Source organism: Clostridium yunnanense (genome assembly GCF_016595795.1).
GTDB classification, from domain to species: domain Bacteria; phylum Bacillota; class Clostridia; order Clostridiales; family Clostridiaceae; genus Clostridium_AR; species Clostridium_AR yunnanense.
Genome location: NZ_JAENHN010000048.1, coordinates 57,672 through 115,342 on the forward strand (window position 1 = coordinate 57,672; position 57,671 = coordinate 115,342).

Below are 57,671 nucleotides of genomic sequence, written 5' to 3' on the forward strand. Positions count from 1 at the left end.
AAAAGGTCATATCCATTATATTTTGATTTCCCTGTAGCTTTAAGAAGGTTTTTAGAGGGATAATTATTGAAGTGCCATTAAACGGTAGTTCATTTATTCCAACAACTCTAAACTCAGTACTGTCTAAAGATATATACTCATTTCCATCTCTTTTATATATATAATTTTTTAGTTTCATCCCAACTATTGCAACTTGATCAGTAGAATCAGCTTGTGCAGAACTAAACTTTTTATTACCAAGTACATTTTTATCAGTGTAATCTTTCGTATAATAAATGCCTTTTAAGCTATACTCTCTATCTTTAATTGACTTCCTTAAGCTAACTTCAGTATATGATTTATCTTTAATATCTAACAGATAATCACTTAATAAACTTAACTCACTTGAACTAGGTATAATGATTTTCGATATCTTTTCTGAATCAACATTCTGAATAGAATTCTGATTCTTTAGGGCTTGTATATAACTTATATTAAAAGATAAAACGGTTATACCTATAAAAATGCCGAATATCAGAAATGCAGTTGCTAATTTTTTTCTCTTAAATGTTTTAAATATACTATGCACTTATTTACCTCCAGTATGATATGGTAAATAAAACGTTACTATAAATTTTAACCTAAGTCAATTTATGTATAATTATAAATATTTTTCTAATACGTCACTACATATGTATAACTTAAACTTTAGTAATAGAATGTCTATATCAACAAGGATGCCAGAAGGGCAGCTATCAACTAGCTGCCCTTTTGAATCAAATATATCCTTTATAATTATCATCATCATTAAGTGTATTTAAAAGATGCTTAATCTCCTGGTCCTTATCTTTATCCATGACCAAGATAACATCACCTGCGTCTACTATGACTAAGTCTTTTATTCCAAAGCCTATTATTAGATTTTTGTTACCGAATATAGAACAATTTTCGCATTCTTCTAAGAATACATTCTTTGAAATACTATTGTTCCTATGGGTACTTAAAAATCTACTTAATGCACTAAAACTCCCTATATCATCCCATAAAAAGTCACTCTTCAAAACATAGGCCTTTCTTGTTTTTTGCATTACTCCAAAATCTATGGAGATACCATCTATCAAGCAATATTGTTCTGTTATTGTACTTTCTTCACTTTCTGTTCCAAGACTTTTATATATCTCCATCAAACTTTTATACATCTTAGGAAGATATTTTTCTATTTCTCTCAAAATTACGTCTGCTCTAAAAACAAACATACCACTGTTCCAAAGATAGGTGCCCTTTAGCAAGAAGTCTTTTGCTACCTCTACATTAGGTTTCTCAGTAAATCTGGCAACCTTAAAAGTAGCTATATTTCCGCCAACTCTTTCGCCCATTTCAATATAACCATATCCAGTTTCCGGCCTAGTTGGCTCAATCCCTAAAGTTACTATACCCCTTCTTCTATCCGCTATTTCCACAGCCTGTTCTAAAGTGTCTAAGAAGTTTTTTTCACCTTCAATATGATGATCTGAAGGTAATACCATCATCACAGCATCCTTATCATCTTTAAGAAGTTTTGCAGCTGCAAGACCTATACAGGTAGCAGTCTCCTTATTACTAGGTTCTGTGAATATATTGTCAGCACAAATGTCTGATAGCTCTTCTTTTATTTGATCTTCATAATCTTTATTGGTAATAACATAGATATTGTCGGTCGGTACCAATGGGCGAACTCTGTCAACAGTATTAACTAAAAAGCTTTTGTTATTTACCACCTTCAAAAACTGTTTAGGTCTGTCTGATCTAGATAGTGGATAAAGTCTTGTTCCCTTGCCTCCTGCTAAAATCAGTGCGTAAAGCATTTAGCCTTCAACTCCAAGTATTGTTATACACTATACTATGTTTATGCCTAAAGTAGTGTGAAATATCTTTTCAAATTAATGGAAATATGTATTATAGTTAATGCTTTATGCCTGGACAAAATAGAGTCACTTATACTAGCAATGCAATAGTGCAATAAATTTATAAAATTTTCTCTACATAAACATTTATAAATATAACTTTTAAAATTTATAACTTTTTAAAAAGTTATGCCCAAAATGCGGGTTTACAGTTATTTACGTATTTCAAAATGAGCATGCTATTCCATTTTTATATATAATAATAAAAATGGCTCCCGTTGGATACAGGAACCACTTTTATTAAACTTTTCATTATCTCCAAATCACATTTTTCTTTGTCATTTCAATAACTAATATATGAGACTTTTCTGTTGCCTTTATCTTTACATCTTCTTCAACAATCTCAGCTGCATCTCTTTGATTAAGTTCTGTATCATTCACTGTACTTGCGCCCTCTATCTGTACCATATAGGCCTGCCTTCTATTGCCTACAGCAAAATCTATTTCGTTGCCTTCTTCTAGCTCAAGTGCATAGAAGTTTATGTCTTGATTAACCTTTATAGGTGCATCTCCTTCTTTCGATGAAACAAAATGAAACCATTTATTTTTTCTTTCGTCCCAATCAAACTTAAAATCTCCATATTGAGGAGTATGATTCTTCTTATCAGGTAGAACCCATATTTGAAGGAATCTTGCAGTTACGTCACCTCTATTGTGCTCACTATGATAAACTCCAGTACCAGCACTCATATATTGAACCTGACCTCTACCTATAACACCTTTACTACCCATTGAGTCTTCGTGAGTAAGCTCACCCTCTATTCCATAGGATATAATCTCCATATCCTTATGTGGGTGCATATCAAAGCCTGTATGAGGCTGAATCAAATCATCATTTATTACTCTTAAATCTCCAAAACTAATGTTTTCTACATTAAAATAATCTGCAAAGGAAAAGTGAAATAAACTTTCAAGCCACCCGTTCTTACTCTGTCCCATATCGCTACTTTTTATTTTTCTTATCATAATTTTCACCTCTATATAAAATATACTTAATTACTTTTAATAACTTTGTTACTTACATCATACATTATCATTTTATCATTGTCAATAATAATTCTCATTGAATATTGGTTACTATAAATATCACATTTCACGACCTCATTAAAACATTTACTATAGATAAACTAGTTCCAAATAGAATCTATCTTTTATAAACCTATTACCATTAATAGTTAACATAAGTATCACTTAGTTTTATTAAATGGAACCACACACACTCTACTTATTTATCCATCTTTAGCTTAACCACTAATAAAAATTAAATTATAAATTATTTTATAAGTACTATAAAACATATTATAAGGTAACCAATTTGGTTACAAACTTTTTCTTTTAAAAATGCTACTTAAATAGTATAATTATTACGAATATCAAAGGTCCGTTTTTAGGAGGAGTTTATGGATAAACTAATGGAGTTAGTACAAAAAGCTAAAGAAACTCATTGTCTTACAAAGGATGAGTTAGTTGAACTTTTAAAAAATGACGAAATAAATGACGCAATATATAAAGCAGCTGATGAAGTTCGAGAAGAATATCGTGGAAATGAAGTTCTTTTAAGAGGACTTATAGAATTCACAAACATATGCAAGAGAAACTGTATGTATTGTGGACTTAGACGAGATAATAAAAACATTGAAAGATATAGATTATCTGAAGAAGAAATCTTAGATTTTGCTACTAAAGCAGTAGGTTATGGTTATAAGAACTTAGTTCTTCAAGGTGGAGAAGATGACTACTTTACTATAGATAGAATGTCTAGCATAATCAGAAAGATAAAAGCACTAGGTGTTACTCTTACTATAAGCATAGGTGAAAAAACTTATGAAGAGTATAAAGCACTTAGAGAAGCTGGTGCTGATAGATATCTACTTAGAATAGAAACTACTGATGAGGATCTATATCATGAACTTGATCCTGGTATGAGTCATGCTGAAAGAAAGAGATGTCTTAAAGATTTAAAGAGTTTAGGATATGAGGTTGGATGTGGTTCATTAGTTGGACTTCCTAACCAAACAATTGAATCTATAGCAGATGATCTTCTATTCTTTAAAGAGATAGATGCTAATATGATCGGTATCGGTCCGTTTATACCTAATGGAGATACTCCACTAGCAGATTGTTCTGGCGGTGACTTCCACATGTCTATTAAGGTTATGGCATTAACCAGACTTCTTATGCCAGGAATAAGAATTACTGCAACTACTGCTATGGAAACTCTCAATAAAAATGGTAGAGTTATAGCACTTGAAAGTGGCGCAAATGTTGTAATGCCTAATGTTACTGAAGGCGACTATAGAAGGCTTTATGCTTTATATCCAGGAAAGATATGTATAAATGATACCCCTGCTCATTGTAGAAGTTGTATTTCTGGAAAGATCAAATCTCTTGGTAGAACAGTATCTGATATATCAAATGATGGATCAATTCTCACTATCGAAAAAAACTAACATGAGTTCTTAATTTAGAACACAAAGTTTGTATATAACTTACAAAAACCAGCTTGAAATTAGATCAAGCTGGTTTCTTATTTAGGACTATATTTAGCAATATTATTGAAATTAAGTGGTTATGCAGGAGATGCTATATGAGCAAGCTATTAGAATTAAATGATTTATAATTTAAACTTCTCTATTACTTCTCTTAAGCTTTCAGCTTGTCCATTTAAATCTAGAGCCAATTCATTAATTTTCTTGTTATCCAAAGCTTCATCTTCTATTACAGCAGTTACTTCTTCTGTAGCTGCTGTATTCTGCTGTGAAATAGCCGCAATATTTCCTATAGCTATATTCAAACTATTTTTGCCTTCATCAATATTCTTAATAGATGACATTGATTGTTCTATTGCAGCTGATACTTCTCCAAAAGTTCTTTCCAAGTTACTAAAGGATTCAATAGTAGATTTAACCTGTGCTTGCTCTTTTACAAAGGCTTCTTTAGCACTATCAGCTATTATCATAGAATTATTAATAGCTGAATTTACATCTCCAATTATATCCTTTATCTCTAGAGAGGCCTTTTGGGATTGTTCTGCTAATTTTCTTATCTCATTTGCTACAACTGAAAATCCTTTTCCAGCTTCTCCTGCTCTAGCTGCTTCAATAGATGCATTTAATGATAATAGATTTGTTTGATTAGTTATGCTATTTATTTCATTCAGTATCTTTAAGATTAACTGAGTGCTGTTTGTTAGCTTATTTATTGTACTAGCAACTTCAGTCATAGCATGAGAATTTTCTTTTGAAGTCTCATGTAGCTCATTTATATCTCTGGTATTATTTTTTATAGCACTTATTGCATTTTCTTTCGCATCATTTAAGGTTACTAATACTTCAGTTGTATACTTAAGCTGATCATCTAAGTCAGTATTTATAGATGCACAATTCATAGTATCCTCTGCCTGCTTAGAAGAACCTACTGATATCTCTTGTATATTTCTAACAACATCCTCTGACTTTTCATTTATACTATTAGATACCTCTAAAAGGTTAGCTGAAATAGATGCTGTTTCATCTGCCAATATTGCAGTATTGGTTAATGCACCCTTTAGCCTTGCAACCATATTATTAAAGTTAATGGATAACTCATTTAATTCTTTTATCTTGTACTTCTTATCAGATATAACTGTAAAATCACAATTAGAAACCTTGGTAACTAAAGCTATAAAATTCTTTATTGGTACAGTAATTTGCATCGATATTGGAATAGATGCTAATGCAGCTAAGAACAAACATATTACTAGAATTATTAATGAATATTTACCTACATGTAGTGCAGTATTGTATAACTCACTTGTAGGTATCAAAGCTATGTATTTCCATCCAGTTTCTGATAATGTAGAATATGCTATGTAATAAGATTGTCCATCAATTTTTTCCGTAAGTTCCCCTTCTTGCTTGTCCTTTATAGAAGAATAAAAAGCTTCTTTATATTTATCTCCCAGGCTTACTTGAGTATTTCCTCCAATTAATTCTCCTTTTTCATCTACTATTATTACCTTACCATTGTCCCCTATATTAATATCTTCCATGGCTTTTTTAAATATAGTATCTGGTACATTTATTTGAAGCACCCCAAGCTGTTTGCTTGAAACACTATTATTTATTGACTTAATATAGCTTAGCTTCTTTTCTCCATCTTGATCAGTAACTGCCCAGAAGCCTTTGCCAGGTTCATCTATAGCTTTTTTATACCATTCTGTTTTCTTCGCTTCTTCTCCTACTTTTTGTGAAGAAGCTTCAAACACCTCATTTTTAGTATTAATTGACAATCCGTCATTATCTTTATATAAATATATACTATCTAACACTCCACTATTATTAAGACCTATAATTTTTTGAAGATTCTGCTTAGCATCCGATGCTTTACTCAGAACCTGATCCCTTTCACTACTTGAGAAACTCATGGCATCAGTAATATTAGCATTGGATAATATCTGAAAGGATATTTGATCTGAAAAATCACTTATAATTCTTACATAATGTTTGTTTTGATTTAGAATATGTTCTGTAGATGCCTTAAACTCTTTAGTCATACTACTTGACATAACTACAAAATTGAACGAAGTCGTAATTATCATAACAACTAATACTAGAGTTACAAAGGCGATAACTAATCTTCCAAGTAAGCTTTTTATGCTAAAGATATCCTTAATAAAAACGTTATCATTCTGCTTATTGCTAAGTCTAGTTGAAAGTGAGCCGATTAAACTTTTAGATTTAGTTGATGATTCTAAACCCTTCTTTTTTTCCTTATTCTTAAGCCTCTTTTTAACCATATATTCTCCTCCTCTTTATTAGGGCAATCGTTTGCACAACTGCATGCAATTAAGACATCTATATTTATATCTAATCACTTATTGACAAAAAAGTCAACTTACATCCATTAGTAAGCCGACCTTTTTCCTAAATATTTTTAAATAGGTTAATATTCTCACTATATACTTTAATACTTTCCTTTATAGTAAAACTTATCTTATCCAAGTGAGTTCATTGCTTTTTGACTATTTTTCATTCTATATGCAGCTATAAGCAAGAAAGTCACTGAGAATAACATAAGAACTGCAAAGTTTATTCTTATATCACTTAGACTATTGCCATTTTGAAGTTTTTGTATACCGTCAATGACCCATCTTTGAGGAGTAAAAAATGATACTTTCTGAACTGTATCAGGCAGTAGTTTTGCTGGGACAAAGCATCCAGAAAACATTGCAGTAGCCGTTACTATCAAACTTGTAAAGGTATTAAAACTCTGTGATTCATTAAACAATGCTATACATAACATACCAAAAGCAACAGTTACGATTGATATCATAATTAAGAGTAAGAACATTGGTGCTATATCAATACCAGTTTCTATATTAAATACATATTTTAGTGAAACTAATATAATTACTACTTGAAGTGCTAAGAAGATTACATTAGACAATATATTTGCAAAAGTATATTTTATAGAGGATACTGGAGCTACAAATATTCTTGAATAAGTATTCTCCTTTTTCTCCTTTATTGTTAGTCCTGATATCATTATAGATCTTAACATCATATAATATATCATAAACCCAATACTTGCCTCTGTTACAGCCAATCCATCACCCTTGTCCTTAAGAGGAGTCTTTTCAATCTTAACTGATCCATTTTTGTACTCTTCTAACATCTTATAGAATCTATCCTTATCTCCAGAAGAGGCTTTTCCTAAATCAGAAATATTTTTAGTCTGAAAATCTAATACTCCTTTTAAGCTATCAGTAAAGCTATTTACCTTGGATGAATAAATTTCTGCTCCAGTAGTATTTCCGGACATAATATCATTTTCAAACCCCTTAGGTACTGATATAGCTAAAATTATGTCATTCTGAGTTAGTTTTTCTTTTATATCTTTCTCATCCTTTATTGTTACTATATCCACCTGTGTCATATTTTTCACATTCTCTATTACTTGACTTGATACTTTGGAATTATCGTTATCAATGATACCTACTCTTAATACACCTTGAGATACAGTATATAACTTCATAAATACCAATATTACAAGCACTGGCACTAAAAGCTGCATCAAGGCTTTTGGAGAATCGAAAATTAATTTTAAGTTTTTCTTTACTAACACTAAAATTTCATTCATTTTAAGCTTCCTCTCTTCTCATAATAAATGGTAGTGCCATAAACAGGGCTGATAATCCTACGCATATTAATAATGTAGTATTAAACTTAGAAAAATCATTATTAAACGCTATATTAATAATAGTTCTATTTACCCATCTAACTGGTGACAACTTTGTTGCTATAGCTAAAGCACCGGTAACATTTTCACTTATATAAACATATCCTCCACCAAGAAATGTTAAAGCCGGAATTATAACTACGTTTAAAAGCATCTGACCAGTCTTTTCGTCTTTAACTATAAATCCAAGACATACACCTAAGGATGATGAAAATAAATTCAAAGCTAGCATTATTACCAGGATACTTAAAAGATGATTTCCCCAGTAAACTTTCAGAACGAAGGTAGCAAATAGAAATGCAGGTATAAGTGTTACAATGGTTATAATAAAGGTTGCTATCATCTTAGTAAATACATATTCCCCCCTAGAAACACCAGATACAATAGTCCTTCCCTCTATCTTCATATTTCTTCCCTCAACTACCATGAAGTATCCAAACATTCCACCATATAATATCATCATTGTTATTTCAACTACTCCATAGTAATCAAATGATCCAGTTTGTCTACCTATTGATACAGTATTCACTTTTGTATATCCCTTGGAAAAATCATCATCTACTAATTTTATATTTTGTGGAGCAAGTTTAACTATAGCTCCATATACGCCGTATCTTTCCACTATGCCTTGCAAACCACCCATAACAATATTTACTGATATATTATCTTTTTCATTTTTATAAACTTGTATTTTATCACTTTGAAGTTCTACTAATATATTATCAGCGTTCTTCCTTACTATATCCTTAGCTTCATCTATATTACTAATTTCTTTAAAGGTTACTTTATCGTTTTTTTGTTCTTCTTTAAATCTATTAAATATATCTTTAGTATCTTTCGAACTATTATCTACGTAAACTATATTAATTTTATTTAAATCAACTGTGCTTTCAAAAGCATTGGCTAATGCACTTCCAAGTATCACCATAAAAACTATCGGAAATACTAACATTGACACTATACCAGTTCTTTCTTTGATTGAATACAATATAGAATACCCTACATGCTTTAAAATCCTCATGATGCTTCCCCCTAATCCCTAAGCTTTCTACCTGTAAGACTTAAAAATACAGTTTCTAAATTTATCTTTTTATACTCTATATTTCTTATTTGCATATCTTTGCTGCTAAAATAACCAATTATCTTATCTAAATTATTTATTTCTCTTACTGAACTTATAGTTATCTTTTCATCATTTATCTCAAAGCCTTTGACTCCTGGTATCTCTTTTAATTCTTTTTCAACTAATTTTTCTATACCTTCAACTTGAATTTCAAGACTCTGAGTATCCGATACTATAGATATTAGTGCTTCCTTAGTTCCTTCTGCAATTACCTTACCATGGTCTATAATAACTATTCTAGAGCACAATTCTTCAACCTCTTCCATGTAGTGTGAGGTATATATAACAGTACATCCTTGTCTATTTAGCTCTTTAACAGACCTTAGTATATGGTTTCTTGACTGAGGATCTATCCCTACTGTAGGTTCATCCATTATTATAAGCTTTGGCTTATGAGCTATTGCACAAGCTATATTAAGTCTCCTTGCCATTCCCCCCGAAAACTTCTTTGCTTGAGTCTTTCTATGTTCTAAGAGCCCTGTAAATTCTAGCGCCTCTTCTACTGCAGCCTTTAGTTCTTTTCCTTTTAATCCATACAGTCCTGCAAAAAATCTTACATTTTCCTCTGCACTTAATGAGCTGTAAATAGCAAGACTTTGAGGCACCAGCCCTATTTGACTTTTTATTAGTCTTTCATTGGCTTTAAAGTCTTTTCCAAACAAGAATATTTCACCTCTAGTTGGTTTGAGAAGTCCTGTAATTATATTAATCGTTGTACTTTTTCCTGCTCCATTTGGTCCGAGTAACCCAAATATCTCCCCTTCTTTAACCTCAAATGAAAGGTTATCCACTGCTACATAATCACCAAATCTTTTAGTTAGGTTTTTAATACTTAATAAATTCATTATAAATTCTCCTCTCAACATAACATTTTATTTAAGATCGCTTCACGATTTATTTACTAGCTTCTATACTTATATTATAGAAAAACCTTCTCTACTTCATCAGTAGAGAAGGTCATATCTTCACATGACTTTCGTCATATATATTATCTTTATCTCACATTACTTACATCATAAATAGCTTTTTTGGTTATACCTAAAATCAAAGCATTGGATGTAGTGACATCTTTATCTAAAACCGTTTCTTTCGTATAATCTACGTTATGTTTAAAAATATTATTAAAATTAAGTGGTTATGCAGGAGATGCTCTATGAGCGAGCTATTAGAATTAAATGATTTTTTCAGATGGAATGGCGTTAATAAACTGTACTGTTCGAACGTAGTGAGTTTACAGTTTTAGCCATGAAATATGAGAAAATCATATTAATTCTTTGCGTAAGCTCATTAAAGCATTGGATGCATAACCACTTAATTTCATTATAGTTCTTTAAAATTAAACCCTACCTTTTATATAATATATAGCGATTTGAGTTCTATGATTTAAGCCTGTCTTATTTAAAATGTTAGTTATATAATTCTTCACTGTTCCCTCAGATATAAATAGCTTGGCTGATATTTCTTTATTAGACATACCTTCTGATATAGCCCTTATTATCTCAAGCTCCCTTTCAGTAAATAGAGACGTATCTATTTTCTCTTCATCATAGGACATATTTTCTTTAAATTTATTAAATACACTTTCCTCCATTACGCTATTTCCGCTTGCAACTAGTTTTATTGTATTTATAATCTTATCCGGAGGATTATTTTTCAATATATATCCACTAGCACCATTACTTAAAGCCTCTTTTATATATTCATCTTCATCAAAAGTAGTAAGTATAATAACCTTTGACTTAGTTTTTCTTATTATCTCCCTGGTAGCATCTACACCGTTCATTAAAGGCATTCTTATATCAAGTAAAACTATATCTATTATGTTCTTTATACAACTGTCTAAAGCTTTTAGCCCATTTTCTGCTACATCTATAACATCTATCTCTTCATCCATCGACAAGATTATCCTTAGACTTTCCCTAATTAATGCATCATCATCACATATCAGCAGTCTTATACTCATTCTCTCTCTCCTTTAATATCGGTAATAATAAAGTTACCGCAAACCCGTCACTTCCATCAAATAGTGCATTACCACCAGCATCTATACATCTTTGCTCAATTCCTGAAAGTCCTAGTCCTTTTTTTACATTAAATATTCCAAGCCCATTATCCTTAACAAAAACTCTTATAACTTTATTAAATACATCTATAGATATTTCAACATTACTCGCATTTGAATACTTCATAGTATTAGTCAAGCTTTCTTTAATACTCTCTATAATTAGACTCCAGTGACTATACTTAATCTTATTAAGATCTCCTGTGTATATCAAACTATATTTTAATTCTGTTCCTTTTGTGCATTCTTCTAGCACCATCTTTACTCTATTTATTCCTAGCTGCTCCGTTGGAGGTTTTATCTTTCTTAAGGTAATCCTTATATCATCCATTCCATTTCTTAGAACTCTAATAGAATTGTCAATCATTGATTCAGCCTTATCTTTATCACTTTTCATTATAAATTTAGCTGCCTCGAGCTGCATTAGACTTGCTGCAATTGTATGTCCTATCTTATCATGCATCTTTTGAGATAATGAATTGCGTTCTTCTAACTGAGCTGTATATAAAACCTGTTTCTCATAACTTTTTAAATCCTCTATCTCTTTAGTGTAAGTGTTATTCTTTTGTCTAAGAATATCATTTTCTTCTAGTAAATTATCAATCCTTGCAAAATGTTTTGTAAAAATTGAATCTAACATTATAAGTAGAAAAATTATAAATATATACATGGGTTGAACATTTATACCCATAATAATAAGCATTACTAAAGACGCCACTAAAAATATTATTTCACTTTGATTAATTGACTTTATAATATCATATATTGAACACGGCAATAAAACTATAAATAAGTTATCTACATATATACTTGAATATGCTATTACTATAATAGATACCACGGACATAATTATACTATTCTTATGTTTTATAAAAACGAAATATAATACGCTAGTTATAATATAAATTAATAATAATATGACTATATTTGCAAAGAATACCTTCTCTTCAATATAATCATATATACAATATATAATTATTAACCCCCTAATTAATAATAAATAATCACTTCTATTTTTCAAAATATTCTTCTCCTTAAAAATAGGATTAATTTATCTAATAAGCTTGTCCAGTTGTTAAACTATTTATTATAGTAATCATAAAAAGTTATGATTACTATAAATATAATCCAATCTCTTACACTATAAATATTTATAGGGATCCGATTTCTATCATTAAACTGTACATGCTATCTTTTTTAGACTTCCGATATGTACATCTTAAATTTCTGTAATGGATCCCTATATATGAGATTTCCTTTGTAAAAGTCAGAGTGTTTATCTTATTTTTCAATAAGACAATTGTATTAGCATACACAATTTTCCTTAATACCTATTATATGATTTATATATATTAGCTTCAATAATTATTTAAACTTATAGATCAATCCATCTTGAACTGATGAAAATGGAATATGGAATTCCTTAATTCCTGAAACATATGGCGCTATGTCGTATAGTTGAAATACTATAACTATTCCATCATTATCAATATAGAAATCTTGTTTGTTCTTAATTCCTTTAAATCCATTTTCATCCTGAAAATACTCACTTGGATTTTTGGCAATTTGTTGCCTAATAATATCATTTATTTTAGTTTGGTAATCATATCCTTCCTTAAACAATTCAAATAAGCTTAATCTTTTTCCTTTATTAAAATCATAATTATATGTATTTCTTGTAGTTAAACCATGAGCCCCTCCGGTGTATTGATAATAGTCAACTACTAAACTCACAAAGTTTTTAGTGTTATACGGTATTTTGTATACTGTATCTAATGAATAAGGCCTAAAATCTATACCTTTACTTTTTGATTCAGCTTCATCTTGCTTAGCTAGTTCAATTAAGTCTTTTTGCCAATCAGCTATATCTCCCTCAACTATACCATTAAACTCTTTCACGTTATTATTGCTTTCAGCAATAATTGGTATCTTTATATCTATAGTTCCATATGACTTAGTTTCGTTTATTTTCTTTTCAGTAAACTTATACCCTTCATCTACTAAAGTCATTCCACACATAATAAAACTTAAAAAAATAACTCCAATTAATTTAGATATTTTTCTTATGTTTATCATACTCTTATCCCTCCTTATACTTTTAATAATATTTTATCCACAACTTCAATAACTATAAGCAGTTATAAACATAAAACTCACAAAACTTTAACAACTTATCCACATGTAAATGTGGATAATGTGAATAATTTTCCATTATATGTAATATACATTCTGAATAATTTTATTCCCATTAAATATAATAACTAATGATGGTTTTAATTGGACTAAAAGTAAAAAAAGCCTACATAGACTTAAACTTACTATATAAAACTTCATGATAAAGGAGAGTTTTTATGAATAAAAAAGATTCACTACTATCCATAGTATGTATAATTATTACGGCATTGATTATCTTAGTTGTACTAATTGGGCAGTCATTAAGAATTGAAAGTAGATTAGTTACTCTACCACAATTAAAAATTATTGAAGCAAATAAAAATAGTCCCATAAAATCTGTGATATCTAATGATATCTATTCAATAGAAAAATGTACTTTCAATACTGAAACTACTCTCATTAAACTTAATAATTCTACCCTTACAACTGCTGACATTGGTATACCTATTTTATGCTATCATGATGTGAATCCCACTAAAGGGAATGATCTTTTGCTTAATCCTGATAAATTTAGACAACAGATGAAATACTTAAAAGACAATGATTATTCTACACTTACATTAGATGAACTTCACGGGTACTTAAGAGAAAACATACCTATACCATCAAAATCAATAGTATTAACCTTTGATGACGGCTATATAGGTAACTATACTTATGCATTTCCTATACTCAAAGAATTTGGATTTACTGCAACTATCTTTATGATAAGTGAGTGTGTAGATAAAGATTCATACTTAACTTCTAATCAAGTTAAAGAGCTTTCAGAATATGGTATTGATATAGAAAGTCATACTACAGATCATTCTGATCTTACTAAGCTTAGTTTATCAGAACAAATAGATATACTTGAAAAATCTAAACATTCACTTGAGAACCGCTTAAACAAACCAGTTGACTATATAGCTTACCCATATGGTAAACTAAATAATAATTCAAAAAAAGCTGCAGCTGCTGCTGGATATAAGATGGCCTTCAATCTCGAAGGAGACTATACTGATAAGAAGGATAACTTATATAACCTCGATAGATTTTACATAGGTAATAGTTTATCTATGAGTAATTTTATAAAAATAGTTACCTTGAAACGAAATTAAGTGGTTATGTATCTCTACCATAACCACTTAATTTCAACAATATTCTTAAAAACAACCTAAAATTTATATTTTAAGATTTAAATATATTGATTGTATATTTCTCATTTGTAGAAATGATGCTTATCATGTTATAATATGGGTGTTAAATGATTATTAAATATTACACGTAAAAAGGATGGATTATATGAAGAAGAAAGATACCTTTTTATCTATTTTATGCATACTTCTTGCCATAGCTATTGTTTTTGTTATATTTGTAGGTCAGTCAGCAAGGAAAAATAATAGTTCGGCCACTTTAGAGACAAAAGTTACTACCAAGGAAATTACTGAAGTACCAGCAACTGCAGATAAGGTTGTTGACAATACTAAGTCCACTTCAACAGATGTTCCTAATAAAGATAGATTTTCAGGATTGAAGCTTACAAATGATGACAATGGGCTACCTATATTGTGCTATCATGATGTAAGTTCAACTAAAGGATCAGATCTAGTTTTAGATCCTGATAAATTCAAAGAACAAATGAAATACCTAAAGGATAACGGCTATTTTCCAATAACTATGGACGAGCTTTATGGCTACATTAGAGAAAATAGGGGTATCCCCGAGAAATCAATAGTTATTACCTTCGATGATGGTTATTTAGGTACATATACGTATGCTTTCCCTATACTAAAAGAACTTGGTTTTAAGGCTACTATATTTATGATAAGTGATTCCGTAAATAATCCATCCTATTTAAATGTTGAACAACTTAAAGAGCTTTCAAACTATGGTATAGATATAGAAAGCCATTTTGGCGAGATTTCTAATATATCCAAGCTAAATTTAAATAAACAAATTGATATATTAAAGAATTCCAAACAAACTCTAGAAGGATTGTTAAGCAAAACTATAAGTTATGTAGCTTTCCCATCTTCTAACTTAAGTGAAGATTCTAAAAAGGCGGCTGAACAAGCTGGATATAAAATGTCTTTTAATATTCAAAGTGCTACATTAGCTTTAGCAGATAAAAAAGATAACATATATAATTTAGATAGGTTATACATAGGAAATAAACATTCACTAAATGATTTTATTAAAATATTAAATACTAAGAAAAAATAACTAAAAGTAAATGGACATTTAAACTATTAACATACGCGAGTAGTTTAAATGTCCACTTTTTATCCTTTAGGAAGTCATTAAAGTGTAGACGCTTCCTCAGTTTTTACTGAATCAGAAATCAACTTATTTATGCCGTCCATCTCTTTACGACTTAATTCTCTCCATTGTCCAATCTTCAAGCCTCCAAGATTAATATTCATTATTCTTATTCTTTCTAACTTTACAACCTTATAACCAAAATACTCACACATTCTTCTGATTTGCCTATTTAAGCCTTGAGTAAGAACTATTCTAAATACACTTTTTCCTTCTCTTTTTACAACGCACTTCTTTGTTATGACTCCTAAAATCGGAACTCCTTTTGCCATATTACTTATAAATTCATCTGTAATAGGTTTGTTTACAGTTACAATATACTCTTTTTCATGATTATTACCAGCTCTTAAAATCTTATTGACTATATCCCCATCATTAGTTAGTAAAATGAGTCCTTGTGAATCCTTATCTAATCTTCCAATAGGAAATATCCTCTTTTTATGATTCACAAAATCCACTATATTTCCTTTAATCTTCTTTTCAGTAGTACAGGTTATACCCACAGGCTTATTTAAGACTATATAAACAGCTTCATTTTGTTTTGAGATTGGTTTTCCATCTATTAGAACTTTCTGATTTAAACCTACTTTAGTACCTGTAGTAGCCACTTTGCCATCTATACTTACTCTTCCTTGTTCTATCAACTTATCTGCTTCTCTTCTAGAACATATACCTGTCTCACTTATGTATTTATTTATCCTTAATTCTTCTTTCTTATCATTATGGATAACTACACTTTTCTTCTTGATGTTGCTCTTCATCTATGAAATTCCTTTCAGTAATATTATTCATGCCACCGCTCTAGCAGTTAGTAATCTATCTTTTTCTCATTTCCCATATTATTTATGGTTATTTTAATTTTTTTATTATCTTTTTGTTCATTATTATCTCGTATATATTGCTCTAACTTTTGTAAATCATCATCATCTAATTTATGTCCAGAAACAACTAGTAATATGTCTTTATCTGATAACTTTTTCTGCTCATTAAGGTATTTAAAAAGCTTTGTAACTCCATCATCAACATTATCATGCTGCACCTTTAAGTTATCAAGCATGTTTTGATTATTGGCATTTTGAGAATAGGCTTCATTTATCCTATTAAATCTATTCATTTCAAATACAACCTTAGCATTTAAATTTACAACCAAAGTTGTATAATTTTGATTATACATATAAATAGCTACTGAACTTGCAATAATAATAACACTAGCCAAACAAGCCACTATTTTACTATAATGTTTAAAAGTCTTTTTTTCTTTACCACGCAATTCTTGTCCTATTTTTTTGTTTAAATCACTGTTCTTTATCCTAATAAATTCTCCCATACTAGTTAGGATATCTGAATACTTCTTTTCATTTTTTATAGAAATCCCTGCGTACTCTATATCATTCTGATTTAGTTTTACATCAGTTGACATACCAGATTCATCAACAGTTCTTTCTTGGATATTAATATATTCTCTAATCTTGATATAGTTTGGGTTAGAAAATAATACTATATATGAAATCAAGTAGTCTCTCCAATTTTCAATAATGCTCCTAGAAGCACCTGTGACTCTGGAAAGCTTTGAAATCTGTATGTCTCTTTTAGAAACAATATCTTCAAAAACCGCCTTATTCTCAACTACAAATAAAGCTATATTTAGCAAGTAATTTCTAGTTTCATACTTAGGCGCTCTACTTATAAGACTTTTATTTGTAACACCATATAATCTTAACTCTTTAACAAATAATGAAATTTGTTTACCATAATAAAAATCAATATCCTTGACTACCTTTATCTTCGGTCTTGATGAAAATATATACTTATCTTTACTAAATACATCCATTTTTAATACTTCCTATAAACTTAAAGTAGCACTTATTTCTTTAAGCTTCCTTTCACAATAAGTCTTTGCTTAGCTCCAATAGTGCAGGTAACCAATGTTATTGTCTCATCCTTTGTGGGGCTTAGCACATCTACCTCATCTGGGTTTACAATGAAACTTGTTGTAACTAAGTAGGTAAATTCTTTATCCTTGGTTTTTACTATTATCTCATCATTCTTTTCAAGTTTATTTAAGTCTTTGAAATATTCTGCATAGGTAAAGTTTCTGTGACCAGCTAGACACAAATTCCCTTTTTCTCCTGGTAGCGCAGTGTTTTTAAAATGACCAACTGCATATCTAAGCAAATCATCGTCTGTCCCTTCTCCAACTACAACATTTATATCTATTTTAGGTATTATAAGCAACGCTATTGGTTTAACATTAGATTGTTCATTCTTATTATCACTATTAGAATCTTTCACCGTAGATTTACTCGCATCTACTCCAGGATTAACTTTACCAGCATCATCCATCTTTTCAAAAGAAGCCCTAAGTTCAGCTTGTTTTTTATGGGCAGTATATTTCATAAAAATAGTTGCACCTATCATTGTTATTCCTGATACTATGAGTATAACTGCTACTATATTAATAATTTTCTTTTTCATACACTTCCCCCTACTCATTTTTAAAAATTAATCATATACTATATTATAACATAGACTTGTTCTTAATTTTAATCCTATAAAAAGTCTATGAAATAAAATGACTTTGTTATTAACAGATTTTTTCTTAATATTCATACAATTTTATGTTATAATAATATTATAAAATATGTAGTGAGGTGATACCATGAAAAATAATGTAGTATATGTTGATTTTGCCCAAAAAAAGAAAGTAATTACCTCAGAAGAGTGCAAAACATCATTCTTTAGAAAATTAATCGTAAGATTTAAGAGGATTTTTTCTGGTAAGTCAAACTCAAGAAAATATCTAGATACTGTATATAAAGCTAATACTATTTTATAACGAACCTTCTGTAAACGTTTATAAGGCACTTGTTTATAATATAATTGTTTTTACGGCTTCACATGCTATATAACTTAATATATTTTTATACTTTTCACTATAAACCTAGCTAAAAAATTAAATTTCTGATTAATATTCCTCAAGTGTTACTTATAAAAGTCTGAAAGCTTTATATTACCTTAAGAATATTTTTATGGTAGAATACTACTTAAATATAACTTTGAGGTGATAAACATGAGAATAGGCATGGGATACGATGTTCATAAGCTTGTAGAAGGAAGAGACCTTATAATGGGAGGAGTAAACATTCCATTTCATCTTGGTCTATTAGGCCACTCAGACGCTGATGTACTGCTTCATGCTATTATGGATGCATTACTAGGAGCTGCTTCATTAGGCGATATCGGAACACATTTTCCTGATACTGACGACAAATTTAAAGGAGCGTCTAGTATAAAGTTACTTTCGGAAGTAAACAAATTACTATTAGACCATAAATATAAGATAGTTAATATAGACTCCACTATTATTGCTCAAAAACCTAAACTTGCACCTTTTATCTACGAGATGAGAATAAATATTTCTTCTGCTTTAGGCATTTCTGTAGATCAAATTAATGTAAAGGCAACTACAGAAGAAGGTTTAGGCTTTACAGGTAACGGGCAAGGTATATCTGCACAAGCGATATGTTTAATAGATTAATTTAAATAGTAAATCACCTAGCTAACAGCTTATTTTATAAGACTGCTAGTTAGGTGATTTATCTTTATTCGATATTTATATTTAAATATTCACAGGTATTTATAAGCAAATACTCTGGATCAAAAGGTTTTGTTATGTACAAATTTGCGCCAAGCCCTATGCCTATATTTATTTCTTTTTCTTGTGCTTTTGCCGTTATCATAAATATCTTAATACTTTCAAGCTCTGGGGATTGTTTTATTTTCTCAAGAAACTGATAACCATTCATATTAGGCAAAGTAACATCTAATAAAATTAAATCTGGTTTACTTTCCTGCACCATATGTAGAGCATCCTCTGCGTTATTTGCTTCTCTAATATCAATACCCTCTAATTCTTCAAGCGTCTGTTTTATTAATAATCTTATATTATTATCATCATCTACTATCATTAACTTTTTCATATTATTCACCTTCTGTCTGATTTACAGGTATAGTAAAATAAAAAATACTTCCTTTATTTACTTTACTGTCAAGCCAAATACTCCCTCCGTGCTTTTCAACAATTGCCTTGCATATGACTAGTCCAAGACCTGATCCCTGAGGTTTTTGCGAATCACTTGGAATCTGCTCAAATCGTCTAAAAATCTTTGTATAATATTGCTCTGGTATACCTGCTCCAGTATCCTCAACGCTTATAAGTACTTCATTTTTATTATACATCTGTGCTCTACAAATTATCTTACCTCTTTCAGTAAACTTAATCGCATTAGATAGTAGATTAATTATAACTTGTAAAATTTTATTTTTATCCACATATACAAGAGGAATATTTTCATCAATTTCATCATTTAGTTCTAAATCTTTATTATCCAAAAGAGAATAAGATATAAGTATACCTTTACTTATTATCTCTCTCAAATCTGCCTTTTCTACTTTCCAATCAACTTTATCTGATCTAAGCTTCGAAAAATCCAGCAAATTATTTATAAGTGAAGTCAATCTCTCACTTTCCGATATTATAATTTCTACATTTTCGCTTATCTTATTGATACCTAAAATTGCTTTACCAATTTCACTTTTATCACTCTGTCCATGCTTATTCTCATTTGTTATAAATGGAATTATCATCTTGTTGAGCCTTCTATTTATTATCTTTGCAAATCCTATTATGGATGTAAGCGGTGTTCTTAACTCATGGGATACATCTGATAATAGTTCAAATTGCTCTTCTTCGGTTTTTTTATAAACTATCAATCTATTTATTGTATCTTCATGTTCAGTTATTATATTTTCGAGTTTCTTTATTTCATTACTTTTTAAATTATAAGCTATATACAGTACAGTTGTTACTACTACTAATATACTACAAAATAACATTATACTGTACTTAAAACTCTCTCTAATATTTAGACAATAATAACATATAAAAATTACAATTACCTGCATGATTATTATTAAAGATATTAATTTAAGTCTAGCTATCTTGTTGTTGAACATAAATACCTCCAAAAGTCGTAATAAATATCTAAAATGATTACTTTTAAAATTAATGCTCTAGATTCTTTAACAATAAATCAAAATTTTAAGGAATTATAAGCTTTAAATTTATCATCCCAGCAATGTTAACTTTACTGTCTATCACTATAACGTGAAGAGGGCCTGCCTTTATGACACGCCCCCTTAACTTCATTATAATGTAATTTTAACTCATGCAAGCTACTTATTCAACGGATTTTTTCTTTTTGTTACTAATAATACTCCTGCTGCAATAAATACAATTGCAAATAATAATATTGCTATACTTGATATCCCCCCGAGTTTAGCTATTTGGCTTACCCCAGCTCCGTTTGCTATGCTATTATTACTTCCAGAGCTAGGAGTTACACCATTGCTTATTGAACCACTATTATTCTGTCCATTATTTGCTGGACTATCACCTGCACCATTACCATTGTTACTATTTCCACCTGTATTTCCACTATTGTTATTTCCTGTATTTCCACCATTATTGTCAGTATTTGTGCTTTCAAGTTTTTTGTCTGTAATTAAATAATCACTACAATGTGTGGTCACAAAAGAAATATATCCATCTTTGACAGTACTGTTACTAATAAGAATTAGTGAACCGTTGTTATCAATATAATAAGCATATAATGCTTTATCATTATACTTACTATCTATCCTTTGTTTTACAGTCACATCAGTTCCAAACTTACCTTCTGGAAGATTATTATCCATTCTTAATTGAAAAGCCAATTCAGGAGAATACCTAGCTTTAATACTCTTTAATACATCTTGTTTTTCTAAAGTATCATAAGTTCTAAATATCAAACCTGTAAGTCCAGCATTAGTAAGAATGTCATAAAGTTTACTAGAATCTTCAATAGTTATTGTGGTATCACCTCTTTGTATAACTGGCTTAACCTTGTTCTTTCCAGCTTCGCTAAATATTGATTTAGATACTTCTTCAATTTGAGTTGATACTATTACTTCCTTACCAGAGTTTGATGCTTTAGAAACTTCAGCTAAAATTTCTTTATCACTAGTAGGAATTTTAGTGTCTTTTACTATAAAGCTTGGTTCATAAGCAGCCTTTAACGCATCTGAATTTACTACTACTTCTTTTACTTCATCAACAAGAATAACTCCGCCAATAGCTGGCACCTTAATAGTAACCTTGCCATCTTTAACCACATAACATTCAGATTTATTTAATATATTAGTCAGTTTAGTTCCATCTTCTATTCCCTTTGCTTCTAATGTAAGTTCAACTACAGAAGCTTTTCTATTGGCAACCACTAAAGCCTTATTTTCATTATCAGTTCTAGTAAATGCTATTACATCATTTAAATTTTCCTTATCTGTATCAAGAGAATTTATATCTCCGGTCCTAAGAACACTATACGCATTTCTTATATTTGCAAGAGTAGCATACCACTCTACAATATCCTTATCCCCTTTTCCCCATATCATACCTCTTCTATTGTCCGGGTCATCAGCACCAACAATTCCTGCTTCATCACCGTAATAAATACATGGTGCTCCTGGATAGGTCATTTGTAAGAAAGGTACCAATCGTAACTTCTGTTTCGCTAATTCAGATGCCTCTCCTGCAATTCCTCTTTGACTTTTTTGCCAGCCATCTAGTGCAGATAGCACTCTTTGAGTATCATGAGAATCAACTAAATTAAGCATTGCTTCAAAAGCTTCCTTTGGATATTGTTCTCTCATTTTCTCTAATTCTTTTACGGACTCTGTTGCTGAAGTTACTGTTTTGTTATCGTCCTTAGTTCCTTTTGCAAAATCAAGGACTGCACCTCTAAATCTATAATTCATTACAGAATCATACATATCACCAAGGATATATCTTGATGCATCAGTCCAGATTTCTCCTATAATAACATTATCACCTTCAGACTTAACTGCACCTCTAAAATTTCTCCAAGTTTCATCTGAAACTTCATTTGCAACATCTAGTCTCCAACCGTTTGAACCTTGTCTTAGCCACAATCTAGATACAGCATCTTGTCCATCAATTATTTCATTTGCCCAAGATTTAACCTGATATTCTGATCCATTCAGGGCTTGTATAACTGGCATAGAATCATATCCCCACCAGCCTTCATAGCTGTAATGCTCAGTTGAAAGACCAGAATCTACCTTTTTGTTCTCAACTTTGAACCAATCTTTGTAGTGAAGATCTGTTATTCCTTTCGATGACAAATCAGCAGTCACCTGTTTCTCTGCCTCTTGCTGACTTATACTTTGCGAATTCATTAGGTCATAAACCCTTGACCAGTATTGATATGCTCCTATTGGTTTATTCTTAGTCATATATTTATCATACCTATCAAAGTATACCGAATCATCAGATACATGGTTGAATACTCCGTCTAGTATTATGTGCATTCCTCTTTCACTAGCTGCCTTTGTAAGGTTTGCAAAATCTTGCATGTTTCCTAGCAGTGGATCTACCTTTGAGTAATCAGTAGTATCATATCTATGGCTGGAAATAGATTGTCCAACAGGATTAAAATAAAGTATATTAACTCCAAGAGCCTTAAGATAATCAAGTTTCTTTTCTACCCCTTTAAGGTCTCCCCCATACATTTCATTACTCCAATTGTTATCACCTATAGCTCCCTTATAATCAGGATTTAATTTTGGACTTCCATTTTCATCTTTTATCACATTTCCATCTTTATCTTTTAAATATTCAAGTTCCGGATCTTCCGTTATACTATACCAGTTTGTGTAGAATTCATATGGAGTCATTCCTCTTGAAAGTTTTTGCAAGAAATCATTGCCAGTGTCTCCATCAAAAAATCTGTCAGGGAATATCTGATATACAACACCGTTTTTCATCCAATCAGGAGTCTTGAAGTCTTTCTTGTAGATATTTAAGCCATACTCCAATACAGATGATAAATCCCCAGTCTTACCTGTACCAAAGTATCCATCATCGTCACTATACGTCTTTACATCTGATCCATTTGATATAACAAAATAATAGGAATATTGTCCTATAGTATTAAGTTTAAACTTAGCAGTCCATTTATCATGATTATCATCAAAAGCTCCATTTTTACTCATTTCATATTTATTGATTCCTTCTGGACCTTTTACAATTACCTTTGCTTCAGTTAAATCACCTTTAGCAGCCCTTAAATTGAAGGTTAATTCTTCTCCCTCTTTTGCTGCGCCAAATGGTAATTTATAATTCGAACTTTTAGAATCAAATGAAACTTCATTTTCATTAATTCTTACTGTAGCAGCATCATTAAAAATAGTCTCAGTTACTGGATCGAAGTTTATCGATACTAGTTTATCCTCAGAAAGTTCTATAGGATTAACATTATAAGTCTTATCACCACATTCTATTACTAATTTATCATGGATTCCTTTTTTCAAACTTAGTTGAGCTGAATAAATTCCCTTATAATCATTATCCTCAAGTTTAACTTTTTTAGAAAGTTCAGGACCAGTTATAAAAGCATCTACCATTGTATAGCTTGTCGAATCAACCACAAAATGGCTATCATCGTTATAATAGAATGTAACATCTCCAACCTTTGAAACAACAAGTGGAATGTTAGCACCATCTTTTACAGCCTTCTGACCATAATTTTCAGTCCAGCTTCCCATTGCTATCTTATACTCATAACTTCCAGATGGAACATCTTTTAAAGTAAATTTATACTTTCCACTTCCTACATATTCCATTGACGTTTTATCTGAACCAGCAGTCCATGCTGATTCCCCTGCAACAGTTTGAATAGTGCCTGCTATAACTACTTTTCTACCTGAAAAACCTACAAATTTATATATGGAGTTACCATCCTTTTGATCTTGTACTGATGGGTCCATTATCCAATTGCCGTCAACTATAAATTTATACTGTATATCCTTTGCAACATCACCAACTCTAATTGAAGCTGACCATATTCCATTAGCATCTTTAACCATCTTAATCTTATTGTTTTGCCAATCTGTTATATCTCCAGCCAAATATACTTCCTTAGCATCCAAGTTTTTGTATAAAAACTTTACAGTTCCGCTATCGTTTACAACAGGTCCATTTAACTCTACTGGAGGTTTAGGAACACTTTTAAGCCCTAATAATTCTGTTATTTTTGTATAATTATTTATAGAATCATAAACTACCTTATTCTTTTCATCTGCTACAAAAACTACTTGTTTTCCTCCATTAGGTATTGTTATCTTCACATTTGGTCCACCTGGAACCCCGCCATCTGCCCATGAATAGTTATTAAGAATCTTATATTCAAAATCCCCACCATTAATAAAATAATTTGAATATACAAATAGTCCGCTATTATCTAATGGTGAAAGCTCCCATCCTTTTTCATTACTATTCCAATTAGCTGCTTCTCCACCTTGTCTTATAGTTCCAATCAAGGATGGACTCTTTGAGTATTCTTGTACACTTATATCATTACTTACATATCTTTGTAAGTAATCAGCGATAATAGTTATTTGATTAGTTCCCTTAGGTATAGTTATGCTTATATCATCACTAACTTCACCATTACTCCAAGCTCCATTATATGCTACTTTATATTTAAGATTATAGTCATCAGCTTTTGCAGAATCTTTTATATTAAAAGTCTTACTGTAAATACCTCCACCTATATAATCAAGCTTAAAATTATTATCACTTGGATCCCATGACTTACCATTATCTAAGAGGTTATCTATATTACCAGTTAATATAGCCTTAGTCTTGAATTGGTCAGCATTATTTATGGAATCATATAATTTCTTTTGTTTATAATCTAATCTAAAATATACCTTAGTATCATTTACTAACTTTAAACTTACATTTGCGCCACCCTTAACACTATCTTTTCCATAATTCTCATCAAAAGACTTATTCATGGCAACCTTATATTCATAACTTCCTGCTTTTAGATCCAATGAAGTCTCAAATATACCATTCTTATATTCCTTCATAAGACCTTTTAAATTAGTTGCATTCCATTGTTCAGATTTGTCCGCAAAAAAATCACCTACGACAGTGGCTATTGCATCAGCCTGTAAAGTAGGTTCATCTTCTGCTCTAACCGTTCTTACATACATATTACTAAACAAAGTAACAAATAACGTAAGGCAGGCAAATAAACTTAGAGCTCTGTAACATTTTTTTCTCATATTCATCCCCCTTATAACTTTATGCAATCGATTGCATATTCTGCGAAACCGTTTGCATTTAATTATATTATACATGTTCACAATAATATTTCATTTGTGAGTTTATATGAATTATTTAAATACTTCTTATATAAAATGCCACATTACATAATATAAATTTCCTCTCTACGTAAAAGTACCACTCTGTAGTTAATCAGTTAAACCCGTGTTAAAGGATTACGGATTGAGTTAACTACAAAGTGGTGCATATTTAAATTTTATTTAAACTAAAATGTTTCTAATTGATCTTTTCTATTAGCTTGCTTATCCTTAATATTGTTGAGATCTTTTTCCGACATATCTTCACCATTATTCTTTATATACCCTGCTGCATTTATCATGTTATCAATTATGTTTTGCTGCTCATCTTCTTTATAGTTATCACCATATACAATCTTGTCCTTTAGGGTATCTATTTCTCTTTTTCTTGCATTTTGTATTTCTTTAGCATGTTCTAATTGCTCAGAGGATATTATATCTTGATTTTGCTCTATATGCCTTTCTGTCCTTGTATACTTCTCAACGGTATCTACTATCTGATCTATTCTATTTTCTACTTCTTGTTTTCTTCCATCATTCATAGCTATTACCTCCTTACATAATTTTTCAATATAAAATTTAATAAGATACTTCAATAACACCTAATTTAATATTGAAATGGTTCAATATATATTTTGCACTTAAGCAATCTAATAATACTTATAAATAAATTCATAGTTTATTTATTTTAACCTTCTTAAGAATCACTAACCATTATGTTTATATATAAAGATGAACCAGTTCCAAATAGAATATATATTTGATAATCCTTTTGCCATTAATAGTTTAAAAAAATATCACTTAGTTTTGTTTAGATAGAACTGGATTATCTATTCCGCTGAACTTATAAACTACTTCAGTCATTAAACTCCAAATAAAGATTTCGATGGTTCTACGAATCTTTATTTGGATAAGTTCTGATATGAAGTAGTTTATCTATATAATATCTCTTTTTGAGTTATTAACTATCCAAATAAATCTTCAGTAAACTTTAATATCAACAAGTTCATGAAACAAAAAATCCACTGAAGTTGTATGCTTCAGTGAATTTTTATTTAAATTTATACAAAATATTTTTTAAAACAAAAAAAATCATAATCATTTGATTACGATTTTTGGTGCACCATCAGGGACTCGAACCCGGGGCACCCTGATTAAGAGTCAGGTGCTCTACCAACTGAGCTAATGGTGCTTATTTGGAGCGGGTAGTGGGAGTCGAACCCACCTTTTCAGCTTGGAAGGCTGGAGTATTACCGATATACGATACCCGCATATTAAATTCTATAAATATTATAAATCAATTTCAAACTACTTGTCAACATTTTTTAGTAACTTGGCTGGGGTGGTAGGATTCGAACCTACGACTGGCGGAGTCAGAGTCCGCTACCTTACCGCTTGGCGACACCCCAATGTCAACATTATAATTTTATCACTACATCGAATATTTGTAAATATATACATATATAAGTTTACATAAAAATTTTATAAAATGTTTAAATTCAATAAAAAAGTCGCTGAAGCGACCTTCTTCAGTGAGCCTTTTTAACGCATCTGCCTTTCCGAATGAACATGAGGAAAATTTGGCAGGCGAATAAGTTTTATTTCTCTACTGCTATAACCATAAAAAACTTCTACAACCATTGAAATATCTAGATTTAAATAGCTCAAAATTTCCATACTTTCCTTTGCAGTAAAAAAAATAGCACGCATAACGTGCTTTGGCTGGGATGGCAGGATTCGAACCTACGGATAATGGAGTCAAAGTCCATTGCCTTACCGCTTGGCGACATCCCAAAATATGGTGCGTCTTAAGGGATTCGAACCCCTGGCCCACGCCTTAGAAGGGCGTTGCTCTATCCAGCTGAGCTAAAGACGCATTTCAAACAAAATATATTTTAATATATACCTTGGAATATGTCAATAGTTATATCTTAAACTATCTCTGTCAAATCTCTTGTTAAAGTTAACTTTAGTTTTTCACCACTAACTGGATTTTTATGCACTTGTTTGCATAGTTCCATCCATTTTTCTTCACTCATTCCTATCTTTTTCTCAAAGTCATCCTCACTATCTGTTTGTAAGTTAGTATTTATAATAAACTGACCTAACTCAGATGCAGATGAAAATACCTTCATATATAAAAATGTATCCGCGTCTCCTAGCCAACTCATATTGAACTCTCTAGAAAACTTTTTTAATTCTTTCATAACTTTATCACTAGGAACATCCCATAATGATTTTATAAACGTTATTTGCTTTTTCATTATGGTAGCTTCTGATTGAGTTACCTTTCCATCCTTTAAGCCATCTGATATAATTTTTTCGGCATTCAATTGAGAGAATTCAGCTATATTCTTATTTTTTCCTTCTATCCATTTATAAAACGCTTCTGGAAGCAGGCAATATTGTATATATCCTAATAACATTTTTACCTTAGGTATTGGTGTCCAAACGCTTTGTATTCCAGATTTTCTTGTGAAAATCACATAATGCATATATACAGTTTTTTCTGTTATAGGTTCATTTTCGAATATTCTAGATTTTAAGGTTTTGTTATTTCTTATCAATTTATCCCAATAATCTATAGAGTTATAAGTTACTATCATTTAACCACTTCCTCTCTAAATATGTAAACCTTTTCTATTTAATTATATTTCATACTACCTCATAATACAATATGAAAAACCATTTACTTGATTTTTTTCTTCCCATTTATGTTATGTGAATCCAATTTTTCAACATTTATATGCTTGATTGTAACAATAGTTCATGATATTTTATAATTATAAAATATTCAGGAGGATGCATATGTACCGATGCGAGATCTGTGGAAAATCAGCAGATATTCATCATATTGTTTATAAGAGTGAAGGCGGACTTGATATAGAGCTAAATTACAAGTATTTATGTCACAGCCACCATCGTGGCAAAGATGGTCCCCATAGAAATAATGCAATCAATTTAAAATATAAAGTTGAATTACAGGATAAACTCCAAACCATTTTATTTAAGGAACACTATACTTTTATTGATTTACTAAGACTATTGGATATAAACAACAATTGTTTAAAAAAACTTGTAAAAAATATAAAACTATTCAAAGAAGGTTATAAATCAAAAGATATTATTTTTCAAATAATGGGGCAAAAATCATACACAAATGAAATGATAGAAGATTTTATATTAGAAAAAATACTTTCTAATTACTAGTATTATATTCATTACTCCCTTATTATTTGTATATAAATATAAAAATATATTAAAATAGTGAAAATCATAAAACTTTTTATGATTTTCACTATTTTAATATTATAGAGTTCCTAACTCAACTATTAGTTTATACATGTCCTAAAATCCCAAGAAATATATAATTTTATAAAATAAAAAAAGCAGCCTATTAGCTGCTTTTTATTTGGAGCGGAAGACGGGACTCGAACCCGCGACCTTCACCTTGGCAAGGTGACACTCTACCATTGAGTCACTTCCGCAAGTGGTGCAGATGAAGGGAGTCGAACCCCCACGCCGTAGGCGCTAGATCCTAAGTCTAGTGCGTCTGCCAATTCCGCCACATCTGCATTGCTCACAAACAATATTATACACTACTAAAAAATAAAATCAATAGTTTTTTATATATTTTTTTTGGAGCGGCAAACGGGATTTGAACCCGCAGCCTTCACCTTGGGAAGGTGACACTCTACCGTTGAGTTATTGCCGCTTATAATTCACATTTTACATTCCCCAGTAACATTTTACCATATTAAGAATACACTGTAAATATATAGTGACATTTTTGCTATTTATTAAATTGAGTATCAATCATCTTTCAACTTGTCATTTTTTCACAATTGGTTATATTAATTGATTATTATTAATATAATTCATAAGAAATATTATTTGGAGGAACTATCTTATGAAAAACTTAGATGAAATCTTATTAGAAGAGGTAAAAAGGGCACTTACTGAACTATGCAATGATTATTCAGAAATAACAACAATTGGGATCATAGAAAAAATTACAGGTTCTCCATATACACCTTCATATAGTACAAACAATATTGGACTCACAAGTTTTATAAGCAATTATGAAAACGAACTGGGATTGGAATTTCTAAATTACGAAAGCTCTTATTGTAATGAATATAATTCACAAACTGCTGTATGGAGATTTAAATAACACCTTAACATTTCTTCTATGTTGTTTTATTATATACTTCACAATTTTAAATTATGATATTTACAAAAAAGTTTACATAATCAAACTATAATGCAAATATTATAATTTAGATTTACGACGTCTCCTACCGCCCTAACTCTCTTTAATTTAAGAAAGAAGAACACACTGAAAACTTTATATTGCTTTAAATAAGGTTATTTATTAAAGACTTGACATTAAAATAAAATAAACTTATAATTTATAAAAAATAGCTAAGTTTAATTCTATGAAGAGAAGAGTAAGCTTTGGTACATTTGCAGAGAGAAAATACATTTGCTGTGAGTATTTTTATATGGAATTAGCTGAAAACTAACTCTGAGTGACTTTAATAAAGTTCGTGAAAATCGCGTTAAGATTAACTAAAGTGACTTGTTTTTCAAGTAATTTGGGTGGAACCACGGGAATGATATTCTCCCGTCCCTTGATATAGGGACGGGAGTTTTTTATTTTGTTTAAAATATTGTCCTTTTCAAGTTTAATCTATATTTAAATGTACTTCTATCTGTTTTCCACGGAATACGAGTTTAAACTTAGGACTATTCTATAAATTTTATTATGAAGGGAGATTTACAAATGGTAAAAATAACTCTTAAAGATGGATCAGTTAAAGAATTTGAAGCTGGTTTATCCGTTTATGAAATTGCAAAAGGCATTAGTGAGGGTCTTGCAAGAGTAGCTTGTTGTGGCATCGTTAATGACAAGGTAGTTGATTTAAGATTTGAGGTTGATACTGACTGTAACTTAAGCATTTGTACTTTTGATTCACAAGAAGGTAAGGATGCATTTAGACATACAACATCTCATATATTAGCATATGCTGTTAAAAGACTATTTCCAGAAACTAAATTAGCTATAGGTCCTTCTATAACTAGCGGCTTCTATTATGACTTTGATAAAGAAACTTCTTTTTCAGCAGCTGATTTAAACAAACTAGAAGATGAAATGAAAAAGATCATAAAGGAAGATGCTGCGATTGAAAGATTTGAACTTCCAAGACAAGAGGCTTTAAAGCTTATGGAAGAAAAAAATGAATCTTATAAAGTAGAACTAATTAATGATCTTCCAGAAGATGAGGTCATATCCTTCTATAAGATAGGCGACTTCACTGATTTATGTGCTGGTCCTCACTTAATGTCATTAAAGCCAATAAAAGCTTTTAAGCTTCTTAGAAGTGCAGGTGCTTATTGGAGAGGAAACGAAAAGAACAAGATGCTTACAAGAATATACGGCACTTCCTTCCCAAAAAAATCAGAACTAGATGAGCATTTAGCAGCATTAGAAGAAGCTAAGAAAAGAGACCATAACAAATTAGGTAGAGAATTAAGTTTATTTACTACTGATGAAAATGTAGGTCAAGGTCTTCCTCTATTAATGCCTAAGGGTGCTAAGGTTATTCAAGTTCTTCAAAGATGGATAGAAGATGAAGAAGAGAGAAGAGGTTATCTTCTTACAAAAACTCCTCTTATGGCTAAGAGTGATTTATATAAAATATCTGGTCACTGGCAACATTATAAAGATGGAATGTTTGTTTTAGGAGATGAGGAACATGACAGTGAAGTATTTGGTTTAAGACCAATGACTTGTCCATTCCAATTTTCAATATATAATTCAGATCAACACAGCTATAGAGATCTTCCTCTTAGATACGCAGAAACTTCTACTCTATTTAGAAATGAAGCTTCTGGAGAAATGCATGGACTTACAAGAGTTAGACAATTTACTTTAGCAGATGGTCATATTGTATGTACTCCAGAACAAGTTGAGCAAGAGTTTAAAGACGTAGTTGATTTAATAAAATACGTTATGACTACATTAGGAATTCAAGATGATATTTCTTATAGATTCTCAAAATGGGATCCTAATGATAAAGAAAAATATATAAACAATCCTGAAGCTTGGGAAAACACTCAAGACTTAATGAGAGAAATTCTTAATCACTTAGAAATTGATTACGTTGAAGCTGATGGTGAAGCAGCATTCTATGGACCAAAACTTGATATTCAAGCTAGAAATGTTCACGGAAAAGAAGATACTATAATAACAGTACAAATCGACTTTGCTCTAGCTGAAAGATTTAACATGACTTATATAGATAAGAATGGCGAAAAGAAACTTCCTTATGTAATCCATAGAAGTTCAATTGGTTGCTACGAAAGAACTCTAGCAATGCTTATTGAAAAATACGCAGGTGCCCTACCAACATGGTTAGCTCCAGTTCAGGCTAAAGTACTTCCTATATCTGATAAGTATAATGATTATGCAGAATCAGTTGTTAAAGCATTAAGACTTAAAGGTATAAGAGTTGAAGGCGATTATAGAGCTGAAAAAATTGGTTACAAGATAAGAGAAGCTTCTGTTGATAAGACTCCATATATCCTTATAGTTGGAGAAAAAGAAGTAGAAAATAATTCAGTATCTGTTAGAAGCAGAAAAGCTGGTGATGAAGGTTCATTAGAATTACTAGGCTTTATCGAAAGATTAGTTAATGAAAACGCTACTAGAGAACATTAAAAAATAGAACTCCTTCGGGAGTTCTATTTTTTTGTTTAATCTCTATATATACTTTATTTCTGAAGTTATAAAACCTACTACTTTATAACTTTTATTTGTATAGTAAATTCTTATCTTATCCTGTATCTTTACAATATTAGAGCTTCTTGTCATCTACTGAGTCAAGCCACTGCTCTATAGAATTTATTATTGAACTTACACAGCCGTCTTCAAATGGAGACTTCAAGTTTGCATAATTAACTAATTGTAGGAATGATTTTGTTCCACCAACTTTACAAAGTTCTACATAGTCTTTCCATGCATCTTCCCTGTTTTCATTGGCTCTTTTCCAAAATTGAAGTGCACAGATTTGAGCTAAAGTATAATCTATATAATAGAAAGGTGATGTAAATATATGAGATTGTTGGAACCACCATGCTCCTCTTTCTAAGAAATCACATTCCTCGTAATTTTTATGTGGTAGATACTTCTTTTCTATTTCTCTCCAAGCTCTCTTTCTCTCTGCTGGATCTACATCTGGATTCTCATAGACAAAGTGTTGGAATTCATCAACAGTAACTCCATAAGGTATAAACTTTATAGCACTTCCTAAATGTATAAACTTATATTTATCTGCATCTTCTTCAAAGAATAAATTCATCCATGGCCAAGTAAAAAACTCCATACTCATAGAATGAATCTCACAACTTTCATAAGTAGGGAAATTACACTCAGGTATCTCTATCCATCTAGATGAATAAACTTGAAATGCATGCCCTGCTTCATGTGTCAAAACATCCACATCTCCTGATGTTCCGTTAAAGTTAGAAAATATAAACGGAGATTTGTAATCTGGTATATAAGTACAGTATCCTCCGCCTGCTTTCCCCTTCTTAGTAACTAAATCTAATAGTTCTCCATCTACCATAAAATCAAAGAACTCTTTAGTTTCTGATGATAATTCCGAATACATTTTTACGCCATTAGCTACTATCCATTGTGGATCACCTTTTGGTATTGCATTTCCACTTAAAAACTCGAATTTCTCATCATAGTAGCTTAACTTATCTAAGCCTAACCTGTTAGTTTGTCTTTTATAAAGCTTTGATGCAGCTGGAACAATATAATCCTGGACTTGCTTTCTAAAATTAGAAACCATTTGTGGATTATAATCACTTCTCATCATTCTCACATATCCTAATTCTACAAAGTTCTTAAATCCCAACTTTCTAGCTATTTTCGTTCTTACTTTTACAAGATCATCATATATTCTATCTATCTCTGCCTCATGTTGTACGAAATAATCATACTTAACCTGAGAAGCTTCTTTTCTAACTTCTCTATCTTTACTCTGTATAAATGGTACTAATCCTGAAAGATTTTTTTCTTCTCCTTTAAACTGAATTTTTGCCGAAGCAAGCAGCTTAGTATATTCCGATGCTAACTTATTTTCTAGTTGTAGCTCCTCAATAACCTTTGGAGAAAATGCTTTCAAAGAAAACTCGGCTAATGTAAAAAATTGATTACCTAACTTTTCTTCAAGGCTACATCTAAACTGGGAATTAACTATTTCCTTATAAAATATTGAATTCAATTCATCATATAATGGCGAATATTCATCCCAATAACTTTGTTCATCATCATAATATTGATCTTGAGTATTAATTGTATGCCTTATATTAGTTAGTGTACTCATAGTTTGAATGTGATTTCTAAGCTCATTTATATTTTTTATGCACTCATATTGTTGCTCAGAACTGTTTGAGTCTCTTAATCTAGCCATATGTGAGTTAAATTGCTCTTTAACTTCTTCATAGTTAGGCCTCTCATACTTAAAATCCTTGAATTTCATTATTAATGCCCCCTAAATTAATATATATATGTACCACTTAGTAATAAAAGTATATTTTTAGAATTATTGTTAATATTATACCATACATGTAATTACAAATAAATTTTAACAATAAAAATACTTTTATATAATTGTACGTATACTTCTTTCTGATATTATATGTGTTACTTTTTCATCATAGACTTCAATAGGTATAGAATCAAAAATTTGAAATTCATATGCTAGTGCAATCCTAGGTGCTTTTCTATTATGTTTTAGAAATTTATCATAATATCCTCCACCATATCCAAGTCTATCTCCACTCTTAGAAAAAGCTAGTCCTGGCATTATTATTAAGTCAATACTATCCTCTGGCACCACTTTACTAATTTCTTTTGGCTCTAATATATTAAAAGGAGGTACCTCCACTAAATCCTTAATTGAATTTATTTGTACAGCATTCATTTCTTTAGTATTTTTATTTACTTTAGGAACAAATACTTTTTTCCCTAATTCCAACGATTTATTTATTATTTCATGTGTATCTACTTCACCACCAATAGATATATATATAAATAAGTCTATACAAGATTTATATTCTTCTGTCTGTAAAAGCATACTTCTTATATTTCTATCAAATTCTTCTTTCATAATTATATCCAAAGTACTTCTCTTCTGCTTTATCAGTTCTCTATAACCTTTCTTATCCATCCTATCTCCTCAAGTGCAATTAATTGCTCAATTTCTAATATCTAATTCTTAAATGTCTGAAATTAGATTTCTTAAAAAACTTATACACATATTTTTATGTATAAATATATATTAAAGCACAAAGCCTTCTTGTTGCAAGAAGGCTTTATAGTTTAGCTAGTATGCTCTTTATTGACAACAATATCTTTATGAGGAATATTCATCTCTATATATAATTTATCTCCCTCTTCCAAGTTATATTCTGTACTAGTAATATCGGCAATTAAATTATTGTAATATCTTTCTCTATACTTCTTACTAAAAAGATATTTAAAAAGCCACATATCATATCTCTCCTGTCTTCTAGGAATATTATGGATTTATTTTGTATTAATTTTCTACTTTTTATACCTATATAATATAAATCACCAATTTCCTATACAGTAAAAAAAAGTGATAGAATTACGGACGCACCACTTCATAATAAAATTTATTATTTTTAAATTCTCTCACCAAAACCCGTGAGAGTTTTAAAAATAAATTTCGGATCGAAGTGGTTCATCTTTATATCTATCACACATGAAAGGGAAAAGTAAGGTTTTATATATTATTATGATTATTAAGAAATAACATAATTTAATTTTTATAAAGCAAAGGCGCTTTTACCCTAATAGTAAAAGCGCCTTTGCTTTATATTAGTATTATAACATTTTCATAAGTTTTGTCAATACATTTTTCCACCTTTCTATATTACAAGCGTAAATATTCTCTTTTTATCAACAATTCAAGTTCACAAGTATTAATTTAATCTTTCAACTATATCTTTATATGCTTATTGTTTGTATGAAATTTATGTCTAGATCCTTGCATAAATACTTTTTTTCATTTCTATAAAATTTTTATTTTCTATTCTTAATTTTTTTATTTGAAATAACATTAATTTTGTATATTCATCGATAATATCTATGTTTTTAATTATTTCTATTGATATAGTATTTTGGTTTTGTTTATAATAGTTATTCATTCTCTCTAACATAACTTCTCGAATGTAACTATATATATATTTGTCAAACCTGTCCACTTCATTATAAATAGAAACAAATCTATCATTTATAATGGTTATGCATCTAAATATTTCTCCTAAATCTAATTGTTTATAAACTTTATTATAATTGTCTTGAATAAATATTCTACTTCCTTTTCTTTGTTCTTTCAGCCTATATAAAATACCTTTCGTACTTTCATCATAAAGCTTGTTTATTTCAAACAATTCCTTAAAAATATAATCCGACACATCGTATTCTAATATAGTTTTAATTATCTTATAACTTTCTTTATCACATTGTAGTAGTATGTTATTGAAATTATTGAATGTCAATCTAATCTGCTCACATCTCTTAAAAATTAATTTAGAATTTTTATTTACCCATTCAAAATATTCTAATAATTCATTTGATTTTAATTTTGATATCTTGTTTTTGTCTGCAAATTGACCATTAATTATATAATACTTCAATTTACTTTTCAGTTTGATAATCTTTTCTGTTATATGTATATTTTGTATCATATTTCTTCAACCACTTTATTTTGTTTTAGTAACTTTTCAAAATTAGAGCATTCTAAAGGTTGACTTAATAAAAATCCTTGTACTTTGTTAAATCCATTTTCTTTTACAAATTCTAGCTGAGTATTATTCTCTATCCCCTCAATAATTATGTTATCATTTATAGATTTAAGAAATTTAAATATTACTGTGGTTTGCTGCCTCTTACGCAAATCATATTCAATATTATTCAAAAAAAACTTATCTAACTTAATAATATCAAAAGGTAAGCTCATTGCACTAATTAAAGATGAATTGCCTGTTCCGAAGTCATCTAATGCTACTTTTATTCCTAAACTTTTTATATTTTTAATTATATTTAAAGCCCTCTCATAAGAATCTATAAATATTCTTTCCGTTATCTCTAATTGTAAATACTCAGGTTCTAAGTCAAATTCAAGTAAGATATTTTCTAAATTACTTATAAAATTCTTATCGTAAAATTGTCCCTGGCTGATGTTAACGGATAGAGGAATAGGTTGAAGACCTTTCTGTCTCCATATCATATTCTGTCTACATGACTCCCTTATTACCCAGTTTCCAAATTCAATTCCAAAGTTGTTTTCTTCAATAATTTTAATAAATTTATCTGGCTTTATTAGCCCTTCTATCTCATGTTTCCACCTTATTAAAACTTCTGCAGACTCTATACTACCATTATCTATATTAAACTGAGGCTGAAAATACAATAAAAATTGCTTCATATATAAAGCTTTCTTTAAATCCATAGCTAACAGCTTTTTCTTAATTAAATTATTCTGCTTATTAAATATCTTGTAACAACTTCCTCCTTCTTCTTTAGCTTGCTCTAAAGCTATCTCTGCTTGTTGCATCACATCTTGAGGATGGCTTGTATGATTAGAATATAAACTTATTCCAATACTTAATGTAATACAGACACCTTGTCCATATATAATTATTGGTTCTTTAACTCTGGTTAGTAATTTTTCCGACATTGAAATAATATTATCTATACCTTTTTTCTCACAATTTATATGTACATACTTGTCTCCACAAAATCTAAAAAGAGAGCCATTACTTGAATATATTTCTTTTATGATGCTCATTATTTTATCCAACACTAAATTACCAAAATCATATCCATAAATCGTATTTATATCTTTAAAATTTTCTATATCAAATATTACAAGTACTATAGAATCATTTCTTTTTATATTCTCATCTATAATTAAGTTCATTTCCTTAAAAGAATAACTTAAATTATAAAAATTGGGTTTAAAAATTTTTTTCTCAAAATTAGAATTCACTTAGTCCCCTCCTCATTTGACTTATATGTAACAATACTTTATATTACTATTACAAAATAAATATTTTGTCTAAAAAATCGTTATTACTCTTCCTTAATAAACCATATTTCTTGTTATTATCCTTTTTTTATTTAATTTCCTTTAATATTTTATTAGTTTTATATTTTTTTATAAAATTATACTAAATTTTTATATAAAAAATTGGTTACTAAGTTATATTATGTTATAATATTTTGGTCAAAATATTTATTTTGTATAATATTTTGCGTTGGGAGGATTATAGTGAGAAATACAGGTTCTAAAATCAAATATTTTACACAGAATGAGATGAAACGCATATTTAATGCAATAGAAAACTCACCCACTTCGCATTCATTGAGAGATTTAGCTATTTTTAGAGTAGCTTATAGGTGTGGATTAAGAGCATCAGAAATTGCCTTGATAAAAAGAGAAGATTACAACTCAAACAAAGGTGAAATCTATTGTCAAAGACTAAAAGGAAGTAAGAATAATACTATTAGACTTGATACAAAAACAAAAGATATTTTAGATAAACATATAGAGTGTTCAAATATAATCTTAGACTCTGAAGTAATTTTTAGAAGTCAAGAGAACAATCCAATTTCTAGACAAACCTTAGACTATTTAATAAAAAAATATTGTTTACTAGCAGCTGTGGAGGATAAAAGCAAGCATCACTTTCATTCAATAAAACATACTACCGCTGTTCATTTAGCAGAATCAGATATGGATATAAAAGAACTGCAATGGTGGCTAGGTCATAAAGTAGTTTCTAACACTGAAATATATTTTCAATTTACTACAAGGCAACAAGAGAGGATGTACACTAAATTAGACGAAAGAAGTGAAATGGTTTAGTTTTATAAGATCTTGTTTTCTTACATTATGAAAAAATCACTGAAGCGACTTTCAGTGATTTTTTCTGCATTTACCTTTCCCAATGCATATGAGGGGAACTTGGCATGCGACACATTCTTCTTTTTTATTCTTTAATCTATATTATGCTTGAAGACTGAAATTTGTATTATTCAACCCCAAATATTTACTTACATATTTTTGTTCCAAAAACAATATCTATATCCTTACATATATTACTATCTATAAATCCATTCTTACACATATCATTTAATATGTCCATTGCCTGAGCATGACTTAATGATTGTCTATACGGTCTTTCCTCTGTAAGTGCCTGATAAATATCAAGACAACCCATTAGTCTTGAATTAAAATCTAATTGTTTATGGTTTTTTCCAAAAGGATACCCTAATCCATTAAGTTTTTCATGATGATTAGCTGCCCATTCTGCAATATCTTCAAAACCAGTTATTTGCTCTAACGCAACTCTAGTATAGTAAGTATGTTCTTTAATAACTGAAAATTCTTCCTCACTTAGCGAACTAGTGCTATCCAATATATCATTCGGTACAGCTAACTTACCTAAATCATGTAAATCAGCTGCTATTATCAACTTAAATCTTTCTTCATCGCTATAATCATAAAACTCAGCCATAAGATCAACTTTTTCTGACAATTCTTTAGAATGTCGTTGGGTGTATTGTGATTTGGAGTCAATTATCCTAGAAAGCACCTGAGTTATAGATCTTATTTGTTCAAAAGAAATATCAACTGAATACTTTGGTTGGATTTTTTGTAAAGCTAATGCTATAAAATTATCTTTTAAATCAATCCAAAAACTAGTATGGCTAGATACCCTTAAGAAAGCCTCTACCAATTTTGCTGAATAATGTGTATTCTCTTTACTTTTTATAAAATCCTGTATTCTCTTTCTGATTTGAAAATCACTAGTTCTCAAATCAAAATTTAATTCAATCTCATCTGCCATTGAAATTATTTGAGACATCTTAGGTATATCTTCGCCTTTAATATTAAAGTAACCTGTTCCATCATATCTTTCATGATGATATTTGATTACATTAGTAACATCAGTAAGGAAAGGATACATACTTATGCTGTCTTCTCCAATACTGCAATGAGCTACTGTGTCTTCAGCATTCTTGAGACTATAATTACTTTCTGTATTAATTTTTTTAACTAATCCTCTTTCTACTGCACCAATATCATGAAGCATACCTAAAGCCACTATATCATGTAGTTCTTTAAAACTTAATCCAAGCTCTTTGGCTATTTTTAATGATATGTACGCAGTTCTCTTTCCATGGTTGGAAGTAACTCCTGATAGATCCATTTCTATAAAGTCTAACGCAAAAGATACTGCAGTTAGAAATTCATTCATATAAAATAGCATTATTTATATTACTCCTTTGTCCATTTTTCTATAGCGGTGCTACAATTCCTTAGCTAATCTCATTCTTTTTAAAAGCTTCAGAAGTTATATTTTCTAAAAACTATAGCTTACTTTTTATAAACTTTATATTATAGGGTTTTAACTTCAACTATTAAGTTATGTATGCCTAAAATTCATAAGTGCACGATTTTCGAACATGCATAACTTAAGTTTTCGTAATGGAACACTATATATATGGATGTACCACTTCGTAATAAAACTTATTATTTTTAAATTCTCTCACTATAACCCTTGAGAGTTTTAAAAATAGCTTTCGGTTCAAAGTGCTACATCTTTAATTCTATTCTACCACCTTTATACTTTATTACACTAGTCATATTTTTTCCTAATATCAATTATCGTTTAAAATACATTATCTTATTTAATATTTTTTAAAAAGCAAAAAAGGAATCGTTCCAGATTCCTTTTTTTATATAAAAACTTATTAAGACAGTATTCCTAACCAGTACCCTATGATACCTACTGCAAATAATCCAAAGATTATCCAAATAGCACCAACCTTCTTCTTTAACAAGCTCATGCAAGCGAATGTTAATACAAGTGGGACTAAGCCAGGCATTAATTGATTTAATATATCTTGAACTGTAGTTACAACTTCTTTACCTTGTTGATTAGTAATTTTTGAAACCACTAGAGGTATATTAACAGTAGTCCATCTTGAAACTAGAGCGCCCATTACGAATAATCCTAGAATCGAAGCTCCTTCTGTCAATTTTTGAAGTCTGTTTCCTGCCATATCTTTTACAACATCAAGACCTTTTTTGTATCCATATTCAACACCAAACCATCTTATAGCAAGACGTACTGCATTAAATAATACGAAGAATAATATTGGACCTGCAATACTTCCAGTTAAAGCTATTGAAGCACCAAGAGCTGCAACTACTGGTCTTAATGTTCCCCAGAATATTGGGTCGCCAACACCTGCCAAAGGTCCCATAAGACCTATCTTAATACCATTTATAGCACCGTCATCGATTGGTGCTCCGTTAGCTCTTTCTTCTTCCATAGCTGCAGTAACACCAAGTATTGGAGCAGTAACGAATGGTTGAGTATTAAAGAACTCAAGATGTCTCTTCATTGCTAATTTTCTTTCTTCTCCTTCGTACAGTCTCTTTATAACTGGTACCATTGAGAAGCAATATCCTAAAGCCTGCATTCTCTCAAAATTCCATGATGCTTGGTGGAAGTTCGAACGAATAAACACGCTAGTTAAATCACTTTTGGTTAATTTTTTTTGGTTATTATTAGCCATGATAATACCTCCTTCTACTAATCATCTAATTCGTCATCTGCATCACTGTTGCTTGCTACTCCTGCAACTACAGCTGACTTATTATACTTAGGGCTTAATTGTATATAAACTATTGCTAAAACTGTTCCTACTACACCAAATCCTACTAGGTTTAATGTTGAGAATGCTGCTACGACAAAACCTAGGAAGAAGAAAGTCATTAAGTATTTTGCTTCCATCATGTTGATAACCATTGCGTATCCAACTACAACTATGAATCCACCTGCTACTTGTAACCCACGAGTTATAACTTCTGGTATTGCCCCTAACATATTTTGAACTGCATCAGTTCCAACGAACATTGATACTAATAATGCTGGTATAGCAACACGTAGACCTTGAATTGCTAACCCACCTAAGTGCATAAAATCTATACCCCTTAAGTTACCTTCTCTTGCATATTGGTCAGCTTTGTGTTGTAAAACAACTGACAAGGTTCTCGCGAATATTGTAAGGACTTGTCCTGCAGCCGCTATTGGAATAGCTACTGCGATACCAGTACCAATGCTTTGTTTTCCACCTATAACTAATATTGTTGATACTATACTTGCAAGTGCTGCGTCTGGTGCCATAGCTGCTCCTATGTTCATCCAGCCAAGAGCCATCATTTCAAGAGTACCACCTATTATAATACCTGTTTTTAAGTCTCCAAGAATAAGTCCGATTAGTGTACACGCAACTAGTGGCCTGTGAGTTTGAAATTCATCAAGAACACTACCCATACCAGAAATACATGCAACTATAAATATTAATACGATTTGCAGTGCATTGATAGTCATTTTTCTTTCCTCCTTAAAAATAAATTCTTTATTAAAAAATTATTTAATAAACGTTTTCATAAAACTACACAAAATAACACTTGAGCTTAATGACAAAATCAAATTTTTGTCATCATATCAACTTTAGAGTCAGTGACTACCTTTCTTATTTCTAATTCAATACCTTTTTCATTTAGCGCCTTAAATGAATCTATATCCTTTTGGTCTACAGAAACAGCACTTGTTACTTGCTTCTTTCCTTCTCTAAATGCCATTCCGCCTATGTTAACACTCTTTATATCTACTCCACCCTGAACCATTCTTAATACATCTGTTGGGTTTGTGAAAAGTAGTAATACTCTTACACCTTCGTATTTAGGATTTTGATAAACTCTTATAGCTTTTTCTACATCTACAACACTTGCTTTAACCCCTGGAGGCGCAACTTGTGTTAAAATAGTTTTTCTTATTGGGTCTGCTGCAACCTCATCATTACAAACTATTATTCTTTCACATCTAGTTTCCTTTGACCAAATTGTAACCACTTGTCCATGGATTAATCTGTCGTCAATTCGTGCTAAAACAATATTCATTTTATAAATCCTCCTCATTGCTTTGAGATAATGTTTCTTTTAATGATTTTATACTTTTGATACCAGCTTCTTTTGCTACAATTAAAACTTCTTGAACACTGGAACCAGCCCTTACTCCAAATGTCTCAAGTAGCATTGGTATACTAACCCCAGTTACTACATCCATATTTTCATTTTCTACAGCTATTCTGCTTGCTGCATTAAATGGACTTCCACCAAATAAATCTACTAAGAAAAGCACCCCTTCTTGGCAGTTTAATTCTGACATCTTTTCTCTATATCTCATCAGAAGGTCATCTGTATTTTCACCTGGTTCGAATGTTACTGCTGCTACATTTTCTTGTTTTCCATATATCATCTCTGCTGACTTTAACAACTCTTCTGAAGATTTTCCATGAGTTCCTATAACTAGAGCTACCATTCTTTTATCCCCCCCGAAATCTTAATCCCTATCTCTCACGCTTTTATATTTAGCAACTATCGTGCCAAAATAGTGTATCAAAATATTTTTATATCTAAATACAGTATTTAAGCCAAAGTTTTTTTCAAAAACTTATAAAATCCATTTCACTAATACACTTTTAGATTTTTTTAATACTCTAAAATTATCTATATTAGACTTTTGATACTTTTCTCAATACATCATTGAAGCATTTCAACGATATAATAAATTTCATCATCCGATAATTCTATATTCAATGAGTTTTTCACCATATTATTGCAATCTTTTAGTGCATTAATTACATTCTTATCTAACTCATCTATGTTATCTCTAAATATTAATCCATCGTTAACTACCATTCTTTCCAAAGCACACCCTACATGAACAACTATCTTGATACACATAGAATTATCAAACTTTTTATTTAAGTTTGTTTCTAATACTCTTAAAAAAGTCATTAATACACTAATAACTTTAAAAGGGTTTAAAAAAGTTAGAAATTGTTTTAAACTATCAAGGCATAAATCTTTTACTACAATATTAGTATCCTTTGGTTTAACTTGTATATGATGCTGCTGAACTATACCCGCAAGCATCTGTTCTCCATTGCCACCAATTAAATCTTCTAATGATATGAAAGGTGCACTAATGCTTGGATTCATTATTCCAACCGAAGCAATAATGTCATATCTATTTTTTATAGAGTCCATCTTTTTATTTAACTCTTTAACTCCTACAGGTATTATCTCAATTTCTTTATCAGTTAAATTAGTTATAATATCACTTACCAGTTCTTTCAGCTTCTCTGCTGTTCCTACGCCAGTTGAACATATGGTTATAATCGCCTTATCCTTATCATTTGTGGATTCGCTTTCTATCATCAATCCACCATATCCTCTAAAATCTCTTAAAGATTCATATATGGTTTCTAAATCCATATCAAATATATTAGCTTTTCTAACAGCCTCTAATACTAAAGGAGTTGATACCATGTCTATTGTCTTAACCTTTACCCCAGTCTTTTCTGTTATAATGGAACCAAAGTTAGCTAAAGATCCCATATCTACTAATAGCAATACACCTTTTCCCATATCTATTTCTTTAACCTTACTTATCATGTCGTCTAATATCTTTTTAGGACTTACTTCTAAAGGCATATCAATAGCATCAACTACACCTTCACCTAAAAGCTTCTTAGCTACATTTACCATGCTGCTCGCAGTATTATTCCCGTGAGTTGCCACAATAACAGCTACATGCTCAGCCTTTTGGGCATCATTTATGGTACTGATAAGAAGTGTGAGATATATTGTTTCCATATCTGGAACCACAATATTGTACCGCTTTTCAATTAGATTTTTAATTTCCATAGACATATTGAATTCTTCAGGGTTATCTTTAATTATGTCTTCTATATTTGCATATCTTAATGGAGTATTTCCTTCAACTCTTTTTAAGAATGCACTTAGGTGCAGACTTAAGGCATACAAAAATCTCTCATTCAGCTTTTTACTTGTTTTCTTTTCTATAAGAAGTTTAATTTCTTCAGCGAAATTTAGTATATCTTCATTTACTATCTTCAATATTTTTTCTCTATCCGATGCATTGTTTTTAAACTTGTCATAGAAGCTTTTAATATGAATATTAATATCTGTGGTTATGAACTTTTTTATAAATTCTTCGTCTAACCCTTCATATTTTAATACCGCTGCTTTATCTTCAATAATCTTATATAAATTGAAAGGTGGTTCATATGCATCTTCTTCTATTAGGTTTATATAACCACCAGGCGTTACTACTATTTGAGAATCTATATATTGAGACAATTCTTCAATTTCTTTTCTTTTTCCACTCAAACTAAATAATCCACTTTTTATATCTGAAGGCAATGATTTAAAATCAATATCTATAGAGTCTTTATTATCTATACTATTTAGAAATCCCTTAGCACAAACAAGCTGTATATTAGACTTCATTTGACCTATGTTTCCATAAGAAGCACTACCTATTAATGCCTTTACAGCATCGGATTCGATTCTTATTTTTTTATTTACTCTATGAGCTTCATTTGATAGTAAAAACTTAAGTATATCTAGTTTATCTTTAACAGGTCGTTCTTCTAAACTTGGTATATTAATTACTATAGGTATTCTTCTGACAAAAGTCTTAAGTAATGACGATCCTGGCTCTTCCGTTGTAGCTCCTATTATTAATACACTAGATTTTCTCTTTCTATCTGTATCTCCTAACTTATTATAGGTACCAGTATCCATGAAGTAAAAAATCATTTCTTGTCCCTCAGGTGGAAGTCTATGGATTTCATCTAAAAAAAGTATTCCTCCATTTGCTTTTTCAACTAAACCACCTTTTTCAATATCGGCTCCAGTAAAAGCACCTTTTACATGTCCAAAGATATGTGATATTAATAATTGTGGATTGTTATAATAATCTGCACAGTTAAAAATAATAAATGGAGCTTCTTCACCAAGTCTTTGTGAGTACCTAGCATAGTTGTACATCATATTTGCAAATAGAGTTTTGCCAACTCCTGTTTGTCCAACTATTAAGGTATGCAAACCATTTGGAGGGTATAGCATAGCAGCCTTAGCTTGTTCAATTTGATTCTTAAGCCCAGATTCCGCCCCAATTAAAAAGTCAAAAGGACTTTTAAGCTCACTCTCTTCACTTTCCCTGCCTTCTTCTCTAATTAACTCCTCGACACTATCAATCTCAATTGGCCCATCTTCAAGCTTATATCCTATAATTTCTTCTATTGAAGGCTTATCAAGATACAGAACAGGCCGTCCTTTTATTTTTATTATTTTATCTTGCCTTAAAAGAGTATTAAGTTCCATGCTGACATTGTTCCTTAGAATATCTAACTTCTCCGATATATCAATGGCACTAAATCCAATGTTAGTATTTAAATCACACTTAGTTATCTTTTTTGTTTCACCAACTATGTAACTATACACCCTATCGATTCTTTTCACCTTTATACCTCCTTTTATCTATTTACGCTTGTCCTCCGAGATGGTCGATTAAATCTTTTTATTATTACATTATATATAGATGCACCTATAATATTACAAAGAAAAAAGGAAACAGTTTCTTTAAAGAAACCATTTCCTATATAAAGTATTGAGATCACTATCTAAATAAAGCTACAAATACCAATGTTATTGTACTTATAAGCTTAATCAAAACATGAAGTGATGGACCTGCAGTATCCTTAAATGGATCTCCAACAGTATCACCTACAACTCCAGCTTTATGTGCTTCAGAGCCTTTTCCACCCATGTTTCCAAGTTCAATATATTTCTTCGCATTATCCCATGCTCCACCACTGTTGTTTAAGAACAATGCCATTACAACACCTGCTATTGTACTTATCATTAAAAATCCTGCTGCTGCTTCTTTTCCTAAAAGCACACCTACTAGTATAGGAACTGCTATTACGATGATACCAGGAAGTATCATCTCTTTTAAAGCTCCCTTTGTAACTATATCAACGCAGCTAGCGTAGTCAGGTTTTGCTGTTCCTTCCATGATTCCAGGTATTTCTTTAAACTGTCTTCTTACTTCTACGATTATATACTGAGCTGCTCTTCCAACCGCTCTTATAGCTGTTGAACTAAATAAGAATACAAGCATAACACCTATAAAGGCTGCAATAAACACTTCTGGTTTACCTATATCTACACTAAACCAAGAATCCAATGGTTTCCCTAATATCTTCTTAACTTCATCAAGATAAGCTGAGAATAAAAGGAAAGTTGCAAGTGCAGCAGATCCAACTGCATATCCTTTTGTTAGTGCCTTAGTAGTGTTACCACAAGCATCTAATCTATCAGTTATAACTCTTACTTTTTCAGGTGCACCAGACATTTCTGCTATACCACCTGCATTATCAGTTATAGGACCAAAGGTATCCATTGCTAATACGAATGCACAAGTTGAAAGCATTCCCATTGTAGCTATAGCAGTACCATATAGTCCTGAATTAGCTATTCCCCCAAGAGCTGCCTCTCCTAATTTATATGATGCAAAAATTGCAACTGAAATAAGTAGTACTGGTAATGTAGTTGATTCCATACCTATAGAAATTCCAGTTATTATATTAGTAGCTGGTCCAGTTTCACAGGATTTTGCAATCTCTTGAACCGGTCTATGATCACAAGAAGTATAGTAGTTAGTCAAAACTACAAATGCATATCCTAGTGCTATACCAGTGACAGCACAACCATAAAGTAACCAATAATTTATTTCATTACCATTAGGAAGAGTTCCTCCTAGCATGTACTTAACGTTAAATATTAAAAGGATTAATACTATAATTGTAGTTATACCATAACCCTTATTTAATTCAATCATAGGATCTTTACTTTCATCCTTAATGTTTACAAAGAATATACCAACTATTGATGCTAAAATTCCTAATGCTCTTGCTACAAGTGGGAACAAAATCCCCTTAACACCAAACACAGGATACAGTGCAACACCAAGTATCATAGCACCTATGTTTTCTGCAGCAGTAGATTCAAATAAATCTGCTCCTCTTCCTGCACAGTCACCAACATTATCTCCAACCAAGTCAGCTATAACTGCAGGGTTTCTTGGATCATCTTCTGGTATACCAGCTTCAACCTTTCCAACTAAATCTGCTCCAACATCAGCAGCCTTTGTATATATTCCACCGCCTAATTGAGCAAATAATGCTACAAGAGACGCACCAAAACCAAACCCAACAATTAATGATGGGGCTTCTTTTATTAGAACATCATTTCCAGATGCACCGCCAAATATTAAAAATAATGTTGTCACACCTAAAAGTGATAAAGATGTAACTGCAAGACCTGTTATAGTACCACCTCTAAAAGCTATTTGCAATGCTTTATTTAAGCCTTTTCTAGCTCCTTCAGCAGTTCTTACATTACAATTTACTGTCATGTACATTCCAATATATCCTGATATAGCTGAGCAGAACGCTCCTGTAACAAATGCGATTCCAGTATGCCATGCTATACTAAATGCATCTACGCCTTCTTTAGATTTGTTAGCAAAATAATCTGAGCATGTAATTATTATTAGAACAATTAATGCAATTATTGTTATGGTTTTATACTGTCTTTTTAAGAAAGCCATAGCTCCTTCTCTTATTGCTTCTGAAATTTCCTGCATCTTTTTATTACCCTTATCTTGCTTAAATATGTATTTTGCAAGATAAAGTATAACCAAAGCTGAAATTAGAACAACCCCATAAATTATGACAAAATAAACTGTCACAAACAACATCTCCCTCATAGTAGTATTATTAACTTATGATAGCGTACTAACATTACAATCATCTTAAGATAACTGTAACTCTTCCTATGTTTATAATAGTAAGCATAAATTCATATGTTTGTACAACAAATACTTTTCATTAAAGAGATTTTTATTGAATTTAAGTAACCTTTAATACATATATAATGCGGTTATTAGATATAGTATCAATAAAAAATATTTAGCTTATGTTTTTGCTATATCACCTACTTCACTTAAGTTTATCTTATTTTTTAGATATAAATATTATTACTTGTCCCACATTAATAATATTCATAGCGTATATAAATTTTTGTAATATTAACGGTCTTGGCTTTATATTAATTAAAAGACAAAGCCAAATCACCTCCACATTATATACCCTTTGCAATATTTTGGCAATTTTCAAAATATTCTAATATTCATTAATTTAGGCGATAATAGTCAAAATCAGCCAGTCTATATTAATTAAAGCATGATTCTTTTGAAAATGTTTACTTTTTCAATATTTTACTTAATCTTCACATTGTTGTTTCATAATTTAAATAGCTATATCTAGCATCCATGCCAACTTTGTATAAAATGACAAAAATAAAAAAGTGTACTGAAGCGATTTTCTTCAGTGCACTTTTTTAACGCATCTGCCTTTATATAACACATTATTTTCTAAAAGCAGCCATAACTATCTCATCATAGTATCTTCCATCTTTAAACAACTCATCCTTAAGAACTCCTTCAACTATGAATCCACACTTCTCATAACTTTTTTGTGCTCTTTTATTAAAAGAAAAAACAGAAAGCTTAACTTTGTTTATATTCATATTGTTGAATATAAAATCCAGAAGCACTTTCATCGCATCAGTACCATATCCTTTACCCAAATACTCCTTGTCTCCAATCATGATACCAACTGTAGCCGTACGAGCTAGCCAGTTTACCTTCTGAATACCGCAGCCACCTATATATTTCTTAGTTTGGATATCTTCAATAGCAAAGTTGTATTCTCCTGTCTCTGTGCTCTTTTGCGATTTCACCCATTCCTCTTCTTCCCATGAAGTCATAGGAAATGGGATTCCTGTTACCAGAAGTTTTTTAAGTTCCCTATCATTTACCATCTCTACTGCTCTAGGTATATCCTCTTCTTTATAAGCCCTTAAGCATACCTTTTCTCCATAATACATAACTCTTGTCCCCCTTTTGTTTAAATGTATACTGAAGACAAAAACTATTACAAACTAAATGCATATTACATAGCTCATATAGCTTTTAACTTAAATGTTAAAAACTAGTATATCACTTCAAAATTAACTTGTCATCTATTTACTATCAAATAGTTCCTATGCTTTAATCATAATTTTCTTCTATTAGTATTTTTAGCATTTTTGCTGGATTGTTTAAAAAGGCTTTCGTTATACTGTAGTGTTCTGTTTCCTCATATCTAACTTCTTTAATACTATCATTTACTTCATAAATTGTGGAATCAGGATAGCTCATAAGGATAGGTGAATGAGTGGCTATAATAAACTGTGAATTTTTTTCTAAAAGACTATGCATTCTTGCAATCATAGAAAGCTGTCTAGCTGGAGATAATGCTGCTTCTGGCTCGTCTAATATATACAAGCCACGCCCATTAAATCTATTCATAAAAACTGAGAAAAAGGATTCTCCATGTGATTGCTTATGAAGGGATTTACCGCCGTAGGACATAAACATACCTGGCACATCTTTTTCTAATTCCTCTATATTTGTAGCTAGATTATAGAAACTCTCTGCTCTTAAAAAGAAACCATCTTGTGGTTTTTTAACCCCTTTTATAAGCTTAATATGCTCATACAATTCAGAATGAGTATCATTAGTGGAGAAGTTAAAATTTATAGTTCCTCCCTCTGGATTAAAGCCATATGCTGTTGCAATCGCTTCTAAAATTGTAGATTTTCCAGATCCATTCTCACCTACAAAAAATGTTACTTTAGGATGAAAATCTAACCTATCTATGCTTCTTACAGCCTTTACGCAGTACGGATATTCTTCCAAAGAATAACCTCTGGCCTTCTTTAATTCCATACTTCTTAGATACTGATTTACCTGTGATAAATTCATATACTATACTTAGCTACATTATCATCTCAGCTAAGCTCTCCCCCTTTTATAAATTCTTATTAAAATGCACTGTTAAACCAACTTATTCTAGACCTTAATCTTATAATTCTTTTGTTTATTTATATATTTCCTGAATATATAAATAGTTAATAAACAACTTAGACTTCCTAAAACTATCCCACCCAATACATCTGAAGGATAGTGCACATATAAGTACAGCCTAGAGAAAGCTATAAGTGCAGCAAGCAGATAAAACGCTACTGAATACGTTCTAAAACAATAAGATAATATGCCCGCAGCTGCAAATGATGCTGTTGTATGTCCCGATGGGAAGGAATAAGAATTAGGTTTCTTAATCAATAATTCCATTCCTGGAACATGGGTAAAAGGCCTTCCACGCTGAACTATATTCTTTATAATAACTTCTCCAAATAGCGCACCAAGTATTATAGCCATTAGCAGCATAAAACCTGACTTTCTATACTTTTTACTAATAATTAACCCTAAGGCTATTGCTATCCATATAACTCCACTATCCCCTAAATTAGTCAAGACAATCATTACTTTATCCAGCCAAAAAGAGTGAAGGTTATTCTTTATGAAATCCAAGATTGAATTATCTATACTGTATATTGATGAAATCATCATACCACCCACTTTACAACTCTTGTTCTTACTCAATCTTAATTATATATACTTAAGCTTAATCTAACCTTAAATATTTCCTTGTACCTATGTATACTTAACTTTCATATATCACTTAAATATAAGGATAGTATCAAATATGTATCTCCACATATTTGAAAAAATCAATTATGTACTATGATATCACACAATTCAAGTTTTTTATTTTAATTTTTTATAAACTCATCATAATAGGTGTTTAAATTTACATTTTTATAAGATTTGAGCGTTGAATATGGTATGATAAATACTATAATAAATATAAGAAAATCTAAAATATGGATATTATTATAAGGTATGCTTACATTTTAACCATTTTATTAAATAGGGAGGTACGAATGGGCAATTATTCTGATGATGGAAAGTTACATATAATGATACTAAATAAAAGTTATATTGAAGCTTTAGACTTGCAAGAAATAGATAGAATGTTAACTGTTTTCAAACGAGATGGAGTTAAAAAATATAAAAATAATATAGTTTTTCAAGTTGATGGCTACGATGATGATCCTCGTGAAATATTTGAAATTCCAGAAATTAAGGCGTTTTATAAGAAAGTATTTGATAAATACCCTTATATGTTATATTTCTTAAGCAATGTAAATTCAAATGATGCATGGGTACTAGCTTGTTTATGTAATAAACATCAAACCTGCAGTGTAGTTGGAAAAACAAATATTGATTTAAAGATGCAATTTGATAACAATCTCTTATCCCAGATACTAAATCAGACCATAGCATATATGAGGCAAATACGGGAAAACTCAAGAAGCATTTTAAAAATGAGAGTAAGACTTGCTTCTATGTTATTATAAAATTAGGCGATGTTAAAGCACCGTTTTGAAATTGATTCTTTAATCATCCTTAATGAGCTTACGCAAAGAATTAACATGAATAAAGCCATGCATAATAGAGGACTTACCTCCATATTTATGCATGGCTTTCGTATTATTTAAGACTTTTGTACATTATGCACTAGCCTTTTTTATCTAAAAACATGAAATATTATAGAAACCCGTTATTTAAATTCTTGTACTAGATTTTCAAAAGCTTGAATTGAGTTTTCTATCATATCGAACTTAACACAATATGACATTCTGAAATACCCCGGACATCCAAAACCACTGCCTGGTACAAGTAGTAAATTATATTTCATAGCCCTTTTTACAAACTCTACATCATCTTCAATCAATGCTTTAGGGAATAGATAAAAAGCTCCTTGCGGTTTTACGCACTGAAATCCTAAGGAAGTAATCTTCTCATAAAGAAAATCTCTTCTTTTTTCATACTCACCTATATCAACTTTTGCTTTTAATGAATCCCCTATAACCTTTTGGAATAAAGCAGGAGCATTTACAAAGCCGAGAGTTCTATTACAAAAACTTAGTGCACCTATTAGTAAATCTATCTGTTCTATTTTGCTGCTAGCTGCTATATATCCTATTCTCTCTCCAGCAAGCCCTAAAGATTTACTGAAAGAATTTACTATTATAGCATTTTTAAATATGGATAATAAACTAGGGATTTTTATGTTTTCATAAACTATTTCTTTGTAAGGTTCATCTGAAATCACAAATATAGTTATCCCATATTCTTTTTCTTTTTCATCTATTATTGATGCTATCTTATTAAGAGTTTCTTTACTGTAAACTACTCCAGTTGGATTATTAGGATTATTTATAATAATAGCCTTTGTCTTTCTGCTTATACTATTTTCGAAAGCTTCAAGATTAGGCTCAAAAGTCTTAGTATCAGGTGGTACTACTACGGTTTTTCCTCCATTATTGTCAGCATAAAAATTATACTCAACAAAATACGGAGCGAAGACAATAACCTCTTCTTCTGGATTCAATATAGACTTTAATACAACATTCAAGCCTCCAGCAGCCCCTACTGTCATTACAATATTATTACATGAAAGCTCTACTCCACTTTCTTCTTGTAAAAGTTTAGCTATCTTCTCTCTTACATCTACATACCCTGCATTGCTCATATATCTATGGATTCCTTTTTCATCCCCTAGAATATGCTTTTTTAGCGACTCTGTAACTTCCTTTGGCGGCTCTGCGTAAGGGTTACCTATGCTATAATCATATACTTTATCTGCCCCATGAATTTTAGCTAGTCTTTCTCCTTCTTCAAACATCAACCTTATCCAAGATGAATTACTCAAATTAGTTATTACTTTTTCTGAAAACACCAAAATGCCCCCTTTTCTTAATGCATCAAATTACTTTTAACATTTATTATACTACTTTATACTTGGATTTTATAGGTAAAGTATCCTTCACAGTAAAATCCTTTTATATTTTCGAAAGAAAACTTTGAAAATATAAATTAAATCAAGAAATAGTTCATTTATATTTTAGTAGATAATTAATAGCTGCAGTTGGAACACTATTGATATAATAAGATAATTAATATAATGAAAATATAATTTCTTAATAATGATGTAAATAACTATAAAGGAGCTAAGTAATTATGGATAATAAAAGTAAAGTATACACCTATATTGCAACCAGTCTGGATGGTTACATTGCCACACTGGATGATGGTTTAGAATGGTTATTTAAAGTAGAAGGTGAGGGTGATAATGGTTACTCTGAGTTCTATGAAACCATAGATACTATCATTATGGGGCGAAAAACCTATGATTGGATAATAACAAATGAAAAAGGTAACTTTCCTTATAAGAATAAGTCTTGCTATGTATTCTCTAACACTTTGGTAGGAAAAAATGAAAATGTTCAGTTTATAAATGAAGATGTAGTTTCTTTCACTAATAAACTTAAAGCATCCAAAGAAGGCAACATATGGGTAGTAGGAGGCGGAGATCTATTACATTATTTTATAAAAGAAAGACTAGTTGATGAATTTATAATTACAGTTGCTCCAACTATAATCGGAAAAGGCATTCCTTTATTTAAAGAAATTGATTTTGAGTTAGAACTAAGACTTAAAAACATAAGAAGATTTAATCAATTTGTTGAACTGCATTACGGGCTAAAATAACCTTAAATTATAAAAGTTTCACTGAAGTAAAGAATATAGAACAAAAAGAGTGAAGTGATTATTTAAATAATCATTTCACCTTTTTTGTTTTTTATAAAGTTTTCTCAGCCATAATAGTGAAAGTTTTAGGAATCCCCTTATCAAAAACTTCTGAAGATAAGTTTGGTTCTTCCTCTAAGCTTTTAATTACTAGACCTGAAGTTGCAACACTTGTTACAATCTCCCCAAGGGTCCATTTACGAAGAAATACCTTTTTAGGTTCGTCATTCTCTGAATATTTATGATACGATACATCCTTTTCTTCTAAAGAAGTATCAAAGTAATCACCAGTTACCTTGTGCTTTCGCACTTTTGCAGTTGATCCCCTAGAACTTATTAGCTTAGTAGATATAGGGTGAAAATCTCTTATTAAAGCAATTCCTCCCTTATCAAGAAGCTCGTATATTACTTTCATAAATGGCGATAAATCTGTAAAGTAGTGTAGTATCCCCATCTCAGCAAATACAATATCATAATTAACTAACAACTGCTCCTTAGGCAACTTTAATACATCAGATACTATATACTCTATTTTTACTCCCGCTGCCTTTGCAAGATCCAAAGCGTATCTCTTATTGCCTTCCGAAAAATCAACTACAGTAACTTGTGCTCCAAGCAGAGCTAATGCAACAGCCTTATTGCCATTGGATCCCATCAAGTTCATTATCTTCTTTCCTTTTACATCACCAAATTTATCATGAAGTATAGAAAGTAATCCTTCAGGATTCTTACTTATTCTCTCTGCAGCTTCTTCTGCCGTGCCAAATCTATTGACCCACGCGTTGTAAGTTTCTTTATTCCATATTTCTTCGTTACTATCTATAACAACCTTGCTCCCACTGTCCGAGCTATTAAAATCCATTATGCCTGTTGTGTCTAATTTTTCTTCCAATTTGAAATCCTCCAAATTCTCTAAACCAATAATTTTCATATCAGATTATACCATCTATTTTAATTATTTACTAAGAATTTATTATATACACCGTAATAATCTGTATTATGCTTTTATATGGATGTACCACTTAGTAGTAAAATTTATATTTTAAATTCTCTACTCAGGACCTAGCAGAGTTTTAAAAATAGATTTCGCTTCGAAGTGGTACATCTTTATAGAGTTCCTAGCTCAACTATTAATTTATACATGCTCGAAAATCCCCAGAACCCGCGATTTTCGAACAAGTATAAATTAAGTTTCGATATAGGAACTCTTTATCAGCTTACTTCCAAGAAAGATTAAACTCACCCTTAGTCTTTTCTCCTACAACTTGTATATGACAAGTACCCTTTTCCTTTGCCGTATATTTAAATACACCACTGTTATCTTCAAGTAGATTTTTTATTTCTTTATCTTCTTCGTTGAAAAATACTATTTTCAAGTTTCCTTCTTTTACTGCAGATGAATAATTAATAGTCAGCTCCTCATCAGCTTTAACTTTTATTCTCTTATTCATGGATCCATTAAAATAGCTATAACTCTTGTTCCATGAATTGAGTGTTGAAGTTTCAAAAGCTCCTCTCTCACTAAAACTATCGGTATAAAACTTACCATTAAATGTACCTTTTATTAATACTGTAACAGCTAGTGACACTACCATTATCACTGCAATGAATATTATCCATACAAATTTATACTTTTTAAATATCTCCATATCAAATTCCTCCTAAACATTAAAATTCATTATCTTAGTACTTATTCTTACAACTAGGACAATAATTCCAGCTTTCCTTCATAATACTTCCGCAATTTGCACAAATCTTGCCTATATCTGCTCCACAGTTTGTACATATGGTTAATCCACGCTCTAAATGTGCTCCACAAGTTTTACATTTTTCTTCTCTTCCTCTGGTGAGCATTAGATAAACTATTAAGGAAACTGGAACGCTGAATAGTGCTAAAACAGCCCATCCCAATGCAAATCTTTCATTTCTATTCCGCGCATCTAAATATATCCACAACGACTGTCCAAGCCAAATTAAAAGGATTATAAAGCTTACGCTAAATATAACCGATTCACCTAAATTCATAAAAAAACTCCTCCTTTAATTCTCTTTTGCAACTTAGGAAGCATGATAAGTGGTATTAAAAGAGATATAAAACTATTTATACTTATCCATATAACAATGCCCATCCTAAATAATATATTAAACTGTATTATAAGTACTAGAAGCACTACCCCACCATATAAAAAGTCAGATATAATAAGCTTTTTCTTTTTTTCCTTATATTGAACTTTATCAATTAAATCACTTACGTTTAACTTTTTAATAAGTCCGAGCTGTTCTAATAAACTGTCATCTAGCAACTTATTTTTGTCTAAACAATAATCATCATGAACCTCTTTATTCCTTTTCATAGATAGATACCTCCTTAGACTTAAACATACTCTTTAACCCCTTGATAGTGTTGTGTAATCGTGACTTTACAGTCCCTTCTGCGCATCCCATTATATTGCTTATCTCTTCTAAGCTATATCCATAATAATGCTTTAATATGAAGGTTACTCTTTTTTCATAACTTAAAGTTTGTAATTCTCTTAGAACTTCTTCAACCTGCATCTTTGCTTCTATTTTATCTTCAACTGCTGATCCGTTACTTACTAAAGATTCATCACTTAGCTCATAAAATTTAATTCTCTTTTGTCTATTATAATTATTTCTGTATAAATTCAAGGCTATCTTTATAAGCCATGTTGAAAACTTACTTTCGCCTCTATATGACTTTATATTTATAACTGCTTTCATAAGGGTTTCCTGAAGTAGGTCTTCAGAGAGATAAATATCTCCAGTAAGCTTTATTATGAATCCATTAAGAGTTTTATAATTCCGCTCAATCAATGTACTAAGTGCCTGTTTATCTTCACCTTTGGCTCTAGTTAAAAGTTCTTGCTCTTCCAAAGTTTTATCCCCTCCCAACTCCATTCATTAAGTAAGACAA

The 57,671-nt window shown here is 30.6% G+C and carries 50 protein-coding genes, 8 tRNA genes and 1 other annotated feature (1 of these 59 only partly in view); of the genes, 11 read left to right on the plus strand and 47 right to left on the minus strand.

The window, feature by feature from the left end; genetic code table 11:
• The 3 genes from JHL18_RS17520 to JHL18_RS17530 all read right to left on the minus strand — a co-directional run.
• Positions 1-568 carry the 5' portion of an FtsX-like permease family protein gene (locus JHL18_RS17520; protein ID WP_200271622.1) on the minus strand. The gene continues 497 nt to the left of window position 1, outside the view, so 568 of the gene's 1,065 nt are visible here — the first part of the coding sequence; its start codon is at positions 566-568; its stop codon lies off the left edge, out of view.
• 187 nt (positions 569-755) lie between these two features.
• Positions 756-1,823, minus strand: coding sequence for a mannose-1-phosphate guanylyltransferase (locus JHL18_RS17525; protein WP_200271624.1), 1,068 nt, complete (start codon positions 1,821-1,823; stop codon positions 756-758).
• Positions 1,824-2,174: 351 nt separating this feature from the next.
• Positions 2,175-2,888: a pirin family protein gene (locus JHL18_RS17530; protein WP_200271626.1), complete on the minus strand. Its 714-nt coding sequence runs from the start codon at positions 2,886-2,888 to the stop codon at positions 2,175-2,177.
• Positions 2,889-3,322: 434 nt separating this feature from the next.
• Between JHL18_RS17530 and hydE the strand changes: the two genes are divergently transcribed.
• Complete coding sequence (gene hydE, locus JHL18_RS17535) at positions 3,323-4,372, plus strand: [FeFe] hydrogenase H-cluster radical SAM maturase HydE (RefSeq protein WP_200271628.1); 1,050 nt, start codon at positions 3,323-3,325, stop codon at positions 4,370-4,372.
• Positions 4,373-4,536: 164 nt separating this feature from the next.
• Here the strand turns inward: hydE and JHL18_RS17540 are convergent, their stop codons facing one another.
• From JHL18_RS17540 to JHL18_RS17570, 7 genes are all read right to left on the minus strand, one after another.
• Positions 4,537-6,699 carry a methyl-accepting chemotaxis protein gene (locus tag JHL18_RS17540; protein WP_200271630.1) on the minus strand — a complete coding sequence of 721 codons (2,163 nt, stop codon included), beginning with the start codon at positions 6,697-6,699 and terminating at the stop codon, positions 4,537-4,539.
• A gap of 197 nt (positions 6,700-6,896) precedes the next feature.
• Positions 6,897-8,042: an ABC transporter permease gene (locus JHL18_RS17545; protein WP_200271632.1), complete on the minus strand. Its 1,146-nt coding sequence runs from the start codon at positions 8,040-8,042 to the stop codon at positions 6,897-6,899.
• Position 8,043: 1 nt separating this feature from the next.
• Positions 8,044-9,162, minus strand: a complete 1,119-nt coding sequence (locus JHL18_RS17550; protein ID WP_200271634.1) for an ABC transporter permease — start codon at positions 9,160-9,162, stop codon at positions 8,044-8,046.
• An 11-nt stretch (positions 9,163-9,173) separates the two neighbouring features.
• Complete coding sequence (locus tag JHL18_RS17555) at positions 9,174-10,109, minus strand: ABC transporter ATP-binding protein (RefSeq protein WP_200271636.1); 936 nt, start codon at positions 10,107-10,109, stop codon at positions 9,174-9,176.
• A gap of 491 nt (positions 10,110-10,600) precedes the next feature.
• The gene (locus JHL18_RS17560; protein WP_200271638.1) at positions 10,601-11,227 is read right to left on the minus strand and encodes a response regulator transcription factor; all 627 of its coding nucleotides are present in this window, start codon (positions 11,225-11,227) and stop codon (positions 10,601-10,603) included.
• Positions 11,202-12,347 carry a sensor histidine kinase gene (locus JHL18_RS17565; protein WP_200271640.1) on the minus strand — a complete coding sequence of 382 codons (1,146 nt, stop codon included), beginning with the start codon at positions 12,345-12,347 and terminating at the stop codon, positions 11,202-11,204. The genes JHL18_RS17560 and JHL18_RS17565 overlap by 26 nt, the downstream gene beginning before the upstream one ends.
• A gap of 344 nt (positions 12,348-12,691) precedes the next feature.
• The gene (locus tag JHL18_RS17570; RefSeq protein ID WP_200271642.1) at positions 12,692-13,402 is read right to left on the minus strand and encodes a DUF3298 and DUF4163 domain-containing protein; all 711 of its coding nucleotides are present in this window, start codon (positions 13,400-13,402) and stop codon (positions 12,692-12,694) included.
• A gap of 275 nt (positions 13,403-13,677) precedes the next feature.
• Here JHL18_RS17570 and JHL18_RS17575 point away from each other — a divergent pair, with 275 nt between their 5' ends.
• Both JHL18_RS17575 and JHL18_RS17580 read left to right on the plus strand, forming a co-directional pair.
• Positions 13,678-14,598, plus strand: a complete 921-nt coding sequence (locus JHL18_RS17575; RefSeq protein WP_200271644.1) for a polysaccharide deacetylase family protein — start codon at positions 13,678-13,680, stop codon at positions 14,596-14,598.
• A 184-nt stretch (positions 14,599-14,782) separates the two neighbouring features.
• The gene (locus tag JHL18_RS17580; protein ID WP_200271646.1) at positions 14,783-15,703 is read left to right on the plus strand and encodes a polysaccharide deacetylase family protein; all 921 of its coding nucleotides are present in this window, start codon (positions 14,783-14,785) and stop codon (positions 15,701-15,703) included.
• Positions 15,704-15,780: 77 nt separating this feature from the next.
• Here JHL18_RS17580 and rluF read toward each other — a convergent pair whose 3' ends face one another.
• From rluF to JHL18_RS17595, 3 genes are read right to left on the minus strand one after another with little or no spacing between them, the layout of a single operon-like run.
• Positions 15,781-16,560, minus strand: a complete 780-nt coding sequence (gene rluF, locus JHL18_RS17585; RefSeq protein ID WP_200271649.1) for a 23S rRNA pseudouridine(2604) synthase RluF — start codon at positions 16,558-16,560, stop codon at positions 15,781-15,783.
• 47 nt (positions 16,561-16,607) lie between these two features.
• Positions 16,608-17,630, minus strand: coding sequence for an anti-sigma-I factor RsgI family protein (locus tag JHL18_RS17590; RefSeq protein ID WP_200271651.1), 1,023 nt, complete (start codon positions 17,628-17,630; stop codon positions 16,608-16,610).
• Positions 17,631-17,662: 32 nt separating this feature from the next.
• A complete protein-coding gene (locus tag JHL18_RS17595) occupies positions 17,663-18,274 on the minus strand; it encodes a class D sortase (protein WP_200271654.1) in 612 nt (203 codons plus the stop codon).
• A gap of 184 nt (positions 18,275-18,458) precedes the next feature.
• Between JHL18_RS17595 and JHL18_RS17600 the strand changes: the two genes are divergently transcribed.
• Together JHL18_RS17600 and ispF are read left to right on the plus strand one after the other, a co-directional pair.
• Positions 18,459-18,635 (plus strand): hypothetical protein, encoded by a 177-nt coding sequence (locus JHL18_RS17600; RefSeq protein ID WP_200271656.1) that lies wholly within the window; start codon positions 18,459-18,461, stop codon positions 18,633-18,635.
• A gap of 234 nt (positions 18,636-18,869) precedes the next feature.
• Positions 18,870-19,337 carry a 2-C-methyl-D-erythritol 2,4-cyclodiphosphate synthase gene (gene ispF / locus JHL18_RS17605; RefSeq protein ID WP_200271658.1) on the plus strand — a complete coding sequence of 156 codons (468 nt, stop codon included), beginning with the start codon at positions 18,870-18,872 and terminating at the stop codon, positions 19,335-19,337.
• A gap of 64 nt (positions 19,338-19,401) precedes the next feature.
• On the opposite strand, the gene JHL18_RS17610 is transcribed toward ispF, so the two are convergent.
• From JHL18_RS17610 to JHL18_RS17655, 10 genes are all read right to left on the minus strand, one after another.
• Positions 19,402-19,779: a response regulator gene (locus JHL18_RS17610; RefSeq protein ID WP_200271660.1), complete on the minus strand. Its 378-nt coding sequence runs from the start codon at positions 19,777-19,779 to the stop codon at positions 19,402-19,404.
• 1 nt (position 19,780) lies between these two features.
• Positions 19,781-20,815 (minus strand): sensor histidine kinase, encoded by a 1,035-nt coding sequence (locus tag JHL18_RS17615; protein ID WP_200271662.1) that lies wholly within the window; start codon positions 20,813-20,815, stop codon positions 19,781-19,783.
• A 219-nt stretch (positions 20,816-21,034) separates the two neighbouring features.
• Entirely contained in the window at positions 21,035-25,990 is a 4,956-nt protein-coding gene (locus JHL18_RS17620; RefSeq protein WP_200271664.1) for an alpha-amylase family glycosyl hydrolase, read from the minus strand.
• A gap of 266 nt (positions 25,991-26,256) precedes the next feature.
• Positions 26,257-26,610: a hypothetical protein gene (locus tag JHL18_RS17625; protein WP_200271666.1), complete on the minus strand. Its 354-nt coding sequence runs from the start codon at positions 26,608-26,610 to the stop codon at positions 26,257-26,259.
• Between the two features lie 574 nt (positions 26,611-27,184).
• Positions 27,185-27,260: transfer RNA gene (locus JHL18_RS17630), tRNA-Lys, on the minus strand.
• Positions 27,261-27,265: 5 nt separating this feature from the next.
• Positions 27,266-27,339 (minus strand) — tRNA-Gly (locus tag JHL18_RS17635).
• A 63-nt stretch (positions 27,340-27,402) separates the two neighbouring features.
• Positions 27,403-27,477, minus strand: a tRNA-Gln gene (locus JHL18_RS17640).
• A 310-nt stretch (positions 27,478-27,787) separates the two neighbouring features.
• Positions 27,788-27,862, minus strand: a tRNA-Gln gene (locus JHL18_RS17645).
• Positions 27,863-27,867: 5 nt separating this feature from the next.
• A tRNA-Arg gene (locus JHL18_RS17650) sits at positions 27,868-27,944 on the minus strand.
• Positions 27,945-27,999: 55 nt separating this feature from the next.
• Positions 28,000-28,674 carry a hypothetical protein gene (locus JHL18_RS17655; RefSeq protein WP_200271668.1) on the minus strand — a complete coding sequence of 225 codons (675 nt, stop codon included), beginning with the start codon at positions 28,672-28,674 and terminating at the stop codon, positions 28,000-28,002.
• Between the two features lie 202 nt (positions 28,675-28,876).
• On the opposite strand from JHL18_RS17655, the gene JHL18_RS17660 reads away from it, so the two are divergent.
• Positions 28,877-29,278 (plus strand): HNH endonuclease, encoded by a 402-nt coding sequence (locus tag JHL18_RS17660; RefSeq protein WP_200271670.1) that lies wholly within the window; start codon positions 28,877-28,879, stop codon positions 29,276-29,278.
• A gap of 203 nt (positions 29,279-29,481) precedes the next feature.
• Here JHL18_RS17660 and JHL18_RS17665 read toward each other — a convergent pair.
• From JHL18_RS17665 to JHL18_RS17675, 3 genes are all read right to left on the minus strand, one after another.
• Positions 29,482-29,556, minus strand: a tRNA-Gly gene (locus JHL18_RS17665).
• A gap of 3 nt (positions 29,557-29,559) precedes the next feature.
• Positions 29,560-29,643: transfer RNA gene (locus JHL18_RS17670), tRNA-Leu, on the minus strand.
• A gap of 65 nt (positions 29,644-29,708) precedes the next feature.
• Positions 29,709-29,783 (minus strand) — tRNA-Gly (locus JHL18_RS17675).
• Between the two features lie 195 nt (positions 29,784-29,978).
• Here JHL18_RS17675 and JHL18_RS17680 point away from each other — a divergent pair.
• Both JHL18_RS17680 and thrS read left to right on the plus strand, forming a co-directional pair.
• Positions 29,979-30,242, plus strand: coding sequence for a hypothetical protein (locus JHL18_RS17680; RefSeq protein ID WP_200271672.1), 264 nt, complete (start codon positions 29,979-29,981; stop codon positions 30,240-30,242).
• Positions 30,243-30,498: 256 nt separating this feature from the next.
• Positions 30,499-30,706 (plus strand) — a binding site (T-box leader).
• 148 nt (positions 30,707-30,854) lie between these two features.
• Positions 30,855-32,792, plus strand: coding sequence for a threonine--tRNA ligase (gene thrS, locus JHL18_RS17685; RefSeq protein ID WP_200271674.1), 1,938 nt, complete (start codon positions 30,855-30,857; stop codon positions 32,790-32,792).
• Positions 32,793-32,928: 136 nt separating this feature from the next.
• On the opposite strand, the gene JHL18_RS17690 is transcribed toward thrS, so the two are convergent.
• The 5 genes from JHL18_RS17690 to JHL18_RS26500 all read right to left on the minus strand — a co-directional run bounded on the left by JHL18_RS17690 (position 32,929) and on the right by JHL18_RS26500 (position 38,163).
• A complete protein-coding gene (locus JHL18_RS17690) occupies positions 32,929-34,623 on the minus strand; it encodes a M3 family oligoendopeptidase (protein ID WP_200271676.1) in 1,695 nt (564 codons plus the stop codon).
• A gap of 123 nt (positions 34,624-34,746) precedes the next feature.
• The gene (locus tag JHL18_RS17695; RefSeq protein WP_200271678.1) at positions 34,747-35,313 is read right to left on the minus strand and encodes a 5-formyltetrahydrofolate cyclo-ligase; all 567 of its coding nucleotides are present in this window, start codon (positions 35,311-35,313) and stop codon (positions 34,747-34,749) included.
• 152 nt (positions 35,314-35,465) lie between these two features.
• Positions 35,466-35,636 (minus strand): hypothetical protein, encoded by a 171-nt coding sequence (locus JHL18_RS17700; RefSeq protein WP_200271680.1) that lies wholly within the window; start codon positions 35,634-35,636, stop codon positions 35,466-35,468.
• A 512-nt stretch (positions 35,637-36,148) separates the two neighbouring features.
• Complete coding sequence (locus JHL18_RS17705; protein WP_200271682.1) at positions 36,149-36,859, minus strand: hypothetical protein; 711 nt, start codon at positions 36,857-36,859, stop codon at positions 36,149-36,151.
• The gene (locus tag JHL18_RS26500) at positions 36,856-38,163 is read right to left on the minus strand and encodes an EAL domain-containing protein (protein ID WP_200271684.1); all 1,308 of its coding nucleotides are present in this window, start codon (positions 38,161-38,163) and stop codon (positions 36,856-36,858) included. Before JHL18_RS26500 ends, JHL18_RS17705 begins: the two co-directional genes overlap by 4 nt.
• Positions 38,164-38,442: 279 nt before the next feature.
• Here JHL18_RS26500 and JHL18_RS17715 point away from each other — a divergent pair, with 279 nt between their 5' ends.
• Complete coding sequence (locus JHL18_RS17715) at positions 38,443-39,042, plus strand: tyrosine-type recombinase/integrase (RefSeq protein WP_200271963.1); 600 nt, start codon at positions 38,443-38,445, stop codon at positions 39,040-39,042.
• Positions 39,043-39,226: 184 nt separating this feature from the next.
• Here the strand turns inward: JHL18_RS17715 and JHL18_RS17720 are convergent, their stop codons facing one another.
• From JHL18_RS17720 to JHL18_RS17765, 10 genes are all read right to left on the minus strand, one after another.
• The gene (locus JHL18_RS17720) at positions 39,227-40,450 is read right to left on the minus strand and encodes an HD-GYP domain-containing protein (protein ID WP_200271686.1); all 1,224 of its coding nucleotides are present in this window, start codon (positions 40,448-40,450) and stop codon (positions 39,227-39,229) included.
• 484 nt (positions 40,451-40,934) lie between these two features.
• The gene (locus JHL18_RS17725; protein ID WP_200271688.1) at positions 40,935-41,765 is read right to left on the minus strand and encodes a PTS mannose transporter subunit IID; all 831 of its coding nucleotides are present in this window, start codon (positions 41,763-41,765) and stop codon (positions 40,935-40,937) included.
• A gap of 17 nt (positions 41,766-41,782) precedes the next feature.
• A complete protein-coding gene (locus JHL18_RS17730) occupies positions 41,783-42,583 on the minus strand; it encodes a PTS mannose/fructose/sorbose transporter subunit IIC (protein WP_200271690.1) in 801 nt (266 codons plus the stop codon).
• A gap of 98 nt (positions 42,584-42,681) precedes the next feature.
• On the minus strand, positions 42,682-43,155 hold the full coding sequence (locus JHL18_RS17735; RefSeq protein WP_200271692.1) for a mannose/fructose/sorbose PTS transporter subunit IIB: 474 nt from the start codon (positions 43,153-43,155) through the stop codon (positions 42,682-42,684).
• Between the two features lies 1 nt (position 43,156).
• On the minus strand, positions 43,157-43,576 hold the full coding sequence (locus JHL18_RS17740; protein ID WP_200271694.1) for a mannose/fructose/sorbose PTS transporter subunit IIA: 420 nt from the start codon (positions 43,574-43,576) through the stop codon (positions 43,157-43,159).
• Between the two features lie 221 nt (positions 43,577-43,797).
• Positions 43,798-46,590 (minus strand): sigma 54-interacting transcriptional regulator, encoded by a 2,793-nt coding sequence (locus tag JHL18_RS17745; RefSeq protein WP_200271696.1) that lies wholly within the window; start codon positions 46,588-46,590, stop codon positions 43,798-43,800.
• A 157-nt stretch (positions 46,591-46,747) separates the two neighbouring features.
• On the minus strand, positions 46,748-48,892 hold the full coding sequence (locus tag JHL18_RS17750; RefSeq protein ID WP_420839231.1) for a sodium-translocating pyrophosphatase: 2,145 nt from the start codon (positions 48,890-48,892) through the stop codon (positions 46,748-46,750).
• Positions 48,893-49,560: 668 nt separating this feature from the next.
• Entirely contained in the window at positions 49,561-50,082 is a 522-nt protein-coding gene (locus tag JHL18_RS17755; RefSeq protein ID WP_200271700.1) for a GNAT family N-acetyltransferase, read from the minus strand.
• A gap of 163 nt (positions 50,083-50,245) precedes the next feature.
• Positions 50,246-51,001 carry an AAA family ATPase gene (locus JHL18_RS17760; RefSeq protein WP_200271702.1) on the minus strand — a complete coding sequence of 252 codons (756 nt, stop codon included), beginning with the start codon at positions 50,999-51,001 and terminating at the stop codon, positions 50,246-50,248.
• A gap of 87 nt (positions 51,002-51,088) precedes the next feature.
• Complete coding sequence (locus JHL18_RS17765) at positions 51,089-51,649, minus strand: phosphatase PAP2 family protein (protein WP_338025479.1); 561 nt, start codon at positions 51,647-51,649, stop codon at positions 51,089-51,091.
• A gap of 374 nt (positions 51,650-52,023) precedes the next feature.
• On the opposite strand from JHL18_RS17765, the gene JHL18_RS17770 reads away from it, so the two are divergent.
• A complete protein-coding gene (locus JHL18_RS17770) occupies positions 52,024-52,500 on the plus strand; it encodes a chlororespiratory reduction 6 domain-containing protein (protein ID WP_200271704.1) in 477 nt (158 codons plus the stop codon).
• Between the two features lie 203 nt (positions 52,501-52,703).
• Here the strand turns inward: JHL18_RS17770 and JHL18_RS17775 are convergent, their stop codons facing one another.
• On the minus strand, positions 52,704-53,885 hold the full coding sequence (locus tag JHL18_RS17775; protein ID WP_200271706.1) for a pyridoxal phosphate-dependent aminotransferase: 1,182 nt from the start codon (positions 53,883-53,885) through the stop codon (positions 52,704-52,706).
• A gap of 281 nt (positions 53,886-54,166) precedes the next feature.
• On the opposite strand from JHL18_RS17775, the gene JHL18_RS17780 reads away from it, so the two are divergent.
• Complete coding sequence (locus JHL18_RS17780; protein WP_200271708.1) at positions 54,167-54,697, plus strand: dihydrofolate reductase family protein; 531 nt, start codon at positions 54,167-54,169, stop codon at positions 54,695-54,697.
• 91 nt (positions 54,698-54,788) lie between these two features.
• Here the strand turns inward: JHL18_RS17780 and JHL18_RS17785 are convergent, their stop codons facing one another.
• The 5 genes from JHL18_RS17785 to JHL18_RS17805 form a co-directional block, all read right to left on the minus strand.
• A complete protein-coding gene (locus JHL18_RS17785) occupies positions 54,789-55,598 on the minus strand; it encodes a methyltransferase domain-containing protein (RefSeq protein WP_200271967.1) in 810 nt (269 codons plus the stop codon).
• Between the two features lie 355 nt (positions 55,599-55,953).
• Entirely contained in the window at positions 55,954-56,385 is a 432-nt protein-coding gene (locus JHL18_RS17790; protein WP_200271710.1) for a hypothetical protein, read from the minus strand.
• Positions 56,386-56,419: 34 nt separating this feature from the next.
• Entirely contained in the window at positions 56,420-56,761 is a 342-nt protein-coding gene (locus JHL18_RS17795; protein WP_200271712.1) for a zinc ribbon domain-containing protein, read from the minus strand.
• Complete coding sequence (locus tag JHL18_RS17800) at positions 56,758-57,090, minus strand: hypothetical protein (protein WP_200271714.1); 333 nt, start codon at positions 57,088-57,090, stop codon at positions 56,758-56,760. The genes JHL18_RS17795 and JHL18_RS17800 overlap by 4 nt, the downstream gene beginning before the upstream one ends.
• The gene (locus JHL18_RS17805; protein ID WP_200271716.1) at positions 57,077-57,631 is read right to left on the minus strand and encodes a sigma-70 family RNA polymerase sigma factor; all 555 of its coding nucleotides are present in this window, start codon (positions 57,629-57,631) and stop codon (positions 57,077-57,079) included. Before JHL18_RS17805 ends, JHL18_RS17800 begins: the two co-directional genes overlap by 14 nt.
• Positions 57,632-57,671 lie beyond the last annotated feature (40 nt).

Coding starts and splice junctions, on each gene's coding strand:
- JHL18_RS17525 (WP_200271624.1), bottom strand. CDS start 1,823: ATGCTTTACGCACTGATTTTAGCAGGAGGCAAGGGAACAAGACTTTAT.
- JHL18_RS17545 (WP_200271632.1), bottom strand. CDS start 8,042: ATGAATGAAATTTTAGTGTTAGTAAAGAAAAACTTAAAATTAATTTTC.
- JHL18_RS17695 (WP_200271678.1), bottom strand. CDS start 35,313: ATGGATAAGAAAGGTTATAGAGAACTGATAAAGCAGAAGAGAAGTACT.
- JHL18_RS17785 (WP_200271967.1), bottom strand. CDS start 55,598: ATGGATTTTAATAGCTCGGACAGTGGGAGCAAGGTTGTTATAGATAGT.
- rluF (WP_200271649.1), bottom strand. CDS start 16,560: ATGAAGAGCAACATCAAGAAGAAAAGTGTAGTTATCCATAATGATAAG.
- JHL18_RS17780 (WP_200271708.1), top strand. CDS start 54,167: ATGGATAATAAAAGTAAAGTATACACCTATATTGCAACCAGTCTGGAT.
- JHL18_RS17720 (WP_200271686.1), bottom strand. CDS start 40,450: ATGCTATTTTATATGAATGAATTTCTAACTGCAGTATCTTTTGCGTTA.
- JHL18_RS17625 (WP_200271666.1), bottom strand. CDS start 26,610: ATGAATGATGGAAGAAAACAAGAAGTAGAAAATAGAATAGATCAGATA.
- JHL18_RS17795 (WP_200271712.1), bottom strand. CDS start 56,761: ATGAATTTAGGTGAATCGGTTATATTTAGCGTAAGCTTTATAATCCTT.
- JHL18_RS17600 (WP_200271656.1), top strand. CDS start 18,459: ATGAAAAATAATGTAGTATATGTTGATTTTGCCCAAAAAAAGAAAGTA.
- JHL18_RS17755 (WP_200271700.1), bottom strand. CDS start 50,082: ATGTATTATGGAGAAAAGGTATGCTTAAGGGCTTATAAAGAAGAGGAT.
- JHL18_RS17560 (WP_200271638.1), bottom strand. CDS start 11,227: ATGAGTATAAGACTGCTGATATGTGATGATGATGCATTAATTAGGGAA.
- hydE (WP_200271628.1), top strand. CDS start 3,323: ATGGATAAACTAATGGAGTTAGTACAAAAAGCTAAAGAAACTCATTGT.
- JHL18_RS17800 (WP_200271714.1), bottom strand. CDS start 57,090: ATGAAAAGGAATAAAGAGGTTCATGATGATTATTGTTTAGACAAAAAT.
- JHL18_RS17550 (WP_200271634.1), bottom strand. CDS start 9,162: ATGAGGATTTTAAAGCATGTAGGGTATTCTATATTGTATTCAATCAAA.
- JHL18_RS17660 (WP_200271670.1), top strand. CDS start 28,877: ATGTACCGATGCGAGATCTGTGGAAAATCAGCAGATATTCATCATATT.
- JHL18_RS17680 (WP_200271672.1), top strand. CDS start 29,979: ATGAAAAACTTAGATGAAATCTTATTAGAAGAGGTAAAAAGGGCACTT.
- JHL18_RS17690 (WP_200271676.1), bottom strand. CDS start 34,623: ATGAAATTCAAGGATTTTAAGTATGAGAGGCCTAACTATGAAGAAGTT.
- JHL18_RS17655 (WP_200271668.1), bottom strand. CDS start 28,674: ATGATAGTAACTTATAACTCTATAGATTATTGGGATAAATTGATAAGA.
- JHL18_RS17700 (WP_200271680.1), bottom strand. CDS start 35,636: ATGTGGCTTTTTAAATATCTTTTTAGTAAGAAGTATAGAGAAAGATAT.
- JHL18_RS17590 (WP_200271651.1), bottom strand. CDS start 17,630: ATGGATGTATTTAGTAAAGATAAGTATATATTTTCATCAAGACCGAAG.
- ispF (WP_200271658.1), top strand. CDS start 18,870: ATGAGAATAGGCATGGGATACGATGTTCATAAGCTTGTAGAAGGAAGA.
- JHL18_RS17705 (WP_200271682.1), bottom strand. CDS start 36,859: ATGATACAAAATATACATATAACAGAAAAGATTATCAAACTGAAAAGT.
- JHL18_RS17555 (WP_200271636.1), bottom strand. CDS start 10,109: ATGAATTTATTAAGTATTAAAAACCTAACTAAAAGATTTGGTGATTAT.
- JHL18_RS17595 (WP_200271654.1), bottom strand. CDS start 18,274: ATGAAAAAGAAAATTATTAATATAGTAGCAGTTATACTCATAGTATCA.
- JHL18_RS17610 (WP_200271660.1), bottom strand. CDS start 19,779: ATGAAAAAGTTAATGATAGTAGATGATGATAATAATATAAGATTATTA.
- thrS (WP_200271674.1), top strand. CDS start 30,855: ATGGTAAAAATAACTCTTAAAGATGGATCAGTTAAAGAATTTGAAGCT.
- JHL18_RS17620 (WP_200271664.1), bottom strand. CDS start 25,990: ATGAGAAAAAAATGTTACAGAGCTCTAAGTTTATTTGCCTGCCTTACG.
- JHL18_RS17570 (WP_200271642.1), bottom strand. CDS start 13,402: ATGATAAACATAAGAAAAATATCTAAATTAATTGGAGTTATTTTTTTA.
- JHL18_RS17730 (WP_200271690.1), bottom strand. CDS start 42,583: ATGACTATCAATGCACTGCAAATCGTATTAATATTTATAGTTGCATGT.
- JHL18_RS17760 (WP_200271702.1), bottom strand. CDS start 51,001: ATGAATTTATCACAGGTAAATCAGTATCTAAGAAGTATGGAATTAAAG.
- JHL18_RS17575 (WP_200271644.1), top strand. CDS start 13,678: ATGAATAAAAAAGATTCACTACTATCCATAGTATGTATAATTATTACG.
- JHL18_RS17540 (WP_200271630.1), bottom strand. CDS start 6,699: ATGGTTAAAAAGAGGCTTAAGAATAAGGAAAAAAAGAAGGGTTTAGAA.
- JHL18_RS17580 (WP_200271646.1), top strand. CDS start 14,783: ATGAAGAAGAAAGATACCTTTTTATCTATTTTATGCATACTTCTTGCC.
- JHL18_RS17765 (WP_338025479.1), bottom strand. CDS start 51,649: ATGATGATTTCATCAATATACAGTATAGATAATTCAATCTTGGATTTC.
- JHL18_RS17770 (WP_200271704.1), top strand. CDS start 52,024: ATGGGCAATTATTCTGATGATGGAAAGTTACATATAATGATACTAAAT.
- JHL18_RS17530 (WP_200271626.1), bottom strand. CDS start 2,888: ATGATAAGAAAAATAAAAAGTAGCGATATGGGACAGAGTAAGAACGGG.
- JHL18_RS17725 (WP_200271688.1), bottom strand. CDS start 41,765: ATGGCTAATAATAACCAAAAAAAATTAACCAAAAGTGATTTAACTAGC.
- JHL18_RS17790 (WP_200271710.1), bottom strand. CDS start 56,385: ATGGAGATATTTAAAAAGTATAAATTTGTATGGATAATATTCATTGCA.
- JHL18_RS17735 (WP_200271692.1), bottom strand. CDS start 43,155: ATGAATATTGTTTTAGCACGAATTGACGACAGATTAATCCATGGACAA.
- JHL18_RS17740 (WP_200271694.1), bottom strand. CDS start 43,576: ATGGTAGCTCTAGTTATAGGAACTCATGGAAAATCTTCAGAAGAGTTG.
- JHL18_RS17615 (WP_200271662.1), bottom strand. CDS start 20,815: ATGTTCAACAACAAGATAGCTAGACTTAAATTAATATCTTTAATAATA.
- JHL18_RS17750 (WP_420839231.1), bottom strand. CDS start 48,892: ATGTTGTTTGTGACAGTTTATTTTGTCATAATTTATGGGGTTGTTCTA.